The sequence below is a fragment of the Niallia taxi genome (assembly GCF_004005475.1).
In the GTDB taxonomy this organism is placed as follows: Bacteria; Bacillota; Bacilli; order Bacillales; family Cytobacillaceae; genus Niallia; species Niallia taxi.
The window spans coordinates 1-57,671 of record NZ_RZTZ01000004.1 but is presented as its reverse complement, the minus strand read 5'-3'; the positions used below and the strand labels follow the sequence as shown (position 1 = coordinate 57,671).

The following is a 57,671-nucleotide window of genomic DNA, read 5'->3' as shown; positions in this document are numbered from 1 at the left end:
GTTATGCTCTGTATTGCCCCCGCGCAGCATAATCCAAGCAACAATCACGTTAACCAATAAGCCAATAATGCTGATTATCAGCATCCCTGTTGTTGCAACCTCTGGAGGATTAGCAAAGCGGCCAATTGCCTCATAAATGATATATAGCGAAATGAGTATCAATGTCACACCATTAATCATAGCCGCAATAATTTCAAAGCGCTTAAACCCATACGTATTGTTAAAACTTGCCGCCTTCTCCCCTAACTGGAAGGCAAGGAGCGCAATCACTAAAGAGATGGAGTCGCTTAACATATGGCCTGCATCTGATAAAAGTGCTAGACTATTTGTAATAAAGCCTCCAACAGCCTCTATAAGCATATAACTCGTAATAATGATAAAAGAGAGCAGAAGTACCTTCTTATTTGAACTATGACCATGGCTATGACTGTGATTATGTCCCATTTAAATCCCCCCTGATTACATTATGCCGCTTATTTCTAATAACATAAGCGAACAAGCCTGATTGAGCATCTTATATTTGTTTATATGAGCATCTATTCATATATAGAATACAGCTAAAAAAACTGTAAGTCAAAATAATTTCTTAGTACTTTCCCCCTAATTACTTCTATTTAAACTTATTGCCAATAAATCATTTAAAGTAGCTGTTACTTTTGCTGAAACAGTATTTATTGTGTGCGTATCATCTTCTAACATCAAGGAGCCAGTTTCTCCTGTTTACCCTATCCAAACATATATTTGCTCAACATCCGCTTTCGTATATAGCTTAACTATATATTCTGGGGACGACATATTTGCGATGCCTTCTTGCTTGATTGCATGGTGAGATATTCGATTAGCTTTTTAGCATCTTGACCATTTAATTCAGCAAGACTTCCACTGTCTTTTATCCTTGAAACAGCAATTTTTTTAACTTCCTTTTCCATGGCAAGTTTAGATGAGATTGTCTCCTTTTGATAACAACTTGTCAAAAGGAAAAGGATAAAGGCTACTGACAACACGAGACTTTTTCTCATTTGAATTTCCCTCCTCTTTATATTCCTATAGACGATTTCTTACAAATAATGTTTCATTTAGAAAAAAAAGAAAGAAGTGCATAACATCGCACCTCTTTCCCTCACACTAAACTGTTTTAATTTCTACGAATTTACGTTTACCAACTTGAAGAATTAAACCATTACTTATCGTAACCTCAAGTTTTGTATCAGTTGCCTTTACTCCGTTTACTTTGACCCCTCTGTTTTCAATCATCCTGCGAGCTTCGCTTTTAGAGCTTAATAATTTCAATTCCACAAGTAAATCAATGAGAGATATTTCTGTATTTCCTTCCCATTGAACTGCTGGAATTTCCTCTGGCATGACGCCCTTCTGGAAAACAGAAATAAAATGCTGTTCGGCTTTCGCTGCTGCCTCTACTCCGTGGTACATCCTTACGATTGTCTTGGCTAGGAGCATTTTTGCATCTCTCGGATGAAGTGTGCCTGCTTCTAACCGGTCTTTCAACTCTTTAATCTCAGCTGGTTTCAAATCTGTTATTAATTCAAAGTATTTCGCCATCAATTCATCTGGAATAGACATTGCTTTACCGTACATTTCCTGTGGGCTTTCATCGATGCCAATGTAGTTTTTCTTTGATTTGGACATCTTTTCAACACCATCAAGCCCCTCTAATAATGGCATTAACAGGGCTACCTGTTTTTCACTTCCGTACTTCTCTTGAAAATGTCTCCCCATTAAAATGTTGAAGTGCTGGTCTGTTCCACCAAGTTCAATATCACATTTTAAGACAACTGAATCATAGCCCTGCATTAAAGGGTAGAAAAATTCATGTAAGGAAATAGGTTTATTAAATGCCATTCTTTCTTCAAAATCATCTCTTTCCAACAATCTTGCTACAGTGATTTTTCCTGCGAGTTGAATAACATCCTCAAAGTTTAGCTTAGAGAGCCATGTCGAGTTGTAATGAAGCTCGACCTTATCCATATCAATAACTTTGGCGAATTGTTCGAAATATGTTTTCGCATTCTGCTTGACCTCTTCATCTGTTAATTGCTTTCTAGCAACCGATTTGCCTGTCGGATCACCAATTTTCCCTGTGAAATCTCCGATAATTAATTGTATCGTATGACCATTTTCTTGGAATTGTCTCATTTTATTAAGAACCACCGTATGGCCCAAATGGACATCTGGTGCTGATGGATCAAGCCCCAGCTTAATTTTCAGTGGCTTATCTTCCAAAATAGACTTTGCTACTTTCCTTTCAAGCTCTTCTGTCGGAATAATCTCTTGCACTCCTTGGCTATAAAGGGTCATTTGTCGCTTTACTTCTATTCTTTGTTCCTCTGTCAATTGTTCCATTAACTTCTCCATCTCCAATTCCTCCTAAATGAAAATATAAAAAAACCACATCCCCAAAAAAGGGACGTGGTTTCTTGCACGCGGTACCACCCTTATTAAAGGACAAACTAGTCCTTCCACTCAAACGATTAACGGCTCATCCGGTCCTTGCTTTAACAAAGACAGCTCCAGGAATGTAATTCGTGTTATCTTTGTGTCGATTTGCACCAACCATCGACTCTCTGTCAACAGGGAGATAACTACTACTGGGTTTCCTTTCATTGCATTTCTATATTAAAAATTATTTTCGCGAATTACATTTCTAAGCAATGCTGACATGTATTTTTGTTCATCCGCTGACATACCAGCAACAAGCTCTACTTCCCCAATATGAAAGCGTGGATACAGCTCCTCCATCACTTGCTTGCCTTTATCTGTAATGGCAACATAAGTAATTCTTCTATCTCTCATGTCACTTTTCCTGTAGCACAGCTCTTTTTTCTCGAGTGTTTTTGTAATATTGCTTATCGTTGCTTTCGAAACACCGTTTGATTCGGCTAATTTCTTTGTCTCTATAGACTCCCATACCCATAAATCATAAAGCATGGAAAATGCTGTCCATGACAGGCTATACTCAGATAACACTTCCTGTTCCATTTTATTTCTCAACCCTTGTGCTACACGGTAAATGTTCGTAACGACCGCTATCGCATCAAGGTTTAAAGACTCAATCGGAATATTAGTGATTCGATTGATTGTGTCCACTTCTTCAGGAAGCAATTCCCCTTTTTCATCAAATGAATAAATATCGAACCACCTCTTTGAATTTTCATAATCATTAGCTTTGAAACGATATTATCAGATTCAATCAATGAATGCAATATTTTTTGTTTAAGTTATATGTATTTGTGATAAAAAAAGATAGCAAGAGAACTAACTCTAGGCAAAATAAATGATTCGAAATGCGAAAAGTTTTATAATAAGATATGTCATAATCAAAAAAATTTTTTTATTTTCTGGAGGGATTTGGGATGAGTTTTTCAGGAAAAGTTGTTTTAATTACAGGAGCTGCCGGGGGTATCGGTATCGCTGCTGCAAAAAAGTTTGCTAATGAAGGTGCAAAACTTGCGTTAGTTGACCTAAAAAAAGTGAATTTAACAAAGGTAGCAGCAGAGGTCACTAGTGATCATATTCTTTTGCTAGAAGGAAATGTTGCAGTTGAAGAAGATGTAAAAAGCTTTGTTGAAGCAACAAAAGAACATTATGGACGAATTGATGTTTTCATTAATAATGCTGGAATTAACGGCAAATTTGCTAATTTAGTCGATCAAACAGCAGAAAATTTTGATGCGGTAATCAATGTTAATCTAAAAGGTGTTTTCTATGGTCTCAAGTATGTACTTAAGGTAATGAATGAACAGAAAAGCGGTGCGATTGTTAATACTGCTTCAAACGGCGGGCTTCTTGGAGCTCCAGGAATGGGACTTTATGTTGCATCAAAACACGGTGTTATTGGGTTAACGAAAACAGCAGCACTGGAAGGTGCTCCATACAACGTTCGTGTAAATGCAGTAGCTCCATCTGGTGTTGATACGCAAATGATGCGATCTATTGAAACAAATGCTATGCCAGGCAATGAAGATAATGCTAAAGAGCAGTTTGAAGCCTCTGTTCCAATGAAACGTTATGCTACAGCTGAAGAAATCGCTAACTTGATGGCCTTTTTGGCTTCAGAGGATGCATCGTTCATTTCCGGCTCTTATTACCGTATAGACGGTGGACAAGGTGCTACATCAGCTTAAATAAGAAGCAATTAGGGGGTGCCATAATGGCATCCCCTTTTATATACTTTTATGCTAGCCTATGTTGCTGGCTTCTTTATCCCTTACATATATTTTGAAGACGTACCGCTCCTTCTGTTGCATCCTTCATTATTTTATCCATTAAATCACTAACTGTGGGTACATCATTAATTAGTCCCATTACCTGTCCAGCCCATGCAAATCCATTTACTTGATCACCGTCATAAATAAATTTTAAATTGGATTTACCACTTATCTTATTCTTTAAATCCTCATATTTGGCTCCTTGCCTTTCCTTCTCGATGATATCCAACGTATAATTTGATTTCAAAACCCTTCCTGGGGTACCAAATGTGCGTTTTATAACAACAGTGTCCATCTCTGTGCCTTCTACAAGTGCAGCTTTATATGTTTGAATAGCGTCGACACATTCAGCTGTCGCTATAAAACGGGTTCCCATTTCAATTCCTTGTGCACCAAGTGCTAATGCAGCGAGAAAACCTCTTCCATCCCCAATTCCACCGCTAGCAATAACAGGGATTGAGACGGACTCTGCAACTCGTGGAATCAGAACCATTGTGCCGATATCATCCTTGCCAATATGTCCCCCGCCTTCTTGCCCTACTGCAATGACAGCAGAAGCTCCAAGCAGCTCTGCTTTAAGTGCTTGTCTAACAGTTGAAACGAGCACAAGTGATAAAATACCTTCCCCTTTAATTCGCTCTAAAATAGGCTGTGGATTACCGCCTGTGATGGAAATGACTTTCACTTTTTCTGCTATTGCCATTTCCAAAAGCTCCATATAAGCCCCATTATAAGAACCAATCGCAAAATTGACTCCAAAAGGCTTATCTGTCAGCTTCCTTACTTTTTGAATCTCTTCCTTCAGTCTTTCTGGTGTGTTTAGTGTCATTGCCGTAATCTGACCAAGTCCGCCAGCATTTGATACTGCTGCAGCAAGCTCTGCATTTCCTAAATACGCTAAGCCACCTTGAATGATTGGACGCTCTATTTTCAATAAATCCGTAATTTTTGTTTTCATTTTTTCCCTTCCTAACCTAAAATTTACTTCATTTTAGCATATTATTAATTCAGCCCGCTTCCTTATGGCACTTTATAATGTTTTAAAGATTCTATACTGGGAAGATTAATATAGAGCATTTTCAGGCAGAATAATGTATTAAACAGTTCTGTTGAACTATAATTATTCTTATAATCCAATTACATGTTTCTCAGGTGAAGGAGGGATTATGATGAAGTTAACAATTACAGATAAAGCAGCTGAAAAATTGCGTTCATATGATCAGCCAGAGAATGCTGCATTTAAATTAACAAGTGTTTTCAGCGGCGGCTGCAGCTATACTTATAATTATGACCTTGCTATCGATCATAAAAAAGAAGAGGATACAAAATTCGAGGACAATGGGATTGTTCTATATCTAGATAAAATGACAATCAGTCACATTAACGAGGATTTAAAATTAGACTACAATGAAGGCCAAGGCTTCCGCCTAGTCGGTGCGAGCCAAATTTATACCTTCAGACTCGATGTGAAAAATAAAGTTAAAGCATAAAACAGTGGGATCTTTTAGTTCCCACTGTTTTTTTATGGACACCTCTTCTTTATCTGTCTAATCTTCAAGCCCCATATTATAGATGATGGCTTCATGCAGCCATTTTTCCTCATCCTCTGTAAACGGAGAATGCGTCTGCTCCTCAAGCTCATCAATATTGATGTTTTCCAGATCAACTTCAGCCAAACTTTCTGATATATCCTGTAAACGATGCTTCTAAATAGTATGTATTTATTATAAATCCTGACGTTACTGGAGGTTCAAGGAGGTAAAAATGAAAAATCCACCTAAGCAAGGTAAGTTTTTGTGTTGTATTTCTACCCTTGAGCCCATTCCTAATTTTTGTGTATAATAAAATGGGTTAGACTATGGTATTGCCTGTATTTTTTGCAGGGGATATACTTTCCTATAACTATTTCATTTTTTATATCATTTACACAACAAAGATCTGACACATTAACTTTAAATTAAATGGAGACAAGCAAACATTGCGGTTTATAATAGAGCTATGGGAGCAACAAAGGAGTTGGTATTATTGGCCTTACCAAAAAACTATCTAGTAGACGCAACACTTGAACGTTTGGGAACATCCTTTCTGGATTTATATAACAGCAAAATTGGCGATGATGTTAGGGAATTTTTAGCTGTCATCTTTTTTGAGGAACTAATTGAGCCAGAAACCGGCAGACAAAGGAACTTAAAAGAGCTGCGCTCTCTCTATTATCGAGATAAGTTCAAACGAACGAAGAAAAACTGGCATTCTGCTCTAATTAAAAGCATAAACAAAACAAGCAAAAATCCAAAGGAATTGATGGCTGAAGTAAAATTCATCCGTGAAGGAATTGAGAAGGGATTTATTGACTTAGCAAATAATTACCATGTTACAGATATCAAGGACTTAATTGCTGATCGCTTAAGCGAAGTCGATAAATGGGTCAATGATGATACAAAGCTCTTGTCAGATTATAAATATATTAAAGACAAAACCAAAAACCAAATAAAAAACACTTTGAAAATCGACTCCATCATAACCGTAACAAGCCTTGTAATAGAAGAGTTCGGCGGTGATTTTAACCGAATTGTTAAAGAAGTGAATGATCTTTTCAGCGAGCTTCCCCTGCCAGGAAAAACAGGCAGAACCAAATTCATGGATTTTCACGAGGATCTAGCTGTTGAAAATAGTGTAACTGCTGAAATTTATGAAGATGGCAACTTGTCTATCAGGACACTTCTTGGCAAAACATTGATTGAGGAAAAAAATTCAATCGCTTTGACTCCAATGGATTACGAGATATTTAACTTTATTCTTTCTAGAAGAGATTATGAATTTGTGGAAAAACAAAAAATCTATGTTGATATTGGCGACATTGTTAAAAACATGTATTCCTCCAGAGGTGTTAAGGAATATAAACGAATAAGGGAACGTCTAGAAAAACTAAAGCATCTTAGCTTTGACATTAAGGCCGATGACGGCAAAAAGTATATATTTGACCTTTTTGACCATATTACTTATTTAGATGAAGCAGAAACAAAAGCCGAAATAAAAATAAATGAATTCATGCATCAACGGTATATCGACAATCAAGTGACGAAAATCTATAGTGATAAAATCCAGAATTTCCAGCTTGAACTATCTGAGAATATTGTATTCATTCTGCAAAAAGAGCGATTTGCGAAAAACTCCCTTCTTGATGACTCCATTGATCGAAAGAAAGGTATTGCCTATCCTCTCGCCTTTTTTACTAGACGCCTACGATTACCTACAAGAAAAAAAGATGCTTTAACGAAAGTGGAAAACTCACTTCATGAATTGGTGGACAATCATGTGACAATAAAAAGCTTCCGCCGTGTGAATGATGTGTTCCATATTGAGTTCCTTCCTATCACAGAACATGAAGCCGAGGATTTAATCGATGCTAAGCATCAAAAAGTGTTATTCTTAGAGACATAAAACAAGAGCATTCCCAATGCCTAAACGCTTGGGGTGCTCTTTTTTCTTTACGTCTACCTTTAAAAAAGGAACTTCTTAAAGTTAGAAAAAAATTTTACACCATTTTATCGTGCTTTTTTCAGTGTTTATACCTTCATTTTTTTTCACCATTTTGTCGTGCTTTTTTAATACCTCTATTTGACCAAAAAACTGATGTTTTTTTTCACCATTTTGTCGTGCTTTTTTACCTTAGGATCTTAATAGCAAAAACTACAATTTTTTTTCACCATTTTATCGTGCTTTTTTAAAACCCATAAATTTTTTCACCATTTCTTCGTGCTTTTTTTTATTTCATTAAAATAAAACGGTTATTAAAGCTCTTTTTTTGCTATTTAGTCGTTTAAACAAGACTTTTATAGTGCAAACAGGTTCTATGTAATAGGCAAATCTCTCTTGTTGAATGCTCTAAACGGACTACTATTTATTAAAACGCAAATTTTTTTCACCATTTCTTCGTGCTTTTCTTGAAATACTATAAATTTTCACCATTTCTTCGTGTTTTTCTCTATAAATGCGTCTAAATAATAAAAACAGCATTTTTTTTCACTATTTTATCGTGCTTTTTATATATATATTAGCCCTTATAATGTCAATATACTATATGTCTGGGTTTATCCTCTTCCACTCTCGACTTTTTTCACCATTTCTTCGTGTTTTTTTGTTTTTTTCCCAAATCTGTCGTGCTTTTTTCTCACGCTTGTCAAAAGTGTAAAATTTTCACCGATTTTTCGTGCTTAAGAACGAAAATACTAATTTTATTTTCGACAATATTCGACAAACATAATACCGTTCTTCGCTTTTTTTCACCATTTTATCGTGCTATTTCACTTTTTTGTTTTTTACTTCGAGTGAATGTACTATTTTTTCATCATTTCTTCGTGCAAAAATTTTTTTCCATTACCAAAAAGACTTTAAAAACCCTGCTATTATGGTCTTCTTTAAAAAATTTCACCATTTCTTCGTGCTTCATTATTTGTTGTATTATCGCCTTCTACATCATTTTTTCACCATTTCTTCGTGCCATTTACACCTCTTTTTTTTGGTGTATATAATAAATGATATATAAATATAGATATTAATTTAAAGACTATGAAGTACATAATTGTTACACCGCTTTTATACTCTTATGATGATCCAATTTAATGGGAAAGGAGGTTAAAATAAAGTGATTTACGAGGAAACGTATCAGTATTTATTACATAATGTATCATCTAAAGAATTTGATGTATGTCTATATTCCCTTCTACACACTGATTGGGATGGTATTATTCAAGCGCCAGATTCTGTCATTGCTGCAAAAGCAGGCACAAAAAAGAAATATTTACGGCAAATTATACATAAATTTACATCCTTTAAACGTGGAAACATCTATATTCCTGTTGAAACAACAGAGGGAACTAAATATAAATTTAAGCGTGGACTTACACGGAATTTAGGCTTTAACAGTAAAACAGATCGATATTGCAAAAAGTATTCCTTCTTTTATGAAGATTCGTTTCAAAGGCTATCAATAAATTCTAAAAGATTATTGTTAATGGCTGCTTATCGTATGTCTGTTCAAAAAGCGGAATCTGTTATGTTTGATTATCACGATATTGTGCCTTCCAAATATACATATGGACATCCCTATTTTACAAAAGGCCGCTTATATGAAGCCATTAGTGAACTCAATAACTCTGAACTTTCCAATATAGTGAAGGTTCATTTAGTGAGCAATATTTACACTAGAAAACTAGCTGTCTCCTTTGAATTTAAACAAGGAACCTTAGATGAATACGCAAGCAATTATACAGAAAGGCAGCTTTTGCGCAAAAAAATGTTCGAATCTGGCTTCCATGGATACCTTAATGACAGTTTTTGCATGGAAATTGAAAGTGTCGGCAAGTATTTATACAACTCTCTCTTTAGCAATGAAAAAATAATGGCTAAACAGGGGGTTATTAGTGATGCAAAGGATGAAATACTCTCACTAGCCAGATTTATTTATGATACGGCAATTGAACAGCTGGCAGCCGTACTCCCTTCCAATATACATTTTTTAACTGAACCTAAACAGGCTTCAGCTTATTTCAGCACGATTATTTATAATGTACTATTAGATGAAATGGGCAAATATGGTCATCAAGCAGAAAGCATCAAATCACTGTTAGATAACCATTACCTACATAAAACGATTGTAGAGAAAGAAACTGGCATCGATATAATGCATATCGGCATTGAAGATCATGTTAAACCGATAAAACAACGTTTTGAGAAAGCACAGCATATATATCTTGTCTTGAAAAATTGGTCTGAAAACTGGGTTATTTCTCGTACTAAGTCAATAATGGAAGACTCAGAGACACTATTAACCTCAAGTAACGAAGATAAAAAACAAGCAATTCAACAAAAACGCGGCTGGAGTGATATAGAATCGGCGAAAAACCAATTACAACTATTAAAGGAGCAGTCATACGAGCAAATTAACAAGCTAATAAATCAATGTTTAACATATGGTAACAAAGCCATAGACATGAGTGAGCGCGTCCAGTCTTTAACAAATGCCAAGGACTCATTAGCTTCATTTTTTGCCATACATACCGAAAAAATTTTTAAAACTCCATAATGACACGGGTTAACACTGGCTATTAGGCGAGTGGATCTTGTGCTACAAAAAATATTCCTCTTTTATATTTTTGCTTGTTAAGACGTACTTTTTCCCCTTCTAACATTTTTCAACCATAGTGAAATATCCATATGCTGGAAAAGCATATTTTTTTTTGACTTTTTTCTAGGCTGTGAATTGTAGTTTTATAGTTGTTAATAGCTTTTTTTACTATGTTATTTGAAATCTAATAATTGTTATTTGTGCTAAATCCTTTGTTATTTATTTTTTTTACTTGTGAAAAAAAACTTTTTACTGTTAGCGTCTATTTTTTACCTGTTTATTTTAAGCTTGTACATGTGAAATGCCGACTAGAGCTTTTTTTTATTTTCGAAAACTGGATAAAATGAGGGTTTTTAGAGGATTTTTGTTAAAGGTTCTAAATAAATGTTCTAAATAAAGATCTAAGTATTATTCTAAATAATTATCTAAAATAAGGAAATAAAGCTTACCACCTATTTTATGTAAAAAAAATATTATATTAAGTCAATTTCCATTCTTAGGCCTATTACTTACTAGTGAATACAAAATTATAAGCAGGTAAAATATGTCTCTATGTAGCATATTCGTCTACCAATTTATTTATTCCTTTTTTTTTAAAAGTTATGTAATAGCGAAAATTTGATTAGCCTGAATCAATTATCTAAAAATCCATGCTTGTCCTATTATATTAATCTAGTACTCTTTTTCACCTGAGCATAGAATAAAAATAAATAAAGATTAGGAGGAAATAATAATGAGTAACGTATGGTTTCCAGGTGGAAGTAGTGGCGATAACAATCAAAATAATAACTCAAAATCCCGTTCAGGTGACAGCGATAGTCGTTCTAGATCAGATGTAGACTTTGCTTCTGATAATGACTTAAGAAATGACACTAATGTCGACAACCAAAATGATTTAAAAAACGTCGATAAGAACACTAACATTGCGAAGGTAAAAGACTCTGGAAATGCTAAAATCGACTTAAATATCGATGTGGATTCAGATTCCAATGCACGTGTACGCTCTCGTTCTAGAGCTAATGCTGATACAGAACAGGATCAAGATAATAACCAAGAAAATGACCAAAACCAAGAATAAAAAAACAATGGCGAGCAGGATTAACTGTTTCGCCATTTTAATGTAAGGAGAATTGTTCATGTCTCCCAATAGAAGGTTAATAGATAGGGAAAATAATATCTATCCGTTCCGTAATAACGAGAATTATGAAATCGATACGAACAACGCAGAAATAAACAAAAGCGGTAATTCCGATGTGGATGTATTTGTTAATGTAGAAATAGATACAAAACCAATAGCTCATGCTATCCTGTGTACTTTATTAGCCACAAAAAAAATTAGCAAAAAAGAATTTGAGGAAGCATTAGCTAACTTAGAAGAAATCACCAAAAATCATAAAAACAGAATTCCTGGATTACGACTGTTTGGTCCATTAAATAAAAATGACAGTATTTAATTAAGAGCTGTAATACTATGTATTTCTTGATTATCATTTAGCCGTAACAACATGCCTTATTCTTTGGCTTATAGCTGCCTTAATTCTCTCCGATTAGATGATTTAAGGATATGAACACTCCCTCTGCCTGACGGTATATGCCTCATTTGAAAGCATTTCTCCATTTCGAATCGAATACAGCAACATTCTCTATTTATGTTTGCACTTACAAATTTAACAACCACACATCACATTACTAAGGGTGATTATAAGTCACTAAAGGCTGCTACATGCCTTCTAAATAGTTCGGAAGGAAAGATACCATTAATACTCAGTGCTGCCGTTCTAAGAGGATATGGTGTATGTGGAAAAGAAGCCATAAAAAAAGGATAATAGCTGCCTATCCTAATAGGACTATTATCCTTTTTCCCTTGTACATTATTGTGACGACAGCCTTTGTATGATATTATCCACCACATTGGACAAGTTACCATTTTTATATTGAAGAATGAAATCACTGTACAGCATTCTGAGCACATCCTTTACTTCAAAGCTATATTCCAAATCTAGCTCCGCAATATCACTTAGCATGACCTCTAATCTTAAAGCTTGTTTTCTATTTATAAGACATTTAATCATCTTCTTTTTTGGCGAATTTGCCGGCGGTAATATGGCATCCTCTTCCTCGTGATAAGAAGTGATCTTTATTGCCTTTTGACTTCTCGTAGTCAGCTCGTGGTAAAGCTCAACAGGATTACTTCTCCTTTTAGCCTGGTATAAAAAATCATCTAAAAGCAATGTCACTAAATCTATATGTGTAAATGGTTCGTTAGCTGCTTCTGTAACATCATCACAAAACAGCTCTCCACGTAAATACTCAGAAACAGGAACGTAAAAAGTATAGGAAAGTAATGTAGGTGTAGTTAATTTCCTTGTAGCCTTCATAAACCATTTATCAAAGAAATTATATGGGCTATATGAGAGCTCCCTTATTTCATCATCGTAAATAGGATATCTGCTTTTTTTCACCGGTTCCTTTTCACCTCTTCCTCTAGCATAAAGGCAAGAATCCGATATGCTGCTTCTTTTAAACTGCAATCCCATTTAACTTTCATTTCAAATAGTAAATCATGATACACCCTCTCCAACTTTGCTGGATAAGGCTGTCCCTTCGGATCGTATATACGTATGGGAAAGTCTTTATATTCCTCTAACCCCTTCTTCACCAATAAAGAGCAATACGGTGTAGGTTCAAGTCCTCTTTTTTTTGCTAAAATTTTTAGCAATCTCCTTTCTTGTGGTGTGAAAGGGATTTTCACATCCTTCTTTTTATCAACTCGTTCTTTACGTCCCTCTTTTTTTGTAATTGGTTTTTTCCGAACTAATTCCTTTTTTGTTTCTATTTTTGGTGTATCTATCTTGGTCGTAAATATAGGATTTATAGGTTCCATCTTCTCCCTCTCTCCTCCCTTTTGTCTCTTTTTTCTGCATTATCTCAGTGTCAAATTGTCAAAAAGTTATATTGCTAGATTATGAAGGAGGCTATGAAAATAGAACGTATAAACTCCAGTTTTTTGGACAAACTATGTAACAACGAATATTGAATAAGTTGGAGGAGGAAAATATATGACTTCTGGAAAAGGGAAAAATACAGGGATAGAAAATGAGAAATTAAAAAAATTAGCAGAGTTAGCAAAAAAGTCAAAACCAATCAAAAAAAGCATCGTAAAATAACATAAGCTTTATGATTAACATTATCTTTACGATGTGAGAACTATAATAAATACGCGTCGGCTTTACGTCATTACAAGCATGTACGAACCTACTGAAAACATAAAAAAAACAACTAATAGAAAGAACGGAATAAAATAGTAATGTTGATCATAGTATTAAATTAAGTGCTGAATTCCAGTTCGTAAACGGCTTGTAAAAGAGTGATTTACGTAAAAAACACAGCAGATAACATGCAATTTACGTACATACTTTTTAATTGCTTTATTGATTTTTAATAAAGCAATGTCGTTTTTACGTAAAGGTTTGTATTTTACTGATTTAAAAAGCTGAGATAGTAATTAATGGGGGAATTACTGACTAACTTTAAATTGGTCAGTGTATCTTTGAAATTCATATACATTTAAAATAAGTAGACACTATATAAGCCCACTAATAATAGTGGGCTTATATAGTGTATATAGTAATTAAGATAATATTAATTACAATTAAATTACTGATATAACAGTATTTATTTATAGTCACTATATATAGTCACTATAAATAAATATATATGCATTTAATCTTTTCTTTTTCGTCAAAAAAATGGTGAAAAACACCCGTTTTCTCCAAATTGAGCATTTTCAACCTAATAAGATATGTATTTTACATAGGATTCGTGTATATAATCATAAAATTACATAAATAGTGTCTTTAAAGAGACACTATTAAAAGTCCCCTAATATAAAGGGTTTTACACTAAAATATAATTCTAACAGTCATAAAAACTGCTATATAGACACTTGTATTAGAGACTATATTTAGTTATTATATAGTTTATAAGTATATGATAGGAGGAAGATTCTTGGATCATACCCTTCATGAGTTACATAAGCATGTTAAGTTTAGTGATGAGGTGCTGGAAATGTTCATTGATATTATTGGACAGGATCCCGGCTTGCTTAAGGTATTCCAGTACATAGCAATTGAAGAACAAAAGAATAAAGAGCGAGGTGTTTCTATAAGCCATATCATTGAAAATGTTAAGGTGGAACGTCTTGTTAGGAAAAATGTTGGAAAAAACAAGTACGTATATGAAGAAGTATTTACGAACATTGAACGTAAAAACGTCGAAAAAATGGTCGATAAGCTTATGTTTATGTCGCTTATTTATCATGAAGCAATCAAACCTTATAAGTTTCTTTTTCTAACAAATCGTGGAAAACAACTTATAGCCAAACTAGTAGAGAATAAATCGAAGAATAAGGAGCTGCGTAAATAATGGCAAAAACATTTACAAAGAACCAGCCTGCAATAAACATCACAATGGTAGGTTTTGGACAAGCTGGAACAAGAATGGCAGACCGCTTTGCTGCTTTTAAAAAAGAAGATAATACGTCTGTCTACAACTGTATCGCTTTAAACAGTAATGATGGTGATTTGGCTGGATTAAAGAACATTTCAACAAATAACAGAGTGAGCTTGGAGCTTGGTGGATTGGGTAAAAACCCAGAAGAAGCTATACATATATTGGAGAGAAATGAAAAAGCGAAGGATAAGCTGAAGTCTTTTATACAAGAAAGAATTAGACCGCAAGATGATCTTGTTATGTTTTTCGCTGGCCTTGGCGGTGGAACAGGTACTTCTACTATCGTGAAGGCAATTGAGGAATTTTATGATTACAATAATAAACCAAAAATCATTGAAGAATTTAACCTTATTCGCAAAGAGCTTGGTGAAGCTGAAGTTAAAACAAATCCAAAGAAATACTTAAAAGAAGCTTCTATCCGTGCAAGAAAAAAATTCATTAAGATTGGTATAGTTGTGACGATTCCTACACGTGCTGACGGTCCTGATGCCCTTCGACAAGTGAATAACTTTGCTCAGCAGATCTGGGATATTGCGAAAAACCCGAATAAAGGTGTTGCTTTCGTGGTATTTGCAGACAATCAGCATTTCTATGATGAGTTTAAACAGCTGCCAGAGAACAGCAGAAATGGCATTGATAACTACAGGGATTATGCTAACAATGAAATTGCAGAGATTTTCCATGAGCTTAATACAGCTACAACAGGTGGTGGAACAGCGGTTACCTTTGATAGTGCTGACTTTAGACGAGTTATCCTTGAGCACACAGGTTCACTTGTAATCAGCAGATTCTCAAAGTCTAGCAATACTGTTAGAAACGGCCATGATGTGACAGCAATGTTTAAGGAAGCAATTGATAGCAGTAATCTTCACCAGCCTATCCAGTTATTTGATAAAGAAACGAACACATCAGCTCGAATCCATCATATTGGACTACTTGCTATCCTTGATAAATCAAATGATATCGGCAGTTCTTTCATTGACGATGCGAGAGAAGAAATTATTGAAAAGCTTCCGTTAAATGGTACAGTGTTTAGCGGGTATTTAGAGGAAAAGAACAATTTTTCAACTAGTGTTTATACGTTCTTTAAGGCAGATGCCCTTCCAGAGCGTCTTGCGAAAGGTTTAGTGAAGGAATATGAAGATTTTAAAGCTAGACAGCAAGAAGTAAGCTACCAGCAATCTGTGATCAGTTCTATTGCTGCTGCAAGTGATGACGAGGAATTTGATCTTGATTTTGCTGAATTAGGCTTATCAGAGTACTTGGGGAATGATAAACCTGCTGAAAAAACAGAACCAGAGAATGATATTGATCTAGATGATATCGATTTAAGCTTGCTTGACGATTAATTTAGCAGCTAAACGGCTCATTTAATCCCCTTTTTAGTTTAATTAAGATAGAATTGACTTTAATAAATAGAAAAAGATGCTTTAGGAATACTCCTGAAGCATCTTTTTTACGTTTAGTTTCATATAAATCCTACTAATAATATACTTTTCGTGAATTCCCGTATTACGTAGTAATGAATTTTTGGTTATATCTCCTATAATTCTTCTTTAACAACCTTTTTTTGCGTTGTAAACGGTTCGTAAGCACCCTCTTTTATGTAAATCCATAGATTTATACCAATAATATCCATAAAATTAATATTATTCCTCGTACATCTACGTAAATCTTGCTTATATGCATATAGTAAGGACATTATTTCTATGATTAATGTACGTTAACGACGAAAAATATGTGTCGTAAATAAATAGTAAACCAGTAGTTTACGAAAAACACTATCCAATAAAAGGGTAAATATATATAAAAAATACGTTCGAATTACATAAACATAGTAAGTGAAACCGTAATTTTTACATAAAGATTGTATACAGTGTTTATGTATATTTAAAAAAGAGTTGTACATACTTCGTAAATACACAAAGTATGTAAAAGCAACATCCTAATTTACGTAAACTAAAGAAACATTTATCATAAACGCACATTTAAGTTACGTAAATAAATCGTAAGTTGTTTTAAACTGACGTAAATATAATATAAATTTACGAGTTTTATTCATCGTAAAAGATTCGTAAAAACGAAATTTACGACACTGATCTATGAACTAATGTAAGAATTACGTCGATTAATATAAATCATTTATCAGAAATTCACATAATTTACGTAATTAGTACGTAAAAAACAAACGGGTTGATAGTCTTTTTTGTCGTAAGTAAGTTGTAAATGGATGTATTTACGAACATTGGAACAGAATATGAGTTTTTACAGTGAAGTAAACGGAAATTTACGTAAGAATATAATACACTTTAACTATACTTTCAGGTGCGTTGGAATGGATGAACGTAAATCTAACGTAGTAATTATATTCATAAAACAAAGAGTTAGTCGTAAATGATTCGTAAAAATAGCTTTTACAAGCTTTGATTTTTTGCGGAACTAGGTGTAAAATCAAATAAAGTGTATTTTTTTGAGCAACTGGAGGTGAGCAAGGTGGAAGACAAACATCAACGTGAAGAGTTGAGAGAATTATTATTAGAAGAATTTCAATATGATCAAATATATAATCTAGCATTATCGCATACTTCGGAAGAGGATATTTGGACAGATTCCATTTTATCCATAAATCCTGATACTCATTATGTAGCGATAAAAGCAAGTGAATTCATAGGCAGGGATGATGCCACGATTAGGCATTATTTACGGAGTGAGCTTTCTGATATATACATTAAACCACAAAAGCACGGCAGATATTACCGCCTTAATTACATAACAATTTTTAGGATTCATCTTATTTCATTATTAATGGAAAAGGTAGGGATGACTACTAACCAGCTGTTAGTGGAATTAGGTGCTGAGCCAACATTTGAATCGAATAGAAAGAGTTCAAATGATGCTTTAATTGAACAAATTTCGAATTTTAAAGAAGCTGTTAATTATTTGTATAACAGCAATATGAATTATCAGAACCTGCTGCTTGAAATTTTAGCGATGGATCGTTCTGTTAATCAACTAAAATACGAAATTACTCAGCTCGAAAGGGAAATGAGTGAAAGCAATCAAGAAATTAAACAGTTAGAATCGGCTGCCTACCAGGATTATTTGTTAGACAGACAGAATCATATTATGGTTGCAAGTTTACGGAAAAAACAAAAAACATCTATTTTTTCTTTGTTTAAAAAAGATACAGATGATGAGCCGCTTATTACAGAGGAAGTAGATAAGCAACTTAAGGATAAGCGCTTGGATGCTATTAAAGATCAAATTGCCCAGCTAAAATCAGATATTGAAGCATATAGCGGCAAAAGAGAGAACCTTGTCAAGAAATTGACAGAGGATGAGAAGAAGCTGCTTGTACTTACGGAGCAGCAAAAGTATATGCTTTCTGACAGCAACAATGGCAGAATGATCGAAGCTGCCGCTGATTTTGAAACAGTTGAATAAATAACGGCCAATTAATATGGACCCAGATGACGAATAAGAGACGGCAATACTCTTTATATTCATTCTGGGTTTTTTTATTTTCTCCAATTCCATCGTATGTTATAAGGTTCTTGGTTATGATAAAACAAATCATTTTAAAAAGAAGGGACATATGTCCTTTCTAAGTTTTCCATTTTTCTTTTTAATAAGAAGAGAAGGGTGGAAGGATATAATGAAAGGTGTACTTTTTGCTTTAATTGGTGGAATGTTTATAACGATTCAAAATATAGCTAATGCCCATATTCGTGAGGATATTGGTATATGGCAAACGGCAAGCTTAACCCAGTTTTCCGGCTTTTTATTAGCAGCAGTAATCCTCTATGCCACTAGAGATATCAAATGGAAAAGCATCGGAAGTGTTAATCCAATCTATTGGTTTGGAGGTGCATTTGCAGCCTTTATTCTTTTTAGCAATATGGAAGCAATTCTGCAGATTGGGGTTACATTTACGGTTTCCTTTGTGTTAATTTCGCAGCTAATATTAACCTTTATCATTGATATTAATGGATGGTTTGGGATAAAGAAACGGAACTTAAAAATTGCTGATATTATAGGTATTGTGATGATGATTGGTGGTTTACTATTATTAAAACTTTGACTGGCGGGAGAATATGAAGGAAATCAAGGACGAAAAGGAGCTTCATTCCTATTTAGAGCAACATCAGTTAACAAATATTTTTAATGACCACTTAAAAGAACATGCTGTATTATGTGAATTTGAGCAAGGAGAAAGAATTTGCACACAAGGTGAGTCTGCGCGCTTTCTTTACGTCCATGTTAGTGGGAAGATAAAGGTATATACAACCTCACAGGATGGAAAAATTCTGATTTTATCATTTAAGCAGCCTTTAGAGATAATTGGTGATGTAGAATACGTCAATGGTGCTGAACTCCTTAATACAGTAGAGGCCACCTCTACAAAAGTAAAAATGATCAGATTTGATTTTGAATGGTTGAAAAAGCACGGGAATGATGATGCTGCATTTCTGCTATTTCTGCTGGACATAATTGCTCATAAATTTTATCGAAAATCGACAGCTATGAGCTTTAATTTAATGTATCCGGTTGAAGTCAGACTCGCAAGCTATTTGCTATCTGTTTCGGCACTAAAGGAGCATACATTTACTGATAGGCTTGATTGGCTTGATTTAAAGGATGTAGCGAATTTTATCGGCACGAGCTATCGTCATGTGAACAGAATAATAAAGCAATTCTGCATGGAGGGGCTAATTGAGAAGAATAAAGGGGTTATCGTCATTAAAGACAGAGCAGGACTTCAAATAATGGCAAAGGATAATATATATGAGCAGTAAGGGGGATATGTAATGCTGGGAATTTTGTTGGCTATAATGGCAGGAGGATTAGTTGCGGTCCAAAATATATTTAATAATAAAGTGATGGAGAAAGCAGGCTCTTGGACAACAACAACACTTGTGCTTGGAATGGGGTTTTTGGCTTCTTTTGTTACTGGACTTGTTGTCGAGGGCGGAAGGCTGTTTGTTTTCACAAACATGGAGCCATGGTATTTGGTAAGCGGCTTTATCGGTGTCGGAGTAGTTTATTGTATTACCTCAGGCGTTAAGCTGCTTGGACCAACATATGCCATTGCAATCGTAATGTTTGCACAGCTTGGCTTTGCTTTAGTTTCTGATACTTTCGGCTGGTTCGGCACAGATCCAATCCCATTTACACTTAAACAAAAAATCGGAGTATTTATCATTATTGGTGGGATTCTTATGTTTAAGTTAGGCAATTTAAAAGGACGTGAAACATCTGCAGTCGTAAAGAAAGCAAGATAAAGGGCTATAAACAGCCCTTTTTTTGTTTTTATAAATATGTTTTTTCTTGCAGTGTGTGTTTTCTGGAAAAAGATTCTTCTATTAAGGCTAAAAGATGGGAAGAGGCCTTTCCATTTAAATGATTAGTCCTTCTTAACAACCCGATTACTGGAGCGGCATCTATTCCGTTGATTTCTAATACCTTTGTGCCAGGAAATGGGAAGGAATGGGCAGTGCGTGTAAAGAGAGAAATTCCAAGCCCTGCTTGAACATAGTGTTTATGTGCCATGCTACTGGATATCTCCAGTTTTTTATAATTAGTGCCGATATTCTCGACAATCGTTTGCTCTATTTTAATCCGAATTGGGCAATTATGAGGTGTAAACAAGATTGTTTCGTTTTCGAGATCCTTTAATTCTACTATTGTTTTTGTGGATAGAGGATGGGACTCGGAAACAAGAAGCACGATATCATCATAATAGAGTGGCTTAAAAACATTCTCCATGGAAACTTCCGGTGCGCCGCATATAGCAAAGTCAATTTCATCTTGATAAAGCATTGTACTTAAAGTATTGGCGTCAGCAACATGAAGGGAAATTTCTATTTTAGGATATTTTTGGATGAAATCTGCCATTATTGCTGGCAGTTCAAGACTAGCTGTCGGCTCGGAAACTCCAATTCGAATCAAGCCTGCTAAGCCTCCCTCCAAGTCTTGTAATGTTTTATCTAAACGGTCGTATTCGCGTAACAGTGCATTGGCTCTTTCATAGAACAGGCGGCCAGCCTCTGTCATCTTCAATGTTTTTCCTCTTTCCAACAGCTTTTCACCGACTTCTTCTTCCAGATGTTTAATATGAAGAGTGATGGTTGGCTGTGAATAGTTTAAAGCTTCAGCAGCCTTAAGGAAATTGCCGTATTTTACAATAGTTGTGAATGTGCGAATTGCACGAATCTCCATGTATAAACACCTCTTTTAAGTTTTAATTTAGTAATTCTGAATCCTGGCATTAATTTTACTGATTATACTTTCTGAATTATTTGCTTTATTATAATCTATATTATCAACTAATCCAAGTGGTTTAGAAGGAATTTTGAAAGGGGAAGTAAAAATGCCAACAATTACGATTGTAGCTGGTGGAAATTCCATCCACTCTCGCCTAACGGGTGTATTAAATTATGCAAAAGAATTATTAGAAAAGGAAAACATTAATCCAACTACTATCCAAGTCCATCAGCTCCCAAGTGAGGCACTAATTAAAGCTGAATTTAATAATGAAAAAATTACAGAAGCAAACCAATTAATTGAAAATAGTGATGGGGTAATTTTTCTAACTCCTGTATATAAAGCTGCTTATTCAGGTATTCTCAAAACGTATATTGACCTGCTTCCACAAAAGGCGCTGAAGGATAAGGCAGTGTTGCCGCTGGTATTAGGTGGCACATATGGACATTTATTGGTGATAGATTATGTCCTTAAACCTGTTCTTATTAACTTAGGAGCTTCCAATATTAATAGTGGCGTGTATATCCAAGACACCCAAGTAACAAAAAACGAGGATCATTCCTATAGTTTGGCGGATGAAACAAAAGCAAGGCTTAATGATGCATTAACTCAATTTATAAAATCAATCGTGAGGTGAGAAACTTGACAATTAAATTAAGCATTCTCGATCAGAGTCCAATTGGCGAAGGAGAAAATGCAGAGCAAGGTCTAAAAAACACGGTGAAATTGGCTCAGGCTGCAGATTCTCTTGGATATAATCGGTTTTGGGTTTCGGAGCATCATAATAATGACCAATTAGCAGGCTCTGCCCCAGAAAGTTTGATTGGATTCCTGCTTGCATCGACAAAAAATATCCGCATCGGTTCTGGCGGAGTTATGCTGCAGCATTATAGTCCATTCAAGGTTGCAGAGGTATTTCATGTATTATCGGCACTGGCACCCGATAGAGTTGACCTAGGTGTTGGCAAAGCACCAGGGGGTCTTAGTCTTTCAACAAAGGCATTGCAGGAAGATAAACGAGAGGAACAAAAGTCGTTTGAAGAAAAATTGGCTGATCTTCATTCATACATAAATGAAGAAGAGAATGTACTTGAGTTAAAAGCAGCTCCTGCACCAAAAGTAAAACCAGATATATTCCTGTTAGGTGGTAGTGCAGAGAGCGCTGAGCTTGCAGCAAGGCTAGGAATTTCCTTTGTGTTCGCTTACTTCATTAACGGAGAAGAAAATATTCTAAAGGAAGCAAGAGCCAGGTTTAAGCAATTTTCACCAAATGGCGGAGGTGAATTTCTGCTGGCATTAACGGTTGCCGTCGCTGACAGTGATGAACAAGCAGATTCTTATATTAAGCAAAGAGAATCTGTCAAAGTCATTTTTGCGGATGGCAGGAAGTTGAATGTAGGGTCATTGGAGCAGGCAGAAAAAGTAATTAGTCAAGCAGGAGAATCAGAATATCAGCTGCTTGTTCAAAAAGCAGGCTATGTGGCTGGGTCAAAGGAAAATGTTAGAAAAGAACTAACTTTGCTTGCTGAAAAGTATGAAATTGATGAAATAATTTCCTTATCACCAATTGTAAATATCGAGGATAGAATTTATTCTTATAAGCTACTCACAGAGGCATTTGCAGAAGATAGTAAGTTAAAACAAAAAAACAATCAAGGAGTGGGTATATAATGAGTCAAAATAAAAAAGTAGTTGTGTGGAGCAAAGTTGGATGCAGTTATTGTGAACAGGTTAAATCTTATCTATCCGAAAACAATTTTGAGTATTCTACAATTGATGTAACAGAAAATGATTCTTTAAGAGATGTACTTGAAGTGAAATATGGCATCCGTTATGTACCTGTAGTTGAAATCGGTGATGGTGTATCACCAGAGTATAAAGCTGTCTTTAAAGTAGACTTAGAAGCATTAAAGGAAGCACTAGTTTAATTTTTGCTTAATACTGAGTATTTTTATAGGAATAATTAATTTGTTGAATAAAAGAAGGGTGGCTAAATGATGGCAAAGGATAAAAAAATCAAATTTGGTGCAATGATTCACGGTATTGGCGGAACAACAGATGGATGGCGTCATCCATCTGTTCCTGCAGATGCTAGTGTAAGCCTACCATTTTACAAAGAAAGGGCAAAGCTTGCTGAAACAGCAAATTTTAGTTTTATCTTTGTTGCAGATGGACTCTCCATAAGTGAAAAATCTTTACCTCATTTCTTAAACAGATTCGAGCCGATTACGTTGCTTACTGCCATAGCGGGTGCAACAGAAAAGATCGGACTTGTCGGTACTTTATCCACATCCTATAGCCAGCCTTTCAATGTTGCAAGACAATTCCTGTCATTAGATCATATTAGTTCGGGAAGGGCAGGCTGGAATGTTGTTACATCTCCATCAGCAGGAGCGGCTCGAAATTTCAATGGCAAGGATCTTCCATCCCATGAGGACCGTTATAACAAAGCGGCGGAGCATTTGCGAGTCGTCAAGGGGCTTTGGGATTCTTGGGAGGATGGCGCCTTCGTCAGAAATAAGGAAACAGGGGAGTTTTTTGATAAAGAAAAGATGCATGAATTGAATCACGAAGGGGAGTACTTTTCTGTCAAAGGACCGCTGAATTTGGAAAGATCACAACAAGGCTATCCTGTCATTTTTCAAGCAGGTTCCTCTCTAAGAGGAAAATCCTTTGCTGCACAGTCTGCTGACGCTATTTTTACAGGGCACGAAACACTGGAGGAAGCGATTGAATTTTATAGCGATGTAATGAAAAAAGCAGAACAAAATGGACGCGGCCATGAGGAGATTCTGATATTCCCGGGAATTAGCCCTATTGTTGCAAGCACTGTTGAGGAAGCACACAAAATATATGAGGATTTTATCAGCTTAGTTCCAATCGATAATGCCATTACATATCTTGGCAGATTTTTTGATCATTTTGATTTCAGTACTTTTCCACTGGATGAGCCATTCCCGGAAATTGGGGATACAGGTAAAGAAGCTTTTCAGAGTACAACTGATAAAATCAAGAAAATGGCAAAGGAACATAAGCTGACACTCCGTCAAGTAGCCCAGCAGGTTGCTGTACCGAGAAGTACTTTTATCGGCACTCCGGAAATTGTCGCAGATAAGATTCAAACTTGGTTTGAAAGCGGTGGAGCAGATGGATTTATTATAAACTCTGATATTCCAAGCCAATTTAAGGAGTTTGTGGAAAAGGTTGTGCCTATTTTACAAGAAAGAGGCATTTACGAAAAGGAATATACAGGCAGCACATTGCGAGAGCATTTAGGAATTAAAAAGCCAAGCAATCAAAATAGTACAAATACGGCACTAGAAGTATAAGCGGGAATTGTCTATGGGGAAATTTATTGTAAATAGAATGATTGCTGCCGGTTTTGTACTGCTAGGGTCTTTGTTATTAGTGTTCTTCATCAATTATTCCCTTCCAGGAGATGCAGTAGACCAAATGTTGGAGGGAACAGGTGCCACACCTGAAATGGCGGCTAATTTACGGGAAGAGCTAGGTTTAGACCTGCCCTTCCACACTCAGTTTTTGGAATATTTAAAAAATATTCTGCAAGGAGATTTTGGGCACTCCATTGTTAACAACGCGCCAGTTTTAGACAAAATCATTACCCAGTTTCCTGCCACCATTGCCCTAACCATCGTAAGTGCGATACTTTCCATTATTTTTGGTATTACATTAGGTGTTTTTTCAGCCATTCACCATAACAGTGTTATTGATTATGTTGCTAGATTAATAGGTTTATTTGGCATTTCAATGCCTACCTTTTGGTCAGGAATTTTATTAATTCTAATTTTTTCTGTCACACTCGGCTGGTTCCCTTCAATAGGGTCAGACGGCTGGATTACGCTTGTTCTGCCTTCCATTGCATTAGGACTTGTCGGTTCTGGGGCAATTGTCCGCATGGTAAGAAACAGCATGCTGGAGGTTATGAATGAGCAATATATTCTCACATTAAGATCAAAGGGGCTATCAGAAAAAACGGTTATGTATAAGCACGCATTAAGAAATGCGTTAATTCCATCGATTACGATTATCGGAATGATGATCGGGGATATGCTGGGCGGAGCAGTTGTTATTGAAACTGTATTTTCAAGGCAAGGAATTGGGAGATTGGTTGCAGATGCGATAACTGCGAAGGATCTGCCAGTCGTCCAAGGAGTAGTGTTTTTTTCAGCCATCGTATATATAACCATCAATTTTTTAGTAGATATCTCTTACTCGGTTATTGATCCTCGTGTCCGAAAATCATTCTAGGAGGTGTAAATCACTTGAAAGAGACGGTATTAGCCGGCCAAATCAAAAAGTTTTCGGTTATTAAAAAGAGAAAAAGGATTTTTCTCCCTGAGCATGCTTTTATTTATGCGGCTTGCGGCATTATCCTTTTTTTAATGATTTGTGCAGTTTTTCCACAGTGGATATCACCATACGCACCAACCAAAATGTTTACAGAAGAAATAATGCAAGCACCTTCAGGCATTCATTTCTTAGGAACAGACTATTTTGGCCGTGATGTTTTCAGTTTAATTGTCTATGGAAGCAGAACGTCCTTAATAATCGGTTTTCTATCAGTAATTGCTGCCGCTGCTACAGGGATGATAATCGGTTCTGTTGCTGGTTATGCAGGAGGAATAGTTGATCTTATTTTCATGCGGATTATTGATATTTTAATGACAATCCCAGGAATGCTCCTGTCCCTTGCTTTTGCAGCCGCATTGGGACCAAGTCTTATGAATATAATACTTGCCATATCCATAGCCGCTGTACCGGGATATGCCAGATTGATGCGCGGCCAAATACTTACTTTAAAAAGCCGAAACTTTGTTATTGCGTCAAAATCAATTGGGGTAAGCAATTTCGTCATCTTTTTTCGCCATATCCTTCCTAATGCCTATTCTCCACTGCTAGTCATGGCAACAAATGGGTTAGGTTCTTCCATCCTACTTGGAGCGGGGTTGAGCTTTTTAGGCTTGGGCGTTGTCCAAGAGGTTCCTGATTGGGGCACGTTATTGTCACAGGGTAGAGGCTATTTGGCAGCCGCATGGTGGATTGCTACTTTTCCAGGTATTGCAATTACATCCTTTGTGTTGTCAGCAAATATCATCGGCGACAGTCTCCGTGACTTCCTTGATCCGAAGAAAAAGCAGAAAGGAGACAATGCTTAATGCTTGATATTAACAAGTTAAACATAGAGTTTAAGACGAAAACAGGCAGCATAACTGCAATATCTGACCTTAATTTGTCTATTAAAGCTGGTGAAACGGTCTGCTTAGTCGGCGAATCAGGAAGCGGAAAGACAATCACATCGAAGGCCATTATGAGATTAATAGAATATGAAAATGGAAGAATTTCCAATGGAGATATCTCTTTTCAAGGAACTAATCTAACTTCTATCGATGAAAAGATGCTCCAGCATATAAGAGGAAAGAAAATCGCGATGATTTTCCAGGAGCCGTTATCTGCCTTTGACCCAGTTTTTACAATTGGCCACCAAATAACGGAAATGATAAGAAAGCACCAAAAAATATCGAAACAAGCAGCTTGGCAGAAAGGAATCAACTTACTCAAAAAAGTGGGTATATCTGAGCCCGAGCATCGGATGAAGCAATATCCTAATGAATTTTCAGGAGGAATGCTGCAAAGAGCCATGATTGCTATGGCCATTTCCTGTGAGCCTGATTTACTAATTGCTGATGAGCCAACTACAGCATTGGATGTAACAATTCAACTGCAAATCATTGAGCTATTAAAGTCATTAAAGGATGAATTTAATATGGGTTTGCTTCTGATTACGCATGACTTAGGAATTGCAGCAGAGCTTGCCGACAGAATTGTCGTAATGTATGCAGGCGAGGTTGTGGAGAATGCAACTGTCTCTCAGTTATTTCACACACCACATCATCCTTATACAAGAGGACTGCTGAAATCTATTCCTAAGATGGACACTGCAAATAAAGGAAAGCTTTACTCAATTGAAGGCAGTATCCCAAGCCTAAATGAGCTGCCAGAAGGATGCCTATTTCATCCCCGCTGCCCATTTGCGAATACACAATGCAAACGGGTGAGACCAAATCTTGAGAAAGTTAATGACCGCTATGCTGCTTGTTTTTATTCTGAGGAATTAGTCACAAAACCGGAATGGAGCTTGAGTTATTCAAAAGAGGAAACACTTGAGACGATTAATGTCACCAAACCGAAGCCAGTCAGCACTGAAATATTGGTGGATGTTCAGCATGTCAGCAAACATTTCCCAATTGGCAGAGGCCTTTCCTTAGCAAAAAAACAGGTAAAAGCGGTAGATGATGTGTCATTCACTATCAATAAAGGCGAAACATTTGGGTTGGTTGGAGAATCTGGGAGTGGAAAATCGACACTAGGAAGAGCCATTCTGCAATTAGAAAAATTGACTGGGGGAGAAGTTTTATACGGTGGCAGTCCATTATCAGGTCTCAGCAGTAAAAAAATGGGCAAATACCGCAAAGAGATGCAGATGATCTTTCAAGACCCATATAGTTCTGTCAACTCTCGTCTTAAAATAGGTGAGATTATCGCAGAGCCCTTAAAATGGCATTTAAAGCTGTCTAAGCAGGAAATACAATCAAGAGTGGAGGAACTGCTTGAACAAGTCGGATTAAAGCGAGAATGGGTATCCAGATATCCCCATGAGTTTTCAGGTGGACAGCGACAAAGAATTGGAATTGCGAGAGCGATAGCGCTAAATCCAGCCTTTATATTGGCAGATGAGGCTGTTTCCGCCTTGGATGTTTCTGTACAGGCTCAAATAATCAACTTGCTTCAAGACCTACAAGCAAAAATGGGTTTAACTTATTTGTTCATCGGTCACGACTTAGGTGTCGTCCAGCACATATCTGACAGAGTAGGTGTGATGTATTTAGGCAAGCTTGTGGAGATTGCTCCAAGTAAAGCCATCTTTCAGGAGCCAGCCCATCCATATACAAGAGTGTTGATTGACTCTATTCCAAATGGAAAAAGGACAAATAAGCTAAAAGCAGAAGGAGAAATTCCGTCTCCTGCAAATCCGCCATCAGGCTGCCGATTCCGAACAAGATGCCCTTTTGCTACTGAGAAATGTGCAGAGGAAGAGCCGGCATTAAAGGAAATTCAAAAAGGTAGATTTACAGCTTGTCACTATCCTTTACCAATTAATTAGTGTTAAAAGCGAAAAAACAATTGTTCAAGGGGGAAAAAGATAATGAGAATAACTCGATTGCGAAGATCAATCTTATTTTATATGCTTGGAGTTTTGCTGCTGTTGACAGCTTGCCAGCAATCAAATGTAAATACATCTGCCAGTGGAGATGCAGTACCTAAGGAAGGCGGAGAGTTGGTTTATGGCTTAGCAACACCGCCTGATAGTCTTGATCCTCATACTAGCGGAATGGCTGTTTCAACAAGGGTGAATAACAGTATTTATGAAAAGCTTGTTTACCAGACAGAGGATAACAAGATAGAACCATGGCTTGCAACAAGCTGGGAGGTCTCTGATGATCAAAAAACCTTCACCTTTAAATTAAGAGATGATGTTACCTTCCATGATGGAAGCAAATTTAACGCAGAGGTTGTTAAATATAACTTTGACCGTATCGTAAATCCTGAAACAAAGGCTGCAAGTGCATATGCACTTATTGAAAATTATGAGTCATCTGAAGTGGTAGATGAATATACCGTGAAAATTCATTTCTCTGAACCTGCAGCAACCTTCTTAAGTAATTTAAGTCAGCCTAAATTAGCGATAGTTTCCAAAGAAGCTGCTGAAAAGTATGGATTGTCCCTTGCGACAAATCCAGTTGGTTCTGGTCCCTTTAAGTTTGTCAGTCAGGATGAGAATAATGAAATTGTGTTGGAAAGATATGCTGATTACACAGGGAAAGCACCATTTGCTGAACATGAAGGAAAAGCATATTTAGATAAGCTCACATACAAAATTATCCCAGAAGAGGCAACAAGAATCGGCAGTGTACAAAGCAACCAATTGAATGCTGTTGAAACAGTACCACCTCAAGACTTGAAGTCTATTAAAGCAAATGGCAACCTGAAAATTTTTGAAACAGAAACAGCAGGCATGCCATATGGCTTGTTTATTAACCCAGAAAATGCACCATGGAACGAGCTTGATGCCAGAATTGCATTGCAAGAAACAATTGATGTCGATAATATCGTCAATACGCTTTATTTAGGAACATATAAGCGGGCATGGTCTGTTATAACACCAACCATATTAGGGTATGACAAATCGCTTGAAAATACAGGCAAGGTTGACGTAGAGGATGCAAACAAACGGCTAGAAAATCTTGGCTGGAAGAAAAACAGTGAAGGAGTAAGAGAAAAAGACGGTAAAGAGCTGGTACTTCGCTTAATAGACAGTAATGTCAACAGGGAGAAGCGCCACGATATTGCTACAATCATTCAGCAGCAAGTGAAGGAAATAGGTGTTAAGTTAGAGATTACTACATCAGCAGAATACTATAATATCACAAAAAACGGGAAGGATTATGATGTTATCGGCAACAGCAGGGTAGCGGGAGATCCGGATGTTCTTCGTCTATTCTTCCACTCTGAAAATCTTCCTGAAAATGGCGGTTCGAGTCTTGCTAGACTTCATGACGAGGAAATTGATCAGTGGCTAGAGGAAGGTGAGCTAGAAATAGATACAGAGAAAAGAGTGGAATTATACAAACAGGTCCAGCTAAAACTGATTGGGCAAGGATATTTTATTCCTATCTATGTATTCCCATATACTGTTGCAACCTCTAATGATGTGGAAGGTCTAACATTTGATTCACAAGGATATCCACTTTTCAACGATGTTTTTATTAATAAGTAAGGATAAACAAAAATAAAAGATGAAAATGGGGGAGAATGATGAAGTTTATCTTATTTTCGCTAATTAGTAATAACACCAATCCAATCAGCGGGGAAACATTTACTACCCATCAGAAGCTGGAAAATGTCATTAATCAAGCTGTATTGGCTGAAAAGCAAGGGTTTGACGGCTTTGGTGTAGGGGAAAGGCATGGTCCGCCATTCCTTTCTTCTTCACCTGCTGTAGTGCTTTCTAATATTGCCGCAAAAACAACGAAAATACGTTTGTTGACGACTGTTACTGTTTTAAGTGTGTTGGATCCAATCCGAGTTGCCGAGGATTTTGCCACGGTAGATCAATTATCAAAAGGCAGACTAGATTTGATTATAGGAAAAGGAAATGATCCACGCCATTATCCTCTATTTGGAATTACCGAGGAAGAACAATGGGAGTCGCTTGCAGAAAGGTACGATTTATTAAAAAGACTATGGTCAGAGGAGTCTGTCAATTGGAGCGGCAAGTACAGGGCTCCACTACAGAATGTCACAATTGAGCCAAGACCATACCAGAAGGGCATTCCTATTTGGCATGGAAGTGCATCAAGCACAGCTTCTACTGAACTAGCAGCCAAAAACGGCGAGCCGATATTTTCTTCCAATGTCTTTCATCCAATTGCAAAATATAAGCAGCTAATTGACCATTATAAAGAAAGATTGGCGTTTTACGGTCATGACCCGCAAAAGGCCATTATCGGCTCTGGGGCAGGCAGTTTATATATTGCTGACACAAAGGAGGAGGCAATCAACAAATATCGGCCATATTATGATGCTTTTATGAATACGGATGCTTCTAAACATAATAATTCACCATTTAAGAATTTAGATGACTATGTTGAAAATGGGCCATCATTAGTCGGATCAGCAGATGCTATTATCGAAAAGATTCTGTTATACCATGAAGCATTTGGTCATCAAGTGCAAGGGTTGAGTGTTGACGGTCTTAGTGAAGCCGAGCAGAAGGAGCAAATTCAGCGGTTTTCTGAGGAAGTACTACCTGTCTTACGAAAGGAAATACCTGATTTTATCTGGGAAGAGCCAAAAAAAGTAGCTTCAAACGGACTATAAACCTAGTAAGCACATAGGTTTTAATTGATTATTAGTTTTATTGAATTAACACTTTATTAATACTAATTAGTCAAGAAGCGCAAAACATATTATATTATACATATCCAATAAGAATACATGGATATAAACAAAGGCAAGGAAGGAGCGGAGGCTTAATCAAAGGATCGGCATTATGCTACTTGACTTTTAATAACTAGAAGTAAACCAATATCTTTTAAAAAATACACAGAATGGAGAATTTGTATGAGTGAAGATATCTTTCGAATCGCAACAAAAGAAGACGCCCCAGCATTTCTAGAATTATTGTCTAGTGCATTCAAGTCGGTTGGAGAACTTGGCATCAACTGGCCATCCACAAGAGCCACGCTAGAAATGGTAACAGAGAATATCGTCAATTCTACTGCTGTTGTTTTAGAACGGGACGGCAGACTTATCTCAACTTTAACGATCCGCTTTCCTTGGGAGAGTACCACACCAGTGTCAGGCTATCCATTTGTTTGGTGGTTTGCAACTGCACCGGACTTGAGCGGACAGGGAATCGGAAATAAATTATTGGAATATGTAGAAAACACATTGCTGCGAGACACATTTAAGGCACCTGCTTTTACGCTTGGAACTTCTGGCAAAAAGCATCCTTGGCTTTTGGATATGTATAAACGGAAAGGGTATAAGGAATATTTTCAGCATGAAAACGATGGCGACATTGGGATTCTGATGTATAAAGTATTGATTCCAGAACGCTTCGATGAAAATATTCTCGGGACACCGCCGTTTAGCGATGCTAAAGCGGAAAAGACTTCTGTATAACAAGAAAGGAGGCAGCCCATGGGAGAGTTTTTTAAATGGGAATACGTTATTACCCTCTTCCCGAAAGTGTTGAGTGCCCTTCCTACGACCCTTTTGATCGTATTATTCGCAACCTTAATTGGAGCTGCTATAGGTTTACTGATTGCTTATCTTCGGATAGAAAAGGTGCCTGTATTAAGCCAATTAAGTATTGTATATGTTTCCTTTGTAAGAGGAACACCGATACTTGTGCAAATGTTCATCGTTTTTTACGGTCTTCCCAGTTTGCTCGGTTCTATTGGGATTGACCTATCGCAGTGGGAAAAAATCTATTTCATCTATATAACCTATGGCTTGAATGCAGCTGCGTTCTTTTCTGAAATTTTCCGTTCTTCCCTGTTGAGTGTTCCTCCATCACAGTATGAAGCAGCAGCCTCAATAGGTTTAACAAAAGGGCAGACATATCGAAGAGTGCTAATACCCCAAGCAAGTAAGATAGCAATGCCGAGCCTTGGAGCGTCTATTATTAACCTGCTGCAAGACACCTCTCTTGCCTTTTCTTTAGGAATATTAGATGTCATGGGCAAGGTTCAGACTTTAGGAGCTTTATACTATCGAGTCATGGAAGGTTATTTTATTGCCGCTGTTATCTTTATCGTATTGAGCATTGGCTTAGAGCAATTGTTTGGTTTGATAGAAAAGAAATATCGGTACCCAAAAAGAAGCAAAAAAAGCATCAGAACACCAATCTTACCTAATGGCAAGAAGCTGCTGCTGTTGCCAAATGGAAAAAACAAAGTAAATTAAAACAGATGAAAGTGGGAAATAGCATGAGAATCGTGCCGAAATATAAGTCTTGGAAGATTATTGGAATAACTGCTGCGCTTGGATTAGTACTTGCGGGCTGCGGTAACGGTGAAAGCACAGAAAGTGCCAGCGCAGAGAACAATGATTCTGATGCAAAGGAAATTATCGTCGGAACTGGAAATGCATATCAGCCTTTTGTGTATTTGGATGAAAATGGAAAATTAACAGGCTATGAAAAAGCTGTTCTTGATGCAGTTGATGAAAAGCTGCCACAATATAAATTTAAATATGAGTCATATGAATTTAAAAATATTTTACCAGCACTTGATGCAAATAAAATTGATTTGGCAGCACATCAGTATGAAATCAATGATGAAAGACAGGCCAAATATTTGTATGGGAAAGTAGGCTACACAGACTATACAAGTTATATCGTTGTTGACGCAAACTCAAAAAACAACTTCCAGTCATTAGATGATTTGGCAGGAAAAACAGTTTACACATCAACAGGAAGCAATCATGCCTATATATTGGAGCAATACAACAAAGAGCATGATAATAAGATCGATATTGTGTACGGCAGCGGATCAAATGAAGTACTTGTCAAGGATCTTCAGACAGGAACAATAGATGCAACATTGCTGACTAAGTTCGATGTAAACAAATTAAATGAGCAATTTAAAGCTGATTTAAAAACATTAGGAGAGCCTGCCTATGTTTCTAAAACATATTATCTTTACAGCAAGGATGATACGAAGCTCCAGGAAGATATAGACGGTGCCCTTGAAGAATTAATTGATGAAGGGAAGCTTTCCAAAATATCTAAAGAGGTTCTTGGAGCAGATTATACGAAATAAGAAAGGAGGAGGTATAAATGGACTTCGATTTCCCATTTATGTTTAAGGCATTTACAGCTGCATTGCATTATCTGCCAACAACGCTGCTGTTAGGGTTCGTGCCGCTCCTGCTAGGATCTGTAATTGGTCTTGTTATTGCACTTGTACGTTTTTATAAAATCCCTGTCCTTTCCACATTTTTCAAATGGTTTGTGACTGTCTTTAAAGCAATTCCCGTTATTCTTATCTTATTGGTTACGTATATTATCAGTTCAGATATGCTGGAGCAGCTAGCAAAGTCCATGTCCTGGGACATAAGCTTTAAGAATATTGATAGAAGGTGGGTTGCGATTTTTGCCTTAACCTTATACGCAACAAGCGGTCTGTCAGAGATATTCAGAGGGGCGCTAACAGCCATTCCGAAGGGCCAGTTCGATGCTGCCTATTCGGTAGGATTATCAAGAGTGCAGGTCATTAAGAGAGTAGTGATCCCACAAGTATTTCCTATTGCCTTCCCGATGATAAACAGCACATTAATTTCTCTTATTAAGGCTTCTTCACTAGTTTCCATGGTTTCCGTTGTAGATATATTAAACGGTGCTCTGATTGAGGCAAATGTTAACTACCGTTTCCTTGAAGCGTATGTGGCTGTATCGTTAATCTACTGGCCAATGTGTGCTGCACTTGAAGGAATATCATCCGGCTATGAGCGTTATTTCAGCCGCAGCAAAAGGAGAAGCTTCGCATGATTACAATTAAAAATATCTCCAAAAGTTTCGGGAAGAATGAAATTATTAAAGGTGTTGACTTGGAAATTAAAAAAGGTGAGGTTGTTGTCATTCTAGGTCCAAGCGGTTCAGGCAAAACCACTTTTTTAAGATGCTTAAACTTTCTTGAACGAGCAGATGACGGTGAGCTAACCATTAGTGATAAAAAAGTCCACTTTAAAAAGGCAAGCTCTAAGGATATCCTGGAAATTCGCCGAAAAACAGCAATGGTCTTTCAGCAATATGACCTTTTTCTTCATAGGACAGCAATAGAAAATATTATGGAGGGTCTTGTAATCGCAAGAAAGGTGTCAAAGGCGGCTGCATATAATAAGGGCTTAGAGCTATTAGAAAAGGTTGGTTTAAAGGGGAAGGAAGACTCCTATCCACACCAGCTTTCCGGCGGACAGCAGCAGCGTGTCGGAATTGCAAGAGCATTGGCTCTAAACCCGGAGGTTATCTTGTTTGATGAGCCTACTTCGGCTCTTGATCCCGAACTTGTCGGAGAAACATTAGAGGTAATTAAAAAGGTTGCCGAAGAAGGAGTAACGATGGTTATCGTTACACATGAAATGAGCTTTGCCTATGATATCGCTGACAGAATCATCTTTATGGAGGATGGTGTCATTGTTGAACAAGGTACTCCTAAAGAAGTATTCGAACAAACAAAAGAGGAACGGACAAAGCAGTTTCTAGCCCGTTTTGCTTATGAAAGATAATAAACAAAGCTTTATTTCGCTGGAAATAAAGCTTTGTTTTCAATTACACTCCCATTGGCTGAAAAAGGGAGTGTTTTTTATTTCATCGAATTAACAGCACTAATAAGTAAGATACCAAGTTATTAAAACCATGAGCAATAATTGACGTTTCAATACGGTTTGTTCTTATATAAACGAGTCCCAAGAAAAACCCTAAACCGCTATACAAAATCATTCCAGTTAAAGAGAAACCAGCCATCATATGCATTCCACCAAACAAAAGGGAGCTGAAAATAAGGCCCACATATTTGTATTTGGAAAAAACATGGCCAATGATAACTTTTCGGAAGAAAAATTCTTCAATAATTGGAGCAAGTATGGTCACTTGAATAATCGTAATATAGCTAGTATGAATTAATACCTCTACCGCTTGTTGATTTTGGGGAGCTTCCTCCATATTTAGACCAAACAACAAAGCAATTATGACCATCACAATGACGGTTATAAATTTTCCTCCGAAAAAAACAAAGATGGCATAAAGGAAATCCTTCCCCTTTACGTTCGGTTTTCTCCATTGAAATAAAGATGTTTTGAAATAAAGGAAAATGATGAACCCTAGAATGATGAACAGAATGAGAAAGTTAAGGATAACGCTCAGCATTGCGGTACTGATTTGATAGTCTCCAAATGAAATGCTCTTTGTTGTCCCCACTCCAAACAAGTCCAAAAGCAGCTGGATTCCGATAGGCAAGATTGTCATGATAAACAGGTATGTCACAAAAGTCCATATATATTTATTCTTGATGAGTTTCTTCAAAAGCATATCTCCTTCAATCTAGAATAATACAATTATACTAAATTGTTTTTCCAGTTGATAGAAAATAGTATGTAATGACAGAATTCAACAAAAGTAAATAGTTTTATTGAAATAATTTTTTGCTTTTCTGACAAGAAATAGTAGCGGTAAAACTAGTAATAAAGTAACATGTAAGAGAAAGATTACCATTTTACTATATTTTATTGGGGTGCTTAATTTTGGAATCATTAGCTTACATCGGTTTGTTTTTATTTATTTTTGCAATTTTTTATTTGGTGTTTCATTTTATTAGGAAGCTTAAAAACAGACAAAAGAGAATTTCAAAGCTTCTTCTTTTAATCCCTTTAATTGGGGGCATTTTATTTTTTTCTTTAGGGGTTCCATATATTGATAGTGGAGAAACTCAAAAATTAAATGACTCTTTAGAGGCTAATACAAAATTGCAGGCAGAAGTAAAAAAACTCAACTCCAAACTGACGGAGTTAGATTCTACTAATGTTGAACTAACTTCAAAAAATAAAGATTTGACTGCAGATAATAAAGAACTAAGCTCAAAGGTGGAAGATGGATCTTCAGCGGAAAAGGATCTGAATGATCAAAAAGAATCCTTGGAAAAAGATAAAAAGAAGCTAGAAGAAAAAGTAACGGATTTGGAGAAGGAAATTAAAACCTTAAAGAGTAATATAAGTGATTTAGAAGGTGATTTAGCAAGTGCTAAAAAAGAGGCAGCATCTGCTTCTGCTAATGTTTCAAGTCAATCATCTTCAAACCAAACTACAGCAAGTACAACATCTTCAAGCAGTGGTTCTGAGTACTTTGCGAACTGTACAGAGCTGCGAGCAGTATATCCAAATGGAGTAGATTCCTCACATCCAGCGTATCAATCGAAAATGGATAGAGACAAGGATAACTATGCTTGTGAAAGATAATAGTTAGGTAAGAAGCGCAAGGAAACTATCCTTGTGCTTTTTTATATTTATTATTAAATAAGGATTATTTTAATGAAGATAGGGTAGTAGTTTCGTAGTGACGAGTTATGTTCAAATAATGATGGAGAATGGGAGGAAGAAAAATGGATAATCAGTCAAAACATGAAAAGAATCATGAAAATGACAATACTTTGACAAACAGGCAGGGTCACCCTGTAACGAATAACCAAAATATTCGGACAGTAGGCAATAGAGGTCCAGCCACATTGGAAAATTACAATTTTATCGAAAAGATTAGTCATTTTGACAGAGAACGAGTTCCTGAACGTGTAGTTCATGCTCGTGGGGCCGGTGCTCATGGCTATTTTGAGTCATATGGTACAGCAGGAGATGAACATATTTCTAAATATACACGTGCAAAGCTTTTTCAGGAAAAAGGCAAGCGTACACCAGTATTTGTCCGTTTTTCTTCTGTAATCCATGGCGGGCACTCACCTGAGACACTTCGAGATCCACGGGGCTTTGCTGTTAAATTTTATACAGAAGACGGAAACTGGGATCTTGTAGGTAATAACCTGAAAATATTCTTTATTCGCGATGCTATGAAGTTTCCTGATATGATTCATGCCTTTAAGCCAGATCCGGTAACAAATATCCAAAGTCCAGAAAGGTTCTTTGATTTTTGTGCGAGCTCACCAGAAACATTCCATATGGTAACATTTGTTTATTCACCTTGGGGAATTCCTGCTAATTATCGTATGATGCAGGGTTCTGGTGTTAATACATACAAATGGGTCAACAGTGAAGGAGAGGCTGTCTTGGTGAAGTATCATTGGGAACCAAAGCAAGGCATAAAGAATCTTGCACAAAAGGAAGCTAATGAAATCCAGTCTACAAATTTCAATCATGCTACACAAGACTTATATAATGCCATTGAACAAGGAGATTACCCAGAATGGGAGCTGTTGGTGCAAATCATGAGCGATGATGAACATCCTGAGCTGGATTTCGATCCACTTGACGATACAAAGCTATGGCCAAATGACCAGTTTCCTTGGATTCCAGTTGGGAAGATGGTGTTAGACAAAAATCCAGAGGATTATTTTGCAGAAGTAGAGCAGGTAGCCTTCGGGACAGGTGTCCTTGTTGACGGATTAGAGTTCTCTGATGATAAAATGCTGCAAGGACGCACCTTCTCTTATTCCGATACACAGCGCCACCGTGTAGGAGCGAACTATCTGCAATTGCCGATTAATGCGCCGAAGAAGCAGGTTGCTACTAATCAAAGCGGCGGTCAAATGCAATATCATGTGGATCGGAAGGACAAGCATATTAACTATGAACCGTCTATTCTCGGCGGTTTAAAAGAAGCAGAACCTGCCGGCAAGGAATACACACCGACGGTTGCGGGCAAGCTTGTTCGCGAATCGATTGACCGCAATGACAATACAAAACAAGCGGGCCAGACGTATAGAGAATTTGAACATTGGGAGAAGGATGAATTAATATCCAATCTTGTCGGAGATCTGTCTCAATGCGATCAAAGAATTCAGGATGCAATGATTGCTCTTGCAGAAGAGGCAGACGAGGAATACGGCCGCCGTCTGCGAGAAGGATTGACCAATGCTGCCAATGAAAATCAACAGACAGAGCAGCCATCCATTAGGAAACAAAGATAGTGAAATAGCATCAGAAAAAGCGGTTGAAAAAGGTCATGAAGCAGATCCTTATTGATGTTAAAAAGATCAGGTTAGTGAAACCTGGTCTTTTTTTAATTGGCGGGTTTATTTCATTCTAAATTGGATGGTTAAAACAATGGGTGATATATTAAGATAAGTATATAAAAAAATTATTTAAGCTGGAGATTTAATTTGATGGAATGGAAACCAGATAAAAATAACAGTAAGGCAGTATATAAACAAATTGCAGATTATATGGAAAAAGGCATTCAAAATGGACTGTTTCCGATTGATAAACCATTGCCGTCCGAGCGCAAGCTTGCAGAGGCTTATAAGGTTAACCGCAGTACGATTGTTTCTGCATATGCGGAGCTTGAGGCAAATGGACTTGTAGAAAAAAGAAGAGGCAGTGGCACGGTTGTCAGCAAGGATATATGGGGGCTGGCGAAAAAACGGATTCCGAGCTGGAATAAGTATATTGAAAGAGGGTCATTTCAGGCTAATATGCCTGTTGCTCAGCGCATTAGAAATATTTCTGAAGAAGAAACTCTTGTGAATTTTGCCAGTGGTGAGCTGTCCGATGAACTAATGCCAGATGAATATGTTCGTAAGATTATTAAATCTGGAGAATTTTCAGGGCATTTAGGCTATGATCATCCTCAAGGGAATATCGGCTTGAGAGAAACGATTGGAGAGCATGTGAAGCGATATAAAGGGATTAATGCCAAACCAGAATCTATTCTCGTTACCTCAGGAGCCCAGCAGGCAATACACTTGATTATTGAATGTTTGCTTAAGCCAGGAGATGCAGTAGTGATCGAAAATCCGTCTTATCATTACAGTCTGCCGATATTCAAGTCAGCAGGGCTGAATGTGTTCCATTTGGATATAAATAAAAATGGTTTTAACCCAGAGGACCTAATTGATCTGCACAAAAAGCACCAAATAAAAATGATTTTTCTTAACCCTATTTTTCAAAATCCTACAGGAACATTGCTGTCTGTCGCAAAACGAAAAAGAATATTAGATCTGTCCTCTGAATTTGGCATACCGATTGTGGAGGATGATCCATACAGCCTCCTTAACTACACAGGGGAAGATACAGCAACATTGAAGTCTTTAGATGAAAACGGAAATGTATTGTACATAAGCTCCTTAACCAAAATTGCCGCATCAGGCTTTAGAATTGGCTGGGTAATCGGACCTCAGCCAGTTATTGAAAGACTTTCCGATGCTAAGCAGCAATTTGATTTTGGACATTCTATTTTTTCACAGTGGTTAGGCAATGAATTTCTTCGTTCTGAATACTTTGAAACGCATATTCAATCCTTAAAGATTAGGCTCGAACAAAAAAGAGATAAAATGATAAAGAGCATAACAGAGTTATTGCAAGACCAAGTTGATTATTTCTTTCCACATGGCGGAATACACTTGTGGTGCAGGTTAAAGATGGGCATTGACGAAATTAAACTATTGGAACAGTCAATAGAGGAAGGAGTTATATTTACACCAGGCTCTATCCTTGGCACAAAGTCAGGCTTTATGCGTCTTACATATGGAAAAGCTAGTGATGAGGAAATTCCTATTGGTATCAAAAGACTGGCAAAGGCATTGGGGAAAATAACCAGCTAACCATGATTGGATGTTTAAAATATTGGTAATCGCTGAGTGACTAATAGGTCATTCGGCTTTTTTGTGTTCCATAATGCTTAGTATAAGGTACTTCATGTTGAATCTTAGTTTTATTGGATGGGGAATTGTTGTCAGCTTTCCTTTAGGGATAGGCAGTCTTTGGCTTAGTCCTTATCTTTTCACAACACAAGGTGTTTTTTATGATAAATATATAGCTGTGGAAAAGGGGAATTAGGTTTATAAGTGTGCGTACTTCGAGGATAAGTAACTAAACTTTTTGGCAAGGATTGAATTCTATTCATTAAAAAAGGAAAAATTCATTGTTACGGCGAAATATTATAGTACTTCAACTATTCAGATAAACACAATTAAAATCATCAAAAAGACTAGGAGAATTATATATGTATTTCGTACTTGATATCGGTGGAACGTTTATTAAATATGCATTGATGGATACTGCTGGGAATATTTCTTCAAAAGGGAAAATGCCCGCGCCTCGAACGAATTTGGACGATTTTGAAGAGGTTCTGTTTGGAATTTTGGATGAACACGACTTATCGTCCGTAAAAGGGATTGCTGTAAGCTGTCCAGGGACGGTAGATGTAGATACAGGTATGATTTATTATGGAGGATCCTTTCCATTTCTTCATGAAGTGAATCTTGCGAAAAGAATTGGGGACAGGTACGGAAAAGATGTCTCCATTGAAAATGACGGGAAGTGTGCTGCTTTAGCTGAATTGTGGCTTGGAAGTATTAAGGGTGCCAAGGATGCAGTTGTATTAGTGCTTGGAAGCGGTGTAGGCGGTGGTATTGTTGTTGACGGCAAACTGCATCGTGGAGTGAATCTATCTGCTGGTGAAATGAGCTTTGTAATGGATAAAATAGACATGACAAGCAGGAAAGCCCAGTTTTTTGGCTCCGATTGTTCGGCAGTGCGAATGGTGCGTCTTATCGGAGAAGCAAAGCAGCTGGATGATCCAACAGATGGCGAAGCTGTATTTGAATACATAAACAATCAGGATGAAGAAGCAAATGAAATATTCAATGAGTTTTGTTTTTATCTAGCTTCCCAAATATTGAACCTGCAATATATTTTAGATCCGGAGATATTTGCAATTGGCGGCGGAATCAGTGCTCAGCCTATCTTAATTGAAAGAACAAAGTGGGCAATAGAGGAAATAAAGTCAGCTAATCCTCCTCATATGGCTAATCCGAAAATAGAAGTTTGCAAGTTCCGAAATGATGCAAATCTTTACGGGGCACTTTATCATTTTTTTGTCAGCAAGGAAAAGGAAATAGTGACTAAACAGTAGGTAATTGTAAGACGAAATGTTTAAATATAAAAAAAGGAATAGCCTCATGTGAGGTTATTCCTTTTTGTGCTTCTTATATTACTTATATTTAGATATTAAATCAGCTAGTGGCATTGTCATCATGGAATCAAAGCGGTAATCCACATCGCAGAATTGCATTGCATTTGTCACTTCATTTGGGAAAATAACAACATTCAAGCCTGCTGTTTTAGCTGCTTGTGCACCGTGAGCAGAATCTTCAAATGCTATACATTCATTTGGCTGCAGCTCCAGGCAGCGGGCTGCTTCTATGTATAAAGCTGGATCTGGTTTTACTTTTTCTACATCGTCAGAGGTTTTGATGCAGTCAAAATAATCAAATAAACCTAATCTTTTTAAATGCTTGGAAACCCAATCATAATTGGAGCTAGAAGCAAGACCAATTTTTAAACCTAATGATTTGGCTGTATCGAGATAATCTTTAACACCAGGTCTTTCTTTTTCCAGTTCGAGCTTGCGAAGAAAGTTTTCTTGAAAAGCTGTTTCTAAAATTTTTAAGTCGAGTTTTCTTTTAGCCTGTTCTTCCAGGTAAACAAATGGGGAGAAATCTGTGTGTGTGCCTATTTCTTTTTGCCATAATTCTAAAGGCAATTCACAGCTATGTTCTGTAAATAGCTCCTGCAGTAAGTGGTACTGATGTGTTTCTGTGTCAAAAATAAGCCCATCAAAGTCGAAAATGATTCCTTTTATCATATGTTCCTCCTTTAAGATACTTTTGCTGTTTATTAACATAAGGATTATAGGGAAGCAATGAGTTCCCCATCCACTTAATAATATTAACATAGTTTAATTAAACATAAAGAACCCTGCATAAACAGGGTTCTCATTCCTCTATTATTTAGACAAGGAATATCCTTGCTCTGCAGCAGGCTGTTCACTGCTGACCATATTGTTAACGGCACTGAACAGGGCTTTAATGGAGGATGTCATAATGTCTGCATCGATTCCACATCCCCAGTAAACGGAGCCGTTTGCGGCTGTAAAGCCAACGTAAGAAACGGCTTTTGACTCGGAACCTGTTTCAAGGGCATGCTCTGTATAAACTAAATCCTTGTATTGGATACCCAATGACGATTGTAGGGCATTACTGATAGCGTCAAGTCTGCCGTTCCCTTTGCCACTAAATTCATGGACAGTATTGTCCTTTTTCACTGCCACTGTTGTGTCATAGCTGTTATTTTGCGAGAATTGATATTCAATGAATTCAACTGGAGCATCTATATTGACGTATTCATTCAGGAAGATATCATGAATTTCGTCAGGCATAAGCTCCTTATGAAGGTTATCGGATACTTTTTTAACAGCATATCCAAAGCTTTCACGCATTTTAGCAGGAAGATCAAGACCATAATTTTGTTTAAGGATATAACCGATGCCACCTTTACCGGATTGGCTGTTAATGCGGATAATATCTCCTTCATATTGTCTGCCAATATCCTTAGGATCAATTAATAGGTAAGGCACTGTCCAATAGTCGCGATTCTTTTCCTCACGCCATTTCATGCCTTTAGCAATTGCATCCTGATGGGAGCCTGAGAATGCTGTAAAGACAAGCTCACCACCATACGGATGTCTTTCAGGAACCCTCATTCTTGTCAATTTTTCGTATTTTGCTAGGATGCCAGGAATATTATTGAAATTTAAATTCGGCTCAACGCCGTGTGAATACATATTCAGTGCAAGTGTGACAATGTCAACATTTCCTGTTCTTTCGCCATTTCCGAACAATGTTCCTTCCACCCTTTGTGCGCCTGCAAGGACTCCAAGCTCGGCATCTGCAACACCTGTACCTCTGTCATTATGTGGATGAAGCGATAGAATGACGTTGTCCCGAAAGCTTAAGTGCTCACTCATGTATTCGATTTGGCTTGCATAAACATGTGGCATTGACATGGATACAGTTGCAGGTAAGTTGATGATAACCTTGTTTTCCACAGTTGGCTTCCAGATGTCTAGTACACTGTTACAGATGTTTAGTGCAAATTCCATCTCTGTTCCTGTGAAGCTTTCTGGTGAATATTGAAATTGGAAGTTGCCTTCTGTTTCTGCTGCGTATTTTTTCAATAGCTTAGCACCAGTAACGGCAATATCTATTATTTCTTGTTCTGACTTTTGGAAAACCTGTTCCCGCTGTGCAACAGATGTAGAGTTGTACAGATGGACAACTGCTTTATTAACACCTTTAAGAGATTCAAACGTCTTTTTAATAATATGCTCTCTTGATTGTGTCAGCACTTGGATTGTTACATCCTCTGGAATCAAGTTTTGTTCAATTAATGTCCGCAAAAAGGCATATTCTGTATCAGATGCTGCCGGAAAACCAACTTCAATTTCCTTGAAGCCTACTTCCAATAGCAATTGAAAATATTCCAGTTTTTCTTCTAGACTCATTGGTACAATTAGCGCTTGGTTGCCATCTCGAAGATCCACACTGCACCATGTTGGAGCTGCTTCAATGTACTCCTTCTCTGTCCATTTCAAACTTTTTGCGGGAGGGGTAAAATAACCTCTGGAATATTTTTCGGTATTTTTCATCACTACTGACCACCTTTTTGGATTAATTTAATAGGGAGAATCTTTGTAAGGAAAATAAAAAAAGCCCGTTGTCTCTATAAGAGACGACAGGCTTTACCTTCGTGGTACCACTCTTTTTGATTCACCCTTAAATAGAAATAGGATGAACCCACTTTACGACTTGATTACGGCAGTCAGCCGTTAAGACTTACATTTCAGCCTTACCACTCCTGGGCGAGTTGGGGGAGTTTATTGTCTGTCTTTCACCAGCCGACAGCTCTCTAAGCAATAAATATCCCTTAATACTCCCAATCCTAGCGTTTCGTTTTCTTAATTTTCTCCATTTTATAATTAATTTTGAATTCAGTCAACAGACGATTTTTGTCATTTTAAAACTTTTCTAAATTGTCTAGTAACTTGTTATATTTTCTGACATTGTTTTTCTCTATTGTCGGAAATCTATTGTTCGGTTATTATTAAACCTTATATTCAGTATAAGAAAGGATTTTAACATAATGCAAAGTAAACAAGAATTTCGTTCTTATAGTTTAATTATTCTTGGAACATTTTTAGTAGGTTTGGCATTTAATATTTTTCTATTGCCTGCATCTATCACGGCAGGAGGAGTAGCAGGAATAAGTATCATTTTGAACAAACTGAATGGCTGGAGCCCAGCAGTTGTGCAATGGGCAATCAATATTCCAACATTTGTATTAGGCTATTTTCTTCTTGGTAAAGATTTCAGCATCCGCACCTTTGTTGGAACTACGCTGCTGCCAACATTTATTTGGCTGACATCCTATTTGCCGTTTTCAGTAGAGGATCCATTGCTGGCTTCTATTTACGGTGGAATACTTAGCGGAATCGGGATTGGTCTTGTATTCCGTGGTAAAGGCTCTACTGGTGGGACAACAATTTTTGGACAGCTCATTAAAAAGTACACTCGTTTGTCGAGTGGTTATTCCCAATTTCTGATTGACGGCTGTATCGTTATAGTAGCCATGTTCGTTTTTGATTTTGAAAGAGCACTATATGGAATGATAGCCATGTTCATCATTGGAAAATCAATAGATGTTGTCCAACTTCGTTCATCCACTTCTAAGCTTGTCTTAATAGTGACTGAAAACGAACAGAAAATTACAGATTTAATTCGTAATGAAATTGATAGAGGCTTCACGAAGGTTTGGTCTGAAGGAGGGTACAGCAATCAGAAGAAGGCATTACTTTTCAGTGTAGTAGAACAATCTGAGGCTGTATATTTAAAAGAACTAATTCAAAGAAGCGACAATAGTTCCTTTGTCATTTTCTTAAATGCTTCAGATATAATCGGCAGAGGATTTTCATTGCCGAGAGATTTTCCAAGAAGCTAATCGATATTGGTGTACCTAAATTAGGTACACCTCTTTTATTTAAAGACAAAAAAAATCAAGAAAGTTTTTCGGAGGATAAGTTATAGAAGAATAACAAAGTGAAGGATGCTTATGAGACAGTTTTCCTGCTATAGGAAAGTATAAATAACTATTATCATGTGAAATCCTCAACAAGCTACTAGCACATAATCTATTAAGACATATATAAGGACAGTAATCATACGGAAATAATAGGAGAATGCACTAATATTATTGTATTAAAGTAATGTTAGGAAGAAAGCGAAAAATACAAGAAAACTTCCATTGACATAATGTATTTATACCTTTTATAATCAGCGGAGTAAAATTTCAAGCAATTAATAGAGTACACCTTATTTAGATTAAATTGTTTGAAAATTTTAATTTTAATTAACATTCTGGGAGGATTACAGCTTTGAGTCAACTTTTTCGTAGAAAATCTGTGAATGTGATGATTTCGCAATCTCAAAATAAAACGCTGAGCCGATCGATGGGGATTATGGATCTCATCTTTTTGGGTGTCGGCTGTGTAATTGGTACAGGTATTTTCGTTGTAACAGGAGTTGTAGCAGCGGAAAGTGCAGGTCCAGCCATTATTCTTTCCTTTGTACTTGCAGGTATCGCTTGTGCACTTGCAGCATTTTGTTATGCAGAATTTTCGTCGGCAGTTCCGCTGTCCGGTAGTGTTTACACATACACTTATGCAACACTAGGTGAGTTATTTGCCTTTTTAATTGGCTGGGACTTGATGATGGAATATGTTCTCGCCATAGCAGCAGTCGCAACAGGCTGGTCAGCTTACTTCCAATCCTTGATCGCAGGCTTTAATATTAACTTGCCAGCAAGCATTACGTCAGCCCCTGGAACGGGTAAAGGTGGGCTTGTCGACCTTCCGGCGATGCTTATTATTTTAGCCATCACTGCATTGGTCTCAAAAGGTGTAAAAGAAAGTATCAAATTCAACAATATAATGGTTTTCGTTAAACTAGCAGTTATCATATTATTCATTATTGTCGGTGTTTGGTATGTGAAGCCAGATAACTGGACTCCATTCATGCCATTTGGTTTCAATGGAGTAATTACTGGAGCAGCAACTGTTTTCTTTGCATATATCGGCTTTGATGTTATCGCAACAGCTTCTGAAGAAGTGAAAAATCCAGGCAAAACAATGCCTATTGGTATTATCGGGTCACTGGCAATTTGTACAGTATTATATATTGCGGTATCAGCTGTCTTAACTGGAATGATTCCATTCACACAACTTGGTGTAGGAGCGCCAGTTTCACTTGCATTAGAATCAGTAGGACAAGATGCGATTGCAGGGATTATATCAATCGGGGCAGTAATGGGGATTACAACTGTTATTCTTGCATTGATTTACGCACAAGTGCGTTTAAGCTATGCAATGAGCCGTGATGGTCTTCTGCCGAAGATGCTTTCTTCTGTAAACAATAAAACAAAAACACCATTCAAAAATACATGGCTGACAGGAATTATTGCTGCATGTATCGCTGGTTTTGTAAATTTGTCTACACTGGCTCATTTAGTAAACATGGGTACATTGGCAGCCTTTACGTTAATTTCAATCGCGATTATTGTATTGCGTAAAAAATTCCCTGAACTTAAAGGTTCCTTCCGAGTACCATTCGTACCGGTATTGCCAATTATCAGCGCCCTTCTTTGTATTGGTTTAGCAATCAGCTTGCCAGGAATTACTTGGATTGCTTTTGTTATTTGGCTGGCAGTTGGAACGGTCATTTACTTCGTATTTTCAAGGAAAAATAGTAAATTGAATAATTAATTGGAAAGCAGCCTTTGGCTGCTTTTTTTGTTTTGTATTAAGGCAAAATAAACGACAGATGCTAATATTTGCAACTGTCGTGAGATGTTAAGCCTAATTAAGCTTCTTTATGTACCATGCATCCATTGCGGAGTGCTCTGACCCATCTAATGGCTTTGCCAATAGTTCAAATTCGAACTTTTCATAGAGAGCACACGCAGCCTTTAATTGTTGGCGTGTCTCCAAATAGCAATTATTATAATGCTTTGCAGCAAAGTCCAATGCAGTTTCCATCAGAAGGTTAGCATAGCCTTTTCCTTGGACTTTAGGGCTTAAATACAGCTTTTGTAATTCACAGGTACCGCTTTCTTCATTGAAAGGGGCTATTCCTATGCCGCCGACCACTTCACCGTTAATCTCTACCACCCAGTAGGCAGCAGATTCCAACGAATTGTAGTAAGAAGTCAAATTATCTAAAGATGGATCAAAATAAGCAGTGCCCTTAATATTTAAACCGACAGACTCAAGTGAATGACGGATGATGGCAGCAATTGGTTCATTGTCTTGATGTTCTATCTCTCTAACAATCATTTAATATTCCCCTTTGTTCTATGTGATAAGTAAATGTTACCTCATTTTTTTGAAAATACAAATAGTTTTACATGTTTATACTCATGTAACTCGAAATAAATTATTAAAATTTCGAAGAAGAACAGAATAAAAGTTTAATCGGTGGAGAATGTGGGTAAATCGAACTAAATAGTTTTTCCTAGAATTAAGCAACCTCCTTTTATGTTTTTTACATGAAAAAAGAAAGAGTTAACATATATACTCCTAACTGATTGTCAAACATTAACAAATGTGTATATCTTCCTTTCTTGATTAGTTGCAATATATAATAGGTCTAAAGTAGTATGTTTAGGTCTTTGGTGGGAGGTTAGTTATGGTTAATCTGATTTTGTATTTAGTTTTATGTTGTATTATTTGTGTTCCGTTGCTAAATCTAAATATGTTTGTAACTACAACAGTTGCAGGGAAGAAAATGCATGAAGCATTATATACTTTGTTTTTAGCTGTTTTATGTGGTTTTATCATTTCTATTATTCCTTATATAGGTCTATTAAGTATAAAAGCAATTGAATTTTCAAAAGTAAGTTTACTGCTTACTTTTGAAAATACTATATATACCATATTATTCAGTTTTGTAAGTTTTCTGCTGCTGAGTACAATTGGAAAGGTTGCGGTTAAGCCCTCTAGGTATAATACAAACAAAAAGAAGGGGATTACTCCTTATTTAGTATTGAGTGTTGTGGTTGCTGCATTTATCTTACTTTATATAGTTTATTTATTAGATAGAGTTTACTCCATTCCTTTATACATAAATAATGTAAATGTGCTTTATTCTATTACACTTTTAACAACCTCTATATATAATATAGCGCGAATTATTGAGCATCTTCATATAGATCGATTAATGATAAACAGGGGAATAACTTATAAGAAGAGCTCTACTTTCTTTACGATATTTAGTATCTCTTTCGGTTCAACCATCTACATGTTTATACAAAGTTTATTCCAAGCTACAGGTTTCTCTATCGTTATGGTGTCAATTATCAGTTTACTTGTATTATTTATCATAACGATTAATTATATTGAAAACCAATTGATCTATCAGAATGGTACAGTAGAGAATCAAAATATGAAACTTAAAATAAATGAACAGCAATACAGATCATTATTTCAGTATAATCCCGATGCGATTTTTATTTTAGATTTGGAAGGGAATTTTAAAGAAGTAAATCCTTCTGCTTTAACGTTAACTGGTTACAATTTAAGAGAGGTTCTTCAGCTGAAAATAACAGACCTTGTGTTAAAAGAAGAAACGGAAGGATTAGTGGCATTTCTTCATGAAGTATTAAAAGGAAGCAGTATCTGCTTTGAGACCTTTATTTACACAAAAGATGCTCAACGTGTAAATCTGAATATTACAGCGACACAGATTAAAATAGATGATTCTATTACAGGGATATATGTCATTGCCCAGGATGTAACAGAACAAAATCAAGTGCAGGATAAGGTGAACTACTTAGCGTATCACGATGAGCTTACAGGACTGTTGAACCGTCGTGGGATTTATGGACAGGTAGATGAGCAAATTAATAAGGGGTCTAATTTTGTGACAATTTTAATGGATGTCGATATGTTCAAGGACATTAACGACCATCTTGGCCATGCAGCTGGGGATACATTGCTTAAGCTCATTGCAAAAAGGTTTCAAAATACTATTAAGGATAGAGGGTTAATTGGAAGACTTGGTGGAGATGAATTTCTAATCTGCTTTACTGAGATGAAAAGCTCAGCAGAAGTTAAATGTTTGATAAAAGATATTCAAACAGATATGAAGCGCCCCTTTAAAATAGCAGGTGTGCAAAAAGAAATCACACTGAGTATCGGTGTTTCTTATTACCCAAGTGATGGCGACGATTGTGATACGTTAATAAAGCATGCCGATATGGCGATGTATGCTGCCAAAAAAGCTGGCCGGAACAATTTTTCCGAATATGAATCATGCTTAGAGAAAGACATGCTTTCAAAAATCACGATGTATGAAGAAATAAAAAATGCTATACAGGAAGAACAGTTTGAACTCTATTATCAACCTAAACATAGTGTAAAAGATGAGAATATTGTTGGTGCTGAGGCTCTAATACGCTGGCAGCATCCCGAAAAGGGCTTTATTAGTCCAGGAGAATTTATTCCTTTAGCAGAGGATACAGATTTAATTATTCCGTTAGGAAACTGGGTCATTAGAAAAGCGTTTAGACAGTATAAAGAGTGGAATACAATTTCTCCAATTGACTTTCACTTGTCAATAAACATTTCACCAAAACAGTTCATTGACGATAATTTTATCCCATTTTTATTAAGAAGCGTAGAAGAGTTTTCCGTTTCACCAGAAAAAATAGATTTAGAGATAACCGAAAGTTTAGCTATTGAAAATACTGAATTAACATTAGAAAAAATCAATCAACTAAAAAAGATTGGCTTTAAAATTACTATGGATGATTTTGGGACCGGATATACGTCATTAACGTACTTATCTAAATTTCCATTGGATAGAATAAAAATAGATCAATCCTTTATTAGAGATATTACAAGCAATAAGAACCATGCTGCTATCGTTCAATCATTAGTGTCCGTTGCTAAAAATCTTGATATCAAAGTAACGGCAGAAGGTGTTGAAACAAAAGAACAATTACTGTATTTGCAAGAATGGGATTGTGATGAAATTCAAGGATATTATTATAGTAAACCAATACCTTCTATTTCTTTCGGTGAATATCATCTTGAAAATATGAAAATTTACTTAATGACATGAGATTTAATTTATAGTTAAAGCCAAAGAAGCTGCTTTTTGCAGCTTCTTTGTTAGTTATTTGAGTTTGGCAGCAAAAATTTACAGTAACCCAATTTTCACCAGCCCTATTATTTTTTTAAGGATGACGTTCATCTGAGCAACAGAACCAATATCTTCTTAAAAGAGTACAAAAAAGAATACGATAGTACAGTAAGCCTTATAGTCATTTACAAAACTCCTCCAGAAAAATATAGTGGTGATAGGAGGTGCAACAACATGAATAAAATACAATTTCCAAAAGATTTTTTATGGGGAACTGCTTCAAGTGGTCCTCAAAGTGAAGGATATAAACATAAGAAAAATGACTCTATATGGGATTATTGGTATAAAAAAGAACCAGAAAGGTTTTACAACCAGGTTGGACCGGAAACGACTTCCAATGTGTATGAACAATATGCGGAGGATGTAAGCATTATGAAAGAGCTTAACCTGAATTCCTTCCGGACGTCGATTCAATGGTCGAGGTTAATTAAGGACTTTGAAACAGGTGAAGTCGATCAAGAGGCTGCTCAGTTTTACAACCGTTATATTGACGAAATGATTGCAAATGGCATTGAACCGATGATGAATCTGTTTCATTTCGATATGCCATATGAGCTGGAACAAAAGTACGGTGGTTTCAAAAGCAGACATGTTGTGGATTTGTATGTAAAGTTCGCAGAGGCAGCGTTTGAACTGTTTGGGGATCGAGTTAAGTATTGGATTTCCTTTAATGAACCTGTAGCTTATACAAAGGGAGCGTATTGGCATAATCTTATTTATCCAAATGAAATGAGTATGCAATCATATGTTCAAGCAAACTATCATATATTGCTTGCTCATTCATTAATTGTAAGCGCATACCGCAAGGGTAACTATAGTGGTGAAATTGGTATTGTTGTTGATTTGCTGCCACCGATACCTCGAAGTGAAAACCCTGCTGACGTGGAAGCTGGCAGGATTGCCGATTTGTTTATTAACTTGATTTTTATGGATCCATGTGTAAGAGGAGAATATGATCAAGATTATTTGAACATCTTGAAAAAGCATGACTGTATGTTTCATTATCATATAGAGGATTTAGAGGCAATTAAAGAAAATACAGTAGATTTTATCGGCATTAATTACTATCAGCCAATGCGCGTTAAAGCTAGAGATAGTATGCCGAATCCATTTTCACCTTTCACTCCAGAATGGTATTATGAGCCATATGAAATGCCGAACAGAAGAATGAATGAATATAGAGGTTGGGAAATATATCCGAAAGCCTTATACGATATTGCCATGCGTGTGAAAAATGAATATGGCAATATTAAGTGGTATGTTTCGGAAAACGGCATGGGTGTGCAAGGTGAGGAAAGATTTAAAAACAAGGATGGCTTCATTGAAGATGATTATCGAATTGATTTCATCAAGGAGCATTTGGGATGGCTGGCAAAGGCTATTGATGAAGGTTCTAACTGTTTTGGCTATCATTTATGGACATTTGTCGATAACTGGTCCTGGACGAATGCTTATAAAAACAGATATGGTCTTGTATCATTAAATCTTAATAATACGGAGAGAACGATTAAAAAGTCTGGTAACTGGATAAAAGAGGCTATAAAAAACAATGACTTCTCTTAAAATAATTTAAAAGGCCTTTTAAAGGAATGATTAACTTTGTCTATCAAAGTGAACTTAGCAGATTTTAGCGAAATTGAAAAACAGGCTTATGAATTTATGGTCAAGCATCCAGACAAAGTGATCAAGCTTTCAGCAGATACTTTAGCAAAAGAGATGTTTGTCAGCAAACCGACAATATTTAGGGTGTGCAAAAAATTAGGATTTACTGGCATTGTGGAATATAAGCACTTTTTGATAAAAAGCAAACAAGAAAAAATGAAGGAGTTGAATCCTACCTTGCAAATGGTCGAACTGCTTCTTAAGGAATTTGACAATGATTTCACTCCTGGAAACATTACAGTATTTGAGCAGTCAAAAATAGTGATTTTATATGCAACACAAGCAAGTACGATTGCGGCTAGCTTTCTGTCGAGACAGCTTACCAATCTAGGGTATTTTACAAGAATTGTTGAAGATGAATATGAATTTACTCAAGTTTCAGAAACGATTCCTGACAAATCCATTATTATTGCCATAAGCAATACAGGTGAAAATCATCTGCTTACACAGCATTTGTTAAAGGTCACTAATAAGGTCCCGATCTTTGCGATAACAAAAAAGAATTCATCTCTGGCAAGAATAGCAGATTATGGTCTTTTTCATAATCTTGATATTAAAACGGCATCAAAAACGGTTGATAGGGAGAACCAGCTGCCATTAATGATTCTTATTCATGAGCTTGTTGAAAGATTATGGTCATCGATGCAGGAAAGAAATTTACCAAGGGGAGATTATGATGAATAATTTGCTTTCCAAACTAGAAAGTAAACTAGTTCCACTAGCAACTAGAATTAGCAGCAATAAGCCTTTAAATGCCATAAAGGATTCTATGATAACAATCATGCCATTTTTGATTGTCGGTTCCTTATTTCTCTTGGTTGCTTATTTGCCTATTCCTGGATATAGTGTATGGATGATTGGCATATTCGGGGAAAAATTCCAATCAACATTAACGAAGGTGACAGATGCTACATTTGGTATTATCGGTCTTTTTACACTTATTAATGTTGCCTATCAATATGCAAAACAACTGGACATGGAACCGATTTTTCCTATCATGTCCTCAGTAATGTCCTTTATTATTTTAACAACTGTGACAGATGGAAGCTTTGGAATGGAATGGCTAGGAACAAAAGGTATGTTTGTGTCGATTCTAATTGCACTAGTTGCAACTCGTTTATATAAGAAATTTTACGAGTTTGGTATCGGGCCAAAAATGCCTGAAGGAGTTCCGCCAGGCGTTATCAGATCATTTTCATCCTTAATTCCTGTAGGGCTGATTGCTGCGATTGTTCTTGCAGCGCAAATTGGGTTCAGCTTTACACCATACAAGGATATTCATCAATTTATATACCATATTGTACAAATGCCGTTATTAGGTTTAGGAGATAGTCTTATTTCCATTATTATCGCTGAGGTAATCGGTCAGCTGCTTTGGTTCTTCGGACTTCATGGCAATGCCATTGTAAACGCTATTATGGATCCGATTTGGCTTGGTTTATCTGCAGAGAACTTGAACGCTTTCCAGCAAGGACATGAACTGCCTCATATCATCACGAAGCAGTTTAAAGAGATATATTTGCAAATGGGTGGCTCTGGTTCTACCATTGCATTAGCATTGTGTATGACACTATTCTCCAAATCAAAGCATTTAAAAACACTTGGTTTGCTTGCATTGCCTGCCAGCATCTTTAATATCAATGAGCCGATCATCTTTGGTTTATCTATTGTATTGAACCCAATCATGTTTATCCCTTGGTTGATTATGACACCAATCTCTGCTGTTATTTCATTCACTGCAATGAGCACAGGGCTTGTATCCGCAACAAGCGGTGTCATCATCCCATGGACTACACCGTTGTTCATCAGTGGATACTTAGTTTCGGGTGTAAGTGGAATGGTTCTGCAGATTGTCCTGCTTCTTGTCGGATTCCTAATCTACATGCCATTCTTCAAGCTCCTGGATAAACAGCTGTTGGCTCGAGAGCTGGAGGAGGCTAATGGTTCCGGAGGCTTGAAAATGTTTAAGTAACTGCCAAAATATTTATACGAAAGCTAAAAAAAATCCTATGGATATCCATAGGATTTTTTAGTGGTTATTTCGAGAACAGCTTCTTAGCTTCCTCCATTGCAAGCTTGTTACCGAGTGCGGAGTAGTCAAGCCAAGGCTGATCAGAAACAACATAAACATGCTTGTTTTTAGCAGCCTTTAAACCTTGATAAATCGGGGATTCCTCGAGCTGTTTAAAGGCTGTTTGAGCTTTATCATCACTGTTTACAACTACAAAAATAGCATCTGCATCGAAATCAGGTAAAACTTCCTGGGAAATGACTTCATATGGCTGTGTGGAATCTAATTCATCAATTCCTGCTGCTGGCTTAAATCCTAAATCATCGAATAGCATTGGGCCAAGTGGACGTTTTGTCGTAAATACACGAAGCTCTTTAGCAGTTACACGGATAGCCATAACTTTACTGTTTTCCCCAAGTTCATCAGTAGCCAATGTTTTCACTTCACTTGTCAGGTTTTCATAGTCTGCAATGAAATCTTCCGCTTCCTGGGTGCGGTCGACGAGCTTGCCGATTGCCTTCAAATGATCGCGCCAAGTTCCCTCATCAAGGTTAAAGCTTTCTGTAGGGGCAATGTCTTCAAATTTTGAAATATCCTCACCTGAAATTCCTTCATCAATATATATGACAGAAGGATCTAAGGCGATAACTGCTTCCATATCAGGGTCTTTTGCAGGACCAAGCTTTGCTGTATCCTTTAATAGATCCTTAACATGTGGAAGAAAATCATTTAGCTCACCGCCGACAACAGAGCCTACAGGAGTTATTCCTAATGCAAGGAGGTCATTTGTAAGATGGATAGAAAGAGAAGCGATTTGTGGTTCGTCTTTGTCTGTTTTCGTGTCACTTGCCTTACTGTCGGTTGAAGCTGTTTGTCCGCAAGCGGCAAGAATGAATAACAGCATAGCTGTAAATATCATAAGTAGTTGCTTTTTCATTGATTTCTCCTCGGTGAATTATTTTGTTTTTGTTAATAAGTAAAGAAAATAGGGTCCGCCTATCGCTGCTACAACAATCCCAGCTGGTATCGCATTAGGTTGAAAGATCGAACGCCCAACAGTATCTGATAAGACAAGTATGACCATACCGAGAAGCCCTGCGACAGGAAGAAAATGCTGATGTCTAGGTCCTACTAAACGGCGTGCAAGATGGGGGGCCACGAGTCCTATAAAGCCAATCCCTCCAACCATTGCTACACTTGCACTGGATAAGGCAACAGCAATTGCTAGCATGCTCAAGCGAGTGCGGAGCACAGAAACACCGAGACCCACCGCCGTATTGTCTCCTAATGATATGGCATCTAGCTTTCGTGATTGCAGAAAGCCAAAAGGGGTCAATATAACAATCCACGGTAGTAGTGCGATAACATGTATCCAATCCCTGCCCCAAACATTGCCGACTAGCCACCTTGATGCAAATGTGTATGTATCCTCATCAAGGCGCAGGGACAGAAACAAGGTAATAGCATTAAAACAGGCTGCGATTGCAATCCCGACAAGGATGAGTCGAATGGGCAGTATTCCTTTATAGCGATCATATGTAAGTAAGATGATGATAAGTGCCGTCAAGCATCCACCAACAAAAGTGAATAATGGAATAAGCAATGCTGCTTTATCGTTCAAGGAATGAAAATAAGTGACAAACATGACTAGACCAAATGAAGCACCTGCATGCAATCCGATAATGCCTGGATCAGCCAATGGATTCCTTGATACGCCTTGCAGGATTGCACCTGAAATTCCAAGACCAATGCCTGCCAATATGGTAATGATGATGCGAGGAAGGCGATATTCAAACAGCACAAGTGAAGTTTTGTTATCACCAAACCCAAGCAAAGTTCGCACTACTTCCATTGGTGCGATTCGCAGTGAACCTGTATTCAAACTGATTAAGATGACGATAACATTGATAAAAACTAACACGAGAGCGACTGTAAGGGTTTTAGAGCTGCGTAAATTTGCTTTCATCTATAAATCCCTCCCAACCTTACGTGCTGTATATAGAAAAAAAGGGACACCTACTGCAGCGACTATTATCCCTATTGCCAATTCTCGCGGAGGATTTACAGTACGTGCTCCTAAATCGGCAAGTATTAATAGGATTGCACCTAGCAAGCCTGACATAAGAATGATTAATTTATAGTCAGTGCCTACAAGCTTGCGAGCGATATGTGGAATAACTAGGCCGATAAATCCAATAGAACCGACAGCTGAAACAGATACGCCTGCCAAAATGACTGCGGCAATGATGGATAGGAGTTTAATGAGATTCACTTTTATACCGAGATTCATGGCGGTTTCTTCCCCTATCGCAATAAGCGATATAGAGCGACCCATGCATACAGCCCATAAAATTGTAATGACAATGATAGGAACCAGCACCTTCAAGTGCTCCCATTTAATGCCTGCAACCCCTCCTGCATACCAAAAGGCAAGATCTTGGCTTAAATCGAAGTATATCGCAATGCCTGCACTTAAAGAGTGTAATAGAGCGGCAACTACTGCTCCTGATACGGTTAATCTCATCGGGGTCAGGCCGCCAGGAACAGAAGCACCCATCATAAAGATTAATAGTGTACTAAGCGCAGCCCCAATAAAGGAAAATACCATTAACAGCGAGTAGGAGATGCTCGGAACAAAGGCAAAACATAGAGTTACAACAAACATCGCTCCTGCGTTAATACCAAGGACCCCTGCATCTGCTAAAGGATTACGTGTTACGCCTTGCATAAGTGCTCCGGCAACAGCAAAAGCAGCTCCGACAATGGCAGCACCAATCACTCTCGGTAGTCGCAGTTCATAAATGATTTGCTGTTCAGTAAGTGAGGAATCATAGTTGAAAATGGCTGTCCAAACATGATGAAAGGTGATATCCTTTGCTCCGAAAGAAACGGCTGTTACTATTGTAACAATCAGTCCAGCTAGGAAGAAAAGGAATAAAAGTAACCTCCATACATGGTGAGAACGATTATTTAAATGTTTTTGGGAAGAAGTTTGCAGCATATAAGTCAGCCTTTTCTAAATTACTAATAATGAAAATCATTATCAATTTATTTCCCTATTATATGGACAATATTTCCGTTACGCAATCTTTTTTTAGTTAATTAAATAGGCTAATAGATTGATATTTAGGTTGGAGGGGAAAAGAAAAAAGAGCTACTCAGCTCTTTTTTCTGAAGCATTAATGATGATGCTCATGATTTTCCTCTTGCTGTGGAAGATCCTTTTGTAAATACTTTAAATCACCTTCGGAAAGCTCACCAACAATAAATTGCTTTTGCGGCATAATGATAGAGTCATTATAGCTTGCATGCACTTTTACATAAAAAAGACCATCACTGATATTATCCCCTTTAGGTAGACAGTGTAAAAAGCCCACAAGAATAATTGTGGATGGTACACTCTACTTGGAGGGGATTTTATTATGGCAAAAAAAGGGCAAACATTTCAATCATACTCTTCAGAA

52 protein-coding genes, 2 pseudogenes and 2 other annotated features (1 of these 56 running past the window's edge) are annotated in these 57,671 nt (G+C 36.9%); of the genes and pseudogenes, 37 read left to right on the top strand and 17 right to left on the bottom strand.

Translation table 11 applies throughout. The features are described from left to right. The 4 genes from EM808_RS11765 to EM808_RS11750 form a co-directional block, all read right to left on the bottom strand. A protein-coding gene (locus EM808_RS11765; RefSeq protein WP_127738417.1) for a cation diffusion facilitator family transporter crosses the window boundary here: on the bottom strand, window positions 1-444 show its beginning. Its footprint begins 504 nt before the window's first position; 444 of the gene's 948 nt are visible here — the first part of the coding sequence; it begins with the start codon at window positions 442-444; the stop codon falls past the left edge of the window. A gap of 329 nt (window positions 445-773) precedes the next feature. Continuing rightward, window positions 774-1,019 (bottom strand): hypothetical protein, encoded by a 246-nt coding sequence (locus tag EM808_RS11760; protein ID WP_127738416.1) that lies wholly within the window; start codon window positions 1,017-1,019, stop codon window positions 774-776. 106 nt (window positions 1,020-1,125) lie between these two features. Continuing rightward, complete coding sequence (gene tyrS, locus EM808_RS11755; RefSeq protein ID WP_127738415.1) at window positions 1,126-2,373, bottom strand: tyrosine--tRNA ligase; 1,248 nt, start codon at window positions 2,371-2,373, stop codon at window positions 1,126-1,128. Between the two features lie 45 nt (window positions 2,374-2,418). Then, window positions 2,419-2,631: a binding site (T-box leader), on the bottom strand. Window positions 2,632-2,634: 3 nt separating this feature from the next. Next, window positions 2,635-3,120, bottom strand: coding sequence for a MarR family transcriptional regulator (locus EM808_RS11750; protein WP_310649073.1), 486 nt, complete (start codon window positions 3,118-3,120; stop codon window positions 2,635-2,637). Between the two features lie 251 nt (window positions 3,121-3,371). On the opposite strand from EM808_RS11750, the gene EM808_RS11745 reads away from it, so the two are divergent. After that, window positions 3,372-4,142, top strand: coding sequence for an SDR family NAD(P)-dependent oxidoreductase (locus EM808_RS11745; protein ID WP_127738413.1), 771 nt, complete (start codon window positions 3,372-3,374; stop codon window positions 4,140-4,142). Between the two features lie 76 nt (window positions 4,143-4,218). Here EM808_RS11745 and EM808_RS11740 read toward each other — a convergent pair whose 3' ends face one another. Further along, window positions 4,219-5,184, bottom strand: coding sequence for an NAD(P)H-dependent flavin oxidoreductase (locus EM808_RS11740; RefSeq protein ID WP_127738412.1), 966 nt, complete (start codon window positions 5,182-5,184; stop codon window positions 4,219-4,221). A 211-nt stretch (window positions 5,185-5,395) separates the two neighbouring features. On the opposite strand from EM808_RS11740, the gene EM808_RS11735 reads away from it, so the two are divergent. Then, complete coding sequence (locus EM808_RS11735; protein WP_164849645.1) at window positions 5,396-5,716, top strand: iron-sulfur cluster biosynthesis family protein; 321 nt, start codon at window positions 5,396-5,398, stop codon at window positions 5,714-5,716. A 57-nt stretch (window positions 5,717-5,773) separates the two neighbouring features. Here EM808_RS11735 and EM808_RS29525 read toward each other — a convergent pair whose 3' ends face one another. Beyond that, window positions 5,774-5,902 (bottom strand): hypothetical protein, encoded by a 129-nt coding sequence (locus EM808_RS29525; RefSeq protein ID WP_268926508.1) that lies wholly within the window; start codon window positions 5,900-5,902, stop codon window positions 5,774-5,776. Between the two features lie 349 nt (window positions 5,903-6,251). Here EM808_RS29525 and EM808_RS11730 point away from each other — a divergent pair, with 349 nt between their 5' ends. From EM808_RS11730 to EM808_RS11715, 4 genes are all read left to right on the top strand, one after another. Next, window positions 6,252-7,667, top strand: coding sequence for a hypothetical protein (locus EM808_RS11730; RefSeq protein WP_127738410.1), 1,416 nt, complete (start codon window positions 6,252-6,254; stop codon window positions 7,665-7,667). Between the two features lie 1,204 nt (window positions 7,668-8,871). Continuing rightward, window positions 8,872-10,311: a hypothetical protein gene (locus EM808_RS11725; protein WP_127738409.1), complete on the top strand. Its 1,440-nt coding sequence runs from the start codon at window positions 8,872-8,874 to the stop codon at window positions 10,309-10,311. A 775-nt stretch (window positions 10,312-11,086) separates the two neighbouring features. Continuing rightward, a complete protein-coding gene (locus tag EM808_RS11720) occupies window positions 11,087-11,431 on the top strand; it encodes a hypothetical protein (RefSeq protein ID WP_127738408.1) in 345 nt (114 codons plus the stop codon). Between the two features lie 58 nt (window positions 11,432-11,489). Next, window positions 11,490-11,807 carry a hypothetical protein gene (locus tag EM808_RS11715; RefSeq protein ID WP_127738407.1) on the top strand — a complete coding sequence of 106 codons (318 nt, stop codon included), beginning with the start codon at window positions 11,490-11,492 and terminating at the stop codon, window positions 11,805-11,807. Window positions 11,808-12,224: 417 nt separating this feature from the next. On the opposite strand, the gene EM808_RS11710 is transcribed toward EM808_RS11715, so the two are convergent. After that, complete coding sequence (locus EM808_RS11710; protein WP_127738406.1) at window positions 12,225-12,815, bottom strand: hypothetical protein; 591 nt, start codon at window positions 12,813-12,815, stop codon at window positions 12,225-12,227. Further along, a complete protein-coding gene (locus tag EM808_RS11705) occupies window positions 12,812-13,237 on the bottom strand; it encodes a hypothetical protein (RefSeq protein ID WP_235856602.1) in 426 nt (141 codons plus the stop codon). The genes EM808_RS11710 and EM808_RS11705 overlap by 4 nt, the downstream gene beginning before the upstream one ends. Window positions 13,238-14,361: 1,124 nt before the next feature. On the opposite strand from EM808_RS11705, the gene EM808_RS11700 reads away from it, so the two are divergent. The 6 genes from EM808_RS11700 to EM808_RS11675 all read left to right on the top strand — a co-directional run bounded on the left by EM808_RS11700 (window position 14,362) and on the right by EM808_RS11675 (window position 20,147). Continuing rightward, window positions 14,362-14,778, top strand: a complete 417-nt coding sequence (locus tag EM808_RS11700) for a hypothetical protein (RefSeq protein ID WP_127738405.1) — start codon at window positions 14,362-14,364, stop codon at window positions 14,776-14,778. Continuing rightward, window positions 14,778-16,214: a cell division protein FtsZ gene (locus tag EM808_RS11695; RefSeq protein WP_127738404.1), complete on the top strand. Its 1,437-nt coding sequence runs from the start codon at window positions 14,778-14,780 to the stop codon at window positions 16,212-16,214. Before EM808_RS11700 ends, EM808_RS11695 begins: the two co-directional genes overlap by 1 nt. 1,144 nt (window positions 16,215-17,358) lie before the next feature. Then, window positions 17,359-18,309 (top strand): PH domain-containing protein, encoded by a 951-nt coding sequence (locus EM808_RS11690; RefSeq protein WP_127738403.1) that lies wholly within the window; start codon window positions 17,359-17,361, stop codon window positions 18,307-18,309. A 211-nt stretch (window positions 18,310-18,520) separates the two neighbouring features. Continuing rightward, window positions 18,521-18,946: a DMT family transporter gene (locus tag EM808_RS11685; RefSeq protein ID WP_127738402.1), complete on the top strand. Its 426-nt coding sequence runs from the start codon at window positions 18,521-18,523 to the stop codon at window positions 18,944-18,946. A 13-nt stretch (window positions 18,947-18,959) separates the two neighbouring features. After that, window positions 18,960-19,661 carry a Crp/Fnr family transcriptional regulator gene (locus EM808_RS11680; RefSeq protein WP_127738401.1) on the top strand — a complete coding sequence of 234 codons (702 nt, stop codon included), beginning with the start codon at window positions 18,960-18,962 and terminating at the stop codon, window positions 19,659-19,661. 12 nt (window positions 19,662-19,673) lie between these two features. Next, window positions 19,674-20,147: a DMT family transporter gene (locus tag EM808_RS11675; RefSeq protein WP_127738400.1), complete on the top strand. Its 474-nt coding sequence runs from the start codon at window positions 19,674-19,676 to the stop codon at window positions 20,145-20,147. Between the two features lie 28 nt (window positions 20,148-20,175). On the opposite strand, the gene EM808_RS11670 is transcribed toward EM808_RS11675, so the two are convergent. After that, window positions 20,176-21,084 carry a LysR family transcriptional regulator gene (locus EM808_RS11670; RefSeq protein ID WP_127738399.1) on the bottom strand — a complete coding sequence of 303 codons (909 nt, stop codon included), beginning with the start codon at window positions 21,082-21,084 and terminating at the stop codon, window positions 20,176-20,178. A gap of 151 nt (window positions 21,085-21,235) precedes the next feature. Between EM808_RS11670 and ssuE the strand changes: the two genes are divergently transcribed. The 14 genes from ssuE (at window position 21,236) to EM808_RS11600 (ending at window position 35,004) form a co-directional block, all read left to right on the top strand. Then, complete coding sequence (gene ssuE, locus EM808_RS11665) at window positions 21,236-21,766, top strand: NADPH-dependent FMN reductase (RefSeq protein ID WP_127738398.1); 531 nt, start codon at window positions 21,236-21,238, stop codon at window positions 21,764-21,766. Between the two features lie 5 nt (window positions 21,767-21,771). Further along, window positions 21,772-22,800, top strand: a complete 1,029-nt coding sequence (locus tag EM808_RS11660; RefSeq protein WP_127738397.1) for an LLM class flavin-dependent oxidoreductase — start codon at window positions 21,772-21,774, stop codon at window positions 22,798-22,800. Further along, a complete protein-coding gene (locus tag EM808_RS11655) occupies window positions 22,800-23,057 on the top strand; it encodes a glutaredoxin family protein (protein WP_127738396.1) in 258 nt (85 codons plus the stop codon). Before EM808_RS11660 ends, EM808_RS11655 begins: the two co-directional genes overlap by 1 nt. Before the next feature lie 69 nt (window positions 23,058-23,126). Next, window positions 23,127-24,458, top strand: coding sequence for an LLM class flavin-dependent oxidoreductase (locus EM808_RS11650; protein ID WP_127738395.1), 1,332 nt, complete (start codon window positions 23,127-23,129; stop codon window positions 24,456-24,458). A 13-nt stretch (window positions 24,459-24,471) separates the two neighbouring features. Beyond that, on the top strand, window positions 24,472-25,398 hold the full coding sequence (locus EM808_RS11645; protein WP_127738394.1) for an ABC transporter permease: 927 nt from the start codon (window positions 24,472-24,474) through the stop codon (window positions 25,396-25,398). A 14-nt stretch (window positions 25,399-25,412) separates the two neighbouring features. Continuing rightward, window positions 25,413-26,306 (top strand): ABC transporter permease, encoded by an 894-nt coding sequence (locus EM808_RS11640; RefSeq protein WP_412973744.1) that lies wholly within the window; start codon window positions 25,413-25,415, stop codon window positions 26,304-26,306. After that, window positions 26,306-28,312 carry an ABC transporter ATP-binding protein gene (locus EM808_RS11635; RefSeq protein ID WP_127738393.1) on the top strand — a complete coding sequence of 669 codons (2,007 nt, stop codon included), beginning with the start codon at window positions 26,306-26,308 and terminating at the stop codon, window positions 28,310-28,312. Before EM808_RS11640 ends, EM808_RS11635 begins: the two co-directional genes overlap by 1 nt. Window positions 28,313-28,354: 42 nt before the next feature. Further along, complete coding sequence (locus tag EM808_RS11630) at window positions 28,355-29,986, top strand: ABC transporter substrate-binding protein (protein WP_127738392.1); 1,632 nt, start codon at window positions 28,355-28,357, stop codon at window positions 29,984-29,986. Window positions 29,987-30,024: 38 nt separating this feature from the next. Beyond that, a complete protein-coding gene (locus EM808_RS11625; RefSeq protein ID WP_127738391.1) occupies window positions 30,025-31,089 on the top strand; it encodes an LLM class flavin-dependent oxidoreductase in 1,065 nt (354 codons plus the stop codon). 243 nt (window positions 31,090-31,332) lie between these two features. Then, window positions 31,333-31,896 (top strand): GNAT family N-acetyltransferase, encoded by a 564-nt coding sequence (locus EM808_RS11620; RefSeq protein ID WP_127738390.1) that lies wholly within the window; start codon window positions 31,333-31,335, stop codon window positions 31,894-31,896. Between the two features lie 18 nt (window positions 31,897-31,914). Continuing rightward, the gene (locus tag EM808_RS11615; protein ID WP_127738389.1) at window positions 31,915-32,682 is read left to right on the top strand and encodes an amino acid ABC transporter permease; all 768 of its coding nucleotides are present in this window, start codon (window positions 31,915-31,917) and stop codon (window positions 32,680-32,682) included. A 23-nt stretch (window positions 32,683-32,705) separates the two neighbouring features. Further along, the gene (locus EM808_RS11610; protein WP_127738388.1) at window positions 32,706-33,539 is read left to right on the top strand and encodes a transporter substrate-binding domain-containing protein; all 834 of its coding nucleotides are present in this window, start codon (window positions 32,706-32,708) and stop codon (window positions 33,537-33,539) included. Between the two features lie 17 nt (window positions 33,540-33,556). Then, entirely contained in the window at window positions 33,557-34,267 is a 711-nt protein-coding gene (locus EM808_RS11605) for an amino acid ABC transporter permease (RefSeq protein ID WP_127738387.1), read from the top strand. After that, complete coding sequence (locus EM808_RS11600) at window positions 34,264-35,004, top strand: amino acid ABC transporter ATP-binding protein (protein WP_127738386.1); 741 nt, start codon at window positions 34,264-34,266, stop codon at window positions 35,002-35,004. Before EM808_RS11605 ends, EM808_RS11600 begins: the two co-directional genes overlap by 4 nt. An 82-nt stretch (window positions 35,005-35,086) precedes the next feature. On the opposite strand, the gene EM808_RS11595 is transcribed toward EM808_RS11600, so the two are convergent. Further along, window positions 35,087-35,800 carry a CPBP family intramembrane glutamic endopeptidase gene (locus tag EM808_RS11595; RefSeq protein WP_164849644.1) on the bottom strand — a complete coding sequence of 238 codons (714 nt, stop codon included), beginning with the start codon at window positions 35,798-35,800 and terminating at the stop codon, window positions 35,087-35,089. An 803-nt stretch (window positions 35,801-36,603) separates the two neighbouring features. On the opposite strand from EM808_RS11595, the pseudogene EM808_RS29770 reads away from it, so the two are divergent. From EM808_RS29770 to EM808_RS11570, 5 genes and pseudogenes are all read left to right on the top strand, one after another. Beyond that, window positions 36,604-36,729, top strand: a pseudogene (locus EM808_RS29770) (excalibur calcium-binding domain-containing protein); the annotation flags it as partial. 143 nt (window positions 36,730-36,872) lie between these two features. Next, window positions 36,873-38,463 (top strand): annotated as a pseudogene (locus EM808_RS11585) (catalase). Between the two features lie 140 nt (window positions 38,464-38,603). Beyond that, a complete protein-coding gene (pdxR, locus tag EM808_RS11580; RefSeq protein ID WP_127738382.1) occupies window positions 38,604-40,040 on the top strand; it encodes a MocR-like pyridoxine biosynthesis transcription factor PdxR in 1,437 nt (478 codons plus the stop codon). A gap of 73 nt (window positions 40,041-40,113) precedes the next feature. Continuing rightward, window positions 40,114-40,275 (top strand): DUF975 family protein, encoded by a 162-nt coding sequence (locus EM808_RS29520; protein WP_127738381.1) that lies wholly within the window; start codon window positions 40,114-40,116, stop codon window positions 40,273-40,275. 166 nt (window positions 40,276-40,441) lie between these two features. Then, the gene (locus EM808_RS11570) at window positions 40,442-41,353 is read left to right on the top strand and encodes an ROK family protein (protein WP_127738380.1); all 912 of its coding nucleotides are present in this window, start codon (window positions 40,442-40,444) and stop codon (window positions 41,351-41,353) included. Window positions 41,354-41,431: 78 nt separating this feature from the next. On the opposite strand, the gene EM808_RS11565 is transcribed toward EM808_RS11570, so the two are convergent. Both EM808_RS11565 and EM808_RS11560 read right to left on the bottom strand, forming a co-directional pair. After that, window positions 41,432-42,085 carry an HAD family hydrolase gene (locus tag EM808_RS11565; protein WP_127738379.1) on the bottom strand — a complete coding sequence of 218 codons (654 nt, stop codon included), beginning with the start codon at window positions 42,083-42,085 and terminating at the stop codon, window positions 41,432-41,434. Between the two features lie 141 nt (window positions 42,086-42,226). Next, the gene (locus EM808_RS11560; RefSeq protein ID WP_127738378.1) at window positions 42,227-43,927 is read right to left on the bottom strand and encodes a 2-isopropylmalate synthase; all 1,701 of its coding nucleotides are present in this window, start codon (window positions 43,925-43,927) and stop codon (window positions 42,227-42,229) included. 76 nt (window positions 43,928-44,003) lie between these two features. Next, window positions 44,004-44,231, bottom strand: a binding site (T-box leader). A gap of 190 nt (window positions 44,232-44,421) precedes the next feature. Here EM808_RS11560 and EM808_RS11555 point away from each other — a divergent pair. After that, window positions 44,422-45,276 carry a YitT family protein gene (locus tag EM808_RS11555; protein ID WP_127738377.1) on the top strand — a complete coding sequence of 285 codons (855 nt, stop codon included), beginning with the start codon at window positions 44,422-44,424 and terminating at the stop codon, window positions 45,274-45,276. Between the two features lie 433 nt (window positions 45,277-45,709). After that, window positions 45,710-47,095, top strand: coding sequence for an amino acid permease (locus EM808_RS11550; RefSeq protein ID WP_127738376.1), 1,386 nt, complete (start codon window positions 45,710-45,712; stop codon window positions 47,093-47,095). A gap of 93 nt (window positions 47,096-47,188) precedes the next feature. Here EM808_RS11550 and EM808_RS11545 read toward each other — a convergent pair whose 3' ends face one another. After that, window positions 47,189-47,665, bottom strand: coding sequence for a GNAT family N-acetyltransferase (locus EM808_RS11545; RefSeq protein WP_127738375.1), 477 nt, complete (start codon window positions 47,663-47,665; stop codon window positions 47,189-47,191). 367 nt (window positions 47,666-48,032) lie between these two features. On the opposite strand from EM808_RS11545, the gene EM808_RS11540 reads away from it, so the two are divergent. The 4 genes from EM808_RS11540 to EM808_RS11525 all read left to right on the top strand — a co-directional run bounded on the left by EM808_RS11540 (window position 48,033) and on the right by EM808_RS11525 (window position 54,168). Then, window positions 48,033-50,453, top strand: a complete 2,421-nt coding sequence (locus tag EM808_RS11540; RefSeq protein ID WP_164849643.1) for a sensor domain-containing protein — start codon at window positions 48,033-48,035, stop codon at window positions 50,451-50,453. Between the two features lie 255 nt (window positions 50,454-50,708). Next, a complete protein-coding gene (locus EM808_RS11535) occupies window positions 50,709-52,097 on the top strand; it encodes a glycoside hydrolase family 1 protein (protein ID WP_127738373.1) in 1,389 nt (462 codons plus the stop codon). A 36-nt stretch (window positions 52,098-52,133) separates the two neighbouring features. Further along, entirely contained in the window at window positions 52,134-52,880 is a 747-nt protein-coding gene (locus EM808_RS11530; RefSeq protein WP_127738372.1) for a MurR/RpiR family transcriptional regulator, read from the top strand. Then, window positions 52,870-54,168 carry a PTS sugar transporter subunit IIC gene (locus EM808_RS11525; protein WP_164849642.1) on the top strand — a complete coding sequence of 433 codons (1,299 nt, stop codon included), beginning with the start codon at window positions 52,870-52,872 and terminating at the stop codon, window positions 54,166-54,168. The genes EM808_RS11530 and EM808_RS11525 overlap by 11 nt, the downstream gene beginning before the upstream one ends. A gap of 64 nt (window positions 54,169-54,232) precedes the next feature. Here EM808_RS11525 and EM808_RS11520 read toward each other — a convergent pair whose 3' ends face one another. From EM808_RS11520 to EM808_RS11505, 4 genes are all read right to left on the bottom strand, one after another. Further along, on the bottom strand, window positions 54,233-55,144 hold the full coding sequence (locus EM808_RS11520; RefSeq protein ID WP_127738370.1) for an ABC transporter substrate-binding protein: 912 nt from the start codon (window positions 55,142-55,144) through the stop codon (window positions 54,233-54,235). Between the two features lie 18 nt (window positions 55,145-55,162). Beyond that, window positions 55,163-56,173: a FecCD family ABC transporter permease gene (locus EM808_RS11515; protein WP_127738369.1), complete on the bottom strand. Its 1,011-nt coding sequence runs from the start codon at window positions 56,171-56,173 to the stop codon at window positions 55,163-55,165. Continuing rightward, on the bottom strand, window positions 56,174-57,208 hold the full coding sequence (locus tag EM808_RS11510) for a FecCD family ABC transporter permease (RefSeq protein WP_127738368.1): 1,035 nt from the start codon (window positions 57,206-57,208) through the stop codon (window positions 56,174-56,176). It abuts the gene before it with no gap. 178 nt (window positions 57,209-57,386) lie between these two features. After that, entirely contained in the window at window positions 57,387-57,584 is a 198-nt protein-coding gene (locus tag EM808_RS11505; protein ID WP_127738367.1) for a hypothetical protein, read from the bottom strand. Window positions 57,585-57,671 lie beyond the last annotated feature (87 nt).

Excerpts from the sequence above, each read along its gene's own strand:
- EM808_RS11760 (WP_127738416.1), bottom strand. The coding sequence starts at position 1,019 with ATGAGAAAAAGTCTCGTGTTGTCAGTAGCCTTTATCCTTTTCCTTTTG.
- tyrS (WP_127738415.1), bottom strand. The coding sequence starts at position 2,373 with ATGGAGAAGTTAATGGAACAATTGACAGAGGAACAAAGAATAGAAGTA.
- EM808_RS11745 (WP_127738413.1), top strand. The coding sequence starts at position 3,372 with ATGAGTTTTTCAGGAAAAGTTGTTTTAATTACAGGAGCTGCCGGGGGT.
- EM808_RS11740 (WP_127738412.1), bottom strand. The coding sequence starts at position 5,184 with ATGAAAACAAAAATTACGGATTTATTGAAAATAGAGCGTCCAATCATT.
- EM808_RS11735 (WP_164849645.1), top strand. The coding sequence starts at position 5,396 with ATGAAGTTAACAATTACAGATAAAGCAGCTGAAAAATTGCGTTCATAT.
- EM808_RS11720 (WP_127738408.1), top strand. The coding sequence starts at position 11,087 with ATGAGTAACGTATGGTTTCCAGGTGGAAGTAGTGGCGATAACAATCAA.
- EM808_RS11715 (WP_127738407.1), top strand. The coding sequence starts at position 11,490 with ATGTCTCCCAATAGAAGGTTAATAGATAGGGAAAATAATATCTATCCG.
- EM808_RS11705 (WP_235856602.1), bottom strand. The coding sequence starts at position 13,237 with ATGGAACCTATAAATCCTATATTTACGACCAAGATAGATACACCAAAA.
- EM808_RS11695 (WP_127738404.1), top strand. The coding sequence starts at position 14,778 with ATGGCAAAAACATTTACAAAGAACCAGCCTGCAATAAACATCACAATG.
- EM808_RS11685 (WP_127738402.1), top strand. The coding sequence starts at position 18,521 with ATGAAAGGTGTACTTTTTGCTTTAATTGGTGGAATGTTTATAACGATT.
- EM808_RS11680 (WP_127738401.1), top strand. The coding sequence starts at position 18,960 with ATGAAGGAAATCAAGGACGAAAAGGAGCTTCATTCCTATTTAGAGCAA.
- EM808_RS11675 (WP_127738400.1), top strand. The coding sequence starts at position 19,674 with ATGCTGGGAATTTTGTTGGCTATAATGGCAGGAGGATTAGTTGCGGTC.
- EM808_RS11670 (WP_127738399.1), bottom strand. The coding sequence starts at position 21,084 with ATGGAGATTCGTGCAATTCGCACATTCACAACTATTGTAAAATACGGC.
- ssuE (WP_127738398.1), top strand. The coding sequence starts at position 21,236 with ATGCCAACAATTACGATTGTAGCTGGTGGAAATTCCATCCACTCTCGC.
- EM808_RS11655 (WP_127738396.1), top strand. The coding sequence starts at position 22,800 with ATGAGTCAAAATAAAAAAGTAGTTGTGTGGAGCAAAGTTGGATGCAGT.
- EM808_RS11650 (WP_127738395.1), top strand. The coding sequence starts at position 23,127 with ATGGCAAAGGATAAAAAAATCAAATTTGGTGCAATGATTCACGGTATT.
- EM808_RS11645 (WP_127738394.1), top strand. The coding sequence starts at position 24,472 with ATGGGGAAATTTATTGTAAATAGAATGATTGCTGCCGGTTTTGTACTG.
- EM808_RS11635 (WP_127738393.1), top strand. The coding sequence starts at position 26,306 with ATGCTTGATATTAACAAGTTAAACATAGAGTTTAAGACGAAAACAGGC.
- EM808_RS11630 (WP_127738392.1), top strand. The coding sequence starts at position 28,355 with ATGAGAATAACTCGATTGCGAAGATCAATCTTATTTTATATGCTTGGA.
- EM808_RS11625 (WP_127738391.1), top strand. The coding sequence starts at position 30,025 with ATGAAGTTTATCTTATTTTCGCTAATTAGTAATAACACCAATCCAATC.
- EM808_RS11620 (WP_127738390.1), top strand. The coding sequence starts at position 31,333 with ATGAGTGAAGATATCTTTCGAATCGCAACAAAAGAAGACGCCCCAGCA.
- EM808_RS11615 (WP_127738389.1), top strand. The coding sequence starts at position 31,915 with ATGGGAGAGTTTTTTAAATGGGAATACGTTATTACCCTCTTCCCGAAA.
- EM808_RS11610 (WP_127738388.1), top strand. The coding sequence starts at position 32,706 with ATGAGAATCGTGCCGAAATATAAGTCTTGGAAGATTATTGGAATAACT.
- EM808_RS11605 (WP_127738387.1), top strand. The coding sequence starts at position 33,557 with ATGGACTTCGATTTCCCATTTATGTTTAAGGCATTTACAGCTGCATTG.
- EM808_RS11600 (WP_127738386.1), top strand. The coding sequence starts at position 34,264 with ATGATTACAATTAAAAATATCTCCAAAAGTTTCGGGAAGAATGAAATT.
- pdxR (WP_127738382.1), top strand. The coding sequence starts at position 38,604 with ATGGAATGGAAACCAGATAAAAATAACAGTAAGGCAGTATATAAACAA.
- EM808_RS29520 (WP_127738381.1), top strand. The coding sequence starts at position 40,114 with ATGCTTAGTATAAGGTACTTCATGTTGAATCTTAGTTTTATTGGATGG.
- EM808_RS11570 (WP_127738380.1), top strand. The coding sequence starts at position 40,442 with ATGTATTTCGTACTTGATATCGGTGGAACGTTTATTAAATATGCATTG.
- EM808_RS11565 (WP_127738379.1), bottom strand. The coding sequence starts at position 42,085 with ATGATAAAAGGAATCATTTTCGACTTTGATGGGCTTATTTTTGACACA.
- EM808_RS11560 (WP_127738378.1), bottom strand. The coding sequence starts at position 43,927 with ATGAAAAATACCGAAAAATATTCCAGAGGTTATTTTACCCCTCCCGCA.
- EM808_RS11555 (WP_127738377.1), top strand. The coding sequence starts at position 44,422 with ATGCAAAGTAAACAAGAATTTCGTTCTTATAGTTTAATTATTCTTGGA.
- EM808_RS11545 (WP_127738375.1), bottom strand. The coding sequence starts at position 47,665 with ATGATTGTTAGAGAGATAGAACATCAAGACAATGAACCAATTGCTGCC.
- EM808_RS11535 (WP_127738373.1), top strand. The coding sequence starts at position 50,709 with ATGAATAAAATACAATTTCCAAAAGATTTTTTATGGGGAACTGCTTCA.
- EM808_RS11525 (WP_164849642.1), top strand. The coding sequence starts at position 52,870 with ATGATGAATAATTTGCTTTCCAAACTAGAAAGTAAACTAGTTCCACTA.
- EM808_RS11520 (WP_127738370.1), bottom strand. The coding sequence starts at position 55,144 with ATGAAAAAGCAACTACTTATGATATTTACAGCTATGCTGTTATTCATT.
- EM808_RS11515 (WP_127738369.1), bottom strand. The coding sequence starts at position 56,173 with ATGAAAGCAAATTTACGCAGCTCTAAAACCCTTACAGTCGCTCTCGTG.
- EM808_RS11510 (WP_127738368.1), bottom strand. The coding sequence starts at position 57,208 with ATGCTGCAAACTTCTTCCCAAAAACATTTAAATAATCGTTCTCACCAT.